At 61.4% G+C, this 57,088-nt stretch carries 52 protein-coding genes (1 of these 52 cut by a window edge); 22 read left to right on the forward strand and 30 right to left on the reverse strand.

What is annotated here, in order from left to right; genetic code table 11:
* The first annotated feature begins 277 nt into the window (after positions 1-277).
* The 7 genes from HX817_RS17690 (at position 278) to HX817_RS17720 (ending at position 6,353) form a co-directional block, all read left to right on the forward strand.
* Positions 278-859, forward strand: a complete 582-nt coding sequence (locus HX817_RS17690) for an alpha/beta hydrolase (protein ID WP_003211820.1) — start codon at positions 278-280, stop codon at positions 857-859.
* Positions 860-907: 48 nt separating this feature from the next.
* Entirely contained in the window at positions 908-1,828 is a 921-nt protein-coding gene (locus tag HX817_RS17695; RefSeq protein ID WP_177040723.1) for a sigma 54-interacting transcriptional regulator, read from the forward strand.
* 232 nt (positions 1,829-2,060) lie between these two features.
* Positions 2,061-2,843 carry a MetQ/NlpA family ABC transporter substrate-binding protein gene (locus HX817_RS17700; protein ID WP_063033612.1) on the forward strand — a complete coding sequence of 261 codons (783 nt, stop codon included), beginning with the start codon at positions 2,061-2,063 and terminating at the stop codon, positions 2,841-2,843.
* 559 nt (positions 2,844-3,402) lie between these two features.
* Entirely contained in the window at positions 3,403-4,068 is a 666-nt protein-coding gene (locus HX817_RS17705; protein WP_003211825.1) for an amino acid ABC transporter permease, read from the forward strand.
* Positions 4,049-4,708, forward strand: a complete 660-nt coding sequence (locus tag HX817_RS17710; RefSeq protein ID WP_008435829.1) for an amino acid ABC transporter permease — start codon at positions 4,049-4,051, stop codon at positions 4,706-4,708. Before HX817_RS17705 ends, HX817_RS17710 begins: the two co-directional genes overlap by 20 nt.
* Positions 4,705-5,481 carry an amino acid ABC transporter ATP-binding protein gene (locus HX817_RS17715; RefSeq protein ID WP_003211829.1) on the forward strand — a complete coding sequence of 259 codons (777 nt, stop codon included), beginning with the start codon at positions 4,705-4,707 and terminating at the stop codon, positions 5,479-5,481. Before HX817_RS17710 ends, HX817_RS17715 begins: the two co-directional genes overlap by 4 nt.
* Positions 5,478-6,353: a transporter substrate-binding domain-containing protein gene (locus HX817_RS17720; RefSeq protein WP_008435828.1), complete on the forward strand. Its 876-nt coding sequence runs from the start codon at positions 5,478-5,480 to the stop codon at positions 6,351-6,353. The genes HX817_RS17715 and HX817_RS17720 overlap by 4 nt, the downstream gene beginning before the upstream one ends.
* 134 nt (positions 6,354-6,487) lie before the next feature.
* Here HX817_RS17720 and HX817_RS17725 read toward each other — a convergent pair whose 3' ends face one another.
* Positions 6,488-7,648: an AAA family ATPase gene (locus HX817_RS17725; RefSeq protein ID WP_177040725.1), complete on the reverse strand. Its 1,161-nt coding sequence runs from the start codon at positions 7,646-7,648 to the stop codon at positions 6,488-6,490.
* 122 nt (positions 7,649-7,770) lie between these two features.
* Here HX817_RS17725 and HX817_RS17730 point away from each other — a divergent pair, with 122 nt between their 5' ends.
* The 4 genes from HX817_RS17730 (at position 7,771) to HX817_RS17745 (ending at position 15,295) form a co-directional block, all read left to right on the forward strand.
* Positions 7,771-8,874, forward strand: a complete 1,104-nt coding sequence (locus HX817_RS17730; RefSeq protein ID WP_177040727.1) for an efflux RND transporter periplasmic adaptor subunit — start codon at positions 7,771-7,773, stop codon at positions 8,872-8,874.
* On the forward strand, positions 8,871-9,941 hold the full coding sequence (locus tag HX817_RS17735; RefSeq protein ID WP_177040729.1) for an efflux RND transporter periplasmic adaptor subunit: 1,071 nt from the start codon (positions 8,871-8,873) through the stop codon (positions 9,939-9,941). Before HX817_RS17730 ends, HX817_RS17735 begins: the two co-directional genes overlap by 4 nt.
* Positions 9,938-12,991, forward strand: coding sequence for an efflux RND transporter permease subunit (locus tag HX817_RS17740; RefSeq protein ID WP_087692737.1), 3,054 nt, complete (start codon positions 9,938-9,940; stop codon positions 12,989-12,991). The genes HX817_RS17735 and HX817_RS17740 overlap by 4 nt, the downstream gene beginning before the upstream one ends.
* Before the next feature lie 120 nt (positions 12,992-13,111).
* Positions 13,112-15,295, forward strand: coding sequence for a glycoside hydrolase (locus tag HX817_RS17745; protein ID WP_177040731.1), 2,184 nt, complete (start codon positions 13,112-13,114; stop codon positions 15,293-15,295).
* Positions 15,296-15,389: 94 nt separating this feature from the next.
* Here the strand turns inward: HX817_RS17745 and HX817_RS17750 are convergent, their stop codons facing one another.
* From HX817_RS17750 to HX817_RS17805, 12 genes are all read right to left on the reverse strand, one after another.
* Positions 15,390-16,016, reverse strand: a complete 627-nt coding sequence (locus HX817_RS17750; RefSeq protein WP_177021017.1) for a bifunctional 2-polyprenyl-6-hydroxyphenol methylase/3-demethylubiquinol 3-O-methyltransferase UbiG — start codon at positions 16,014-16,016, stop codon at positions 15,390-15,392.
* A gap of 39 nt (positions 16,017-16,055) precedes the next feature.
* On the reverse strand, positions 16,056-16,700 hold the full coding sequence (locus tag HX817_RS17755; protein ID WP_003211840.1) for a methionine ABC transporter permease: 645 nt from the start codon (positions 16,698-16,700) through the stop codon (positions 16,056-16,058).
* Positions 16,690-17,808 carry a methionine ABC transporter ATP-binding protein gene (locus HX817_RS17760; protein WP_102367883.1) on the reverse strand — a complete coding sequence of 373 codons (1,119 nt, stop codon included), beginning with the start codon at positions 17,806-17,808 and terminating at the stop codon, positions 16,690-16,692. Before HX817_RS17760 ends, HX817_RS17755 begins: the two co-directional genes overlap by 11 nt.
* Positions 17,805-18,620 (reverse strand): MetQ/NlpA family ABC transporter substrate-binding protein, encoded by an 816-nt coding sequence (locus HX817_RS17765; RefSeq protein WP_003211844.1) that lies wholly within the window; start codon positions 18,618-18,620, stop codon positions 17,805-17,807. Before HX817_RS17765 ends, HX817_RS17760 begins: the two co-directional genes overlap by 4 nt.
* Positions 18,621-18,763: 143 nt before the next feature.
* On the reverse strand, positions 18,764-20,116 hold the full coding sequence (locus HX817_RS17770; RefSeq protein ID WP_003211846.1) for an LLM class flavin-dependent oxidoreductase: 1,353 nt from the start codon (positions 20,114-20,116) through the stop codon (positions 18,764-18,766).
* Positions 20,116-21,309, reverse strand: a complete 1,194-nt coding sequence (locus HX817_RS17775) for an SfnB family sulfur acquisition oxidoreductase (RefSeq protein WP_008435819.1) — start codon at positions 21,307-21,309, stop codon at positions 20,116-20,118. The genes HX817_RS17770 and HX817_RS17775 overlap by 1 nt, the downstream gene beginning before the upstream one ends.
* Before the next feature lie 23 nt (positions 21,310-21,332).
* A complete protein-coding gene (locus HX817_RS17780) occupies positions 21,333-22,574 on the reverse strand; it encodes an SfnB family sulfur acquisition oxidoreductase (protein ID WP_008435817.1) in 1,242 nt (413 codons plus the stop codon).
* 184 nt (positions 22,575-22,758) lie between these two features.
* Positions 22,759-23,544, reverse strand: coding sequence for a hypothetical protein (locus HX817_RS17785; protein ID WP_177040733.1), 786 nt, complete (start codon positions 23,542-23,544; stop codon positions 22,759-22,761).
* Positions 23,545-23,881: 337 nt separating this feature from the next.
* Positions 23,882-24,628 carry an L-cystine ABC transporter ATP-binding protein TcyN gene (gene tcyN / locus HX817_RS17790; protein WP_177040735.1) on the reverse strand — a complete coding sequence of 249 codons (747 nt, stop codon included), beginning with the start codon at positions 24,626-24,628 and terminating at the stop codon, positions 23,882-23,884.
* Positions 24,629-24,631: 3 nt separating this feature from the next.
* Positions 24,632-25,297 carry a cystine ABC transporter permease gene (gene tcyL, locus HX817_RS17795; RefSeq protein WP_003211857.1) on the reverse strand — a complete coding sequence of 222 codons (666 nt, stop codon included), beginning with the start codon at positions 25,295-25,297 and terminating at the stop codon, positions 24,632-24,634.
* Positions 25,297-26,091, reverse strand: coding sequence for a cystine ABC transporter substrate-binding protein (gene tcyJ, locus HX817_RS17800; RefSeq protein ID WP_003211859.1), 795 nt, complete (start codon positions 26,089-26,091; stop codon positions 25,297-25,299). Before tcyJ ends, tcyL begins: the two co-directional genes overlap by 1 nt.
* A 231-nt stretch (positions 26,092-26,322) precedes the next feature.
* Entirely contained in the window at positions 26,323-27,315 is a 993-nt protein-coding gene (locus HX817_RS17805; RefSeq protein ID WP_003211860.1) for a D-cysteine desulfhydrase, read from the reverse strand.
* Positions 27,316-27,481: 166 nt separating this feature from the next.
* Here HX817_RS17805 and epsC point away from each other — a divergent pair, with 166 nt between their 5' ends.
* Positions 27,482-28,408 (forward strand): serine O-acetyltransferase EpsC, encoded by a 927-nt coding sequence (gene epsC, locus HX817_RS17810; protein ID WP_003211862.1) that lies wholly within the window; start codon positions 27,482-27,484, stop codon positions 28,406-28,408.
* Between the two features lie 449 nt (positions 28,409-28,857).
* Positions 28,858-30,819 (forward strand): choline transporter BetT, encoded by a 1,962-nt coding sequence (gene betT / locus HX817_RS17815; RefSeq protein ID WP_003211865.1) that lies wholly within the window; start codon positions 28,858-28,860, stop codon positions 30,817-30,819.
* Positions 30,820-30,822: 3 nt separating this feature from the next.
* Here betT and HX817_RS17820 read toward each other — a convergent pair whose 3' ends face one another.
* Together HX817_RS17820 and HX817_RS17825 are read right to left on the reverse strand one after the other, a co-directional pair.
* The gene (locus HX817_RS17820) at positions 30,823-31,071 is read right to left on the reverse strand and encodes a hypothetical protein (protein ID WP_003211868.1); all 249 of its coding nucleotides are present in this window, start codon (positions 31,069-31,071) and stop codon (positions 30,823-30,825) included.
* A gap of 177 nt (positions 31,072-31,248) precedes the next feature.
* Positions 31,249-31,980 carry an SDR family oxidoreductase gene (locus HX817_RS17825; RefSeq protein ID WP_008435807.1) on the reverse strand — a complete coding sequence of 244 codons (732 nt, stop codon included), beginning with the start codon at positions 31,978-31,980 and terminating at the stop codon, positions 31,249-31,251.
* Between the two features lie 119 nt (positions 31,981-32,099).
* Between HX817_RS17825 and HX817_RS17830 the strand changes: the two genes are divergently transcribed.
* From HX817_RS17830 to mgrA, 3 genes are all read left to right on the forward strand, one after another.
* On the forward strand, positions 32,100-32,990 hold the full coding sequence (locus tag HX817_RS17830; RefSeq protein WP_177040738.1) for a LysR family transcriptional regulator: 891 nt from the start codon (positions 32,100-32,102) through the stop codon (positions 32,988-32,990).
* A 161-nt stretch (positions 32,991-33,151) separates the two neighbouring features.
* Entirely contained in the window at positions 33,152-34,480 is a 1,329-nt protein-coding gene (locus tag HX817_RS17835) for an OprD family outer membrane porin (RefSeq protein ID WP_080673292.1), read from the forward strand.
* Positions 34,481-34,589: 109 nt separating this feature from the next.
* Positions 34,590-35,627 (forward strand): L-glyceraldehyde 3-phosphate reductase, encoded by a 1,038-nt coding sequence (gene mgrA / locus HX817_RS17840; protein WP_003211877.1) that lies wholly within the window; start codon positions 34,590-34,592, stop codon positions 35,625-35,627.
* Positions 35,628-35,774: 147 nt separating this feature from the next.
* Here mgrA and tauD read toward each other — a convergent pair whose 3' ends face one another.
* The 7 genes from tauD to HX817_RS17875 all read right to left on the reverse strand — a co-directional run bounded on the left by tauD (position 35,775) and on the right by HX817_RS17875 (position 43,993).
* Positions 35,775-36,611 carry a taurine dioxygenase gene (tauD, locus tag HX817_RS17845; protein ID WP_003213162.1) on the reverse strand — a complete coding sequence of 279 codons (837 nt, stop codon included), beginning with the start codon at positions 36,609-36,611 and terminating at the stop codon, positions 35,775-35,777.
* 21 nt (positions 36,612-36,632) lie between these two features.
* On the reverse strand, positions 36,633-37,469 hold the full coding sequence (tauC, locus tag HX817_RS17850) for a taurine ABC transporter permease TauC (protein ID WP_134325545.1): 837 nt from the start codon (positions 37,467-37,469) through the stop codon (positions 36,633-36,635).
* Complete coding sequence (gene tauB, locus HX817_RS17855; protein ID WP_023659332.1) at positions 37,466-38,245, reverse strand: taurine ABC transporter ATP-binding subunit; 780 nt, start codon at positions 38,243-38,245, stop codon at positions 37,466-37,468. The genes tauC and tauB overlap by 4 nt, the downstream gene beginning before the upstream one ends.
* A gap of 18 nt (positions 38,246-38,263) precedes the next feature.
* A complete protein-coding gene (tauA, locus tag HX817_RS17860; protein WP_003213167.1) occupies positions 38,264-39,241 on the reverse strand; it encodes a taurine ABC transporter substrate-binding protein in 978 nt (325 codons plus the stop codon).
* Between the two features lie 246 nt (positions 39,242-39,487).
* Positions 39,488-41,071 (reverse strand): glutamate--cysteine ligase, encoded by a 1,584-nt coding sequence (gene gshA, locus HX817_RS17865; RefSeq protein WP_008435798.1) that lies wholly within the window; start codon positions 41,069-41,071, stop codon positions 39,488-39,490.
* A gap of 214 nt (positions 41,072-41,285) precedes the next feature.
* Complete coding sequence (locus tag HX817_RS17870) at positions 41,286-41,669, reverse strand: PaaI family thioesterase (RefSeq protein ID WP_003213170.1); 384 nt, start codon at positions 41,667-41,669, stop codon at positions 41,286-41,288.
* Positions 41,669-43,993 carry a Tex family protein gene (locus tag HX817_RS17875; RefSeq protein ID WP_177040740.1) on the reverse strand — a complete coding sequence of 775 codons (2,325 nt, stop codon included), beginning with the start codon at positions 43,991-43,993 and terminating at the stop codon, positions 41,669-41,671. Before HX817_RS17875 ends, HX817_RS17870 begins: the two co-directional genes overlap by 1 nt.
* Before the next feature lie 357 nt (positions 43,994-44,350).
* Between HX817_RS17875 and ompR the strand changes: the two genes are divergently transcribed.
* Together ompR and HX817_RS17885 are read left to right on the forward strand one after the other, a co-directional pair.
* A complete protein-coding gene (ompR, locus tag HX817_RS17880; protein ID WP_003213175.1) occupies positions 44,351-45,091 on the forward strand; it encodes a two-component system response regulator OmpR in 741 nt (246 codons plus the stop codon).
* 116 nt (positions 45,092-45,207) lie between these two features.
* The gene (locus HX817_RS17885; protein WP_003213176.1) at positions 45,208-46,521 is read left to right on the forward strand and encodes an ATP-binding protein; all 1,314 of its coding nucleotides are present in this window, start codon (positions 45,208-45,210) and stop codon (positions 46,519-46,521) included.
* 124 nt (positions 46,522-46,645) lie between these two features.
* On the opposite strand, the gene rimK is transcribed toward HX817_RS17885, so the two are convergent.
* From rimK to HX817_RS17900, 3 genes are read right to left on the reverse strand one after another with little or no spacing between them, the layout of a single operon-like run.
* Complete coding sequence (gene rimK / locus HX817_RS17890; protein ID WP_003213178.1) at positions 46,646-47,551, reverse strand: 30S ribosomal protein S6--L-glutamate ligase; 906 nt, start codon at positions 47,549-47,551, stop codon at positions 46,646-46,648.
* Complete coding sequence (locus tag HX817_RS17895) at positions 47,548-48,012, reverse strand: ATP-dependent zinc protease (protein WP_177040797.1); 465 nt, start codon at positions 48,010-48,012, stop codon at positions 47,548-47,550. The genes rimK and HX817_RS17895 overlap by 4 nt, the downstream gene beginning before the upstream one ends.
* A gap of 34 nt (positions 48,013-48,046) precedes the next feature.
* On the reverse strand, positions 48,047-48,826 hold the full coding sequence (locus tag HX817_RS17900; protein WP_134325546.1) for an EAL domain-containing protein: 780 nt from the start codon (positions 48,824-48,826) through the stop codon (positions 48,047-48,049).
* 116 nt (positions 48,827-48,942) lie between these two features.
* Between HX817_RS17900 and HX817_RS17905 the strand changes: the two genes are divergently transcribed.
* Positions 48,943-49,350, forward strand: coding sequence for an RNA-binding S4 domain-containing protein (locus HX817_RS17905; protein WP_003213184.1), 408 nt, complete (start codon positions 48,943-48,945; stop codon positions 49,348-49,350).
* 42 nt (positions 49,351-49,392) lie between these two features.
* Here the strand turns inward: HX817_RS17905 and HX817_RS17910 are convergent, their stop codons facing one another.
* Entirely contained in the window at positions 49,393-50,193 is an 801-nt protein-coding gene (locus HX817_RS17910) for a phosphatase PAP2 family protein (protein WP_134325547.1), read from the reverse strand.
* Positions 50,194-50,318: 125 nt separating this feature from the next.
* Between HX817_RS17910 and hslO the strand changes: the two genes are divergently transcribed.
* Positions 50,319-51,221: an Hsp33 family molecular chaperone HslO gene (gene hslO / locus HX817_RS17915; protein WP_177040742.1), complete on the forward strand. Its 903-nt coding sequence runs from the start codon at positions 50,319-50,321 to the stop codon at positions 51,219-51,221.
* Between the two features lie 179 nt (positions 51,222-51,400).
* Positions 51,401-52,942: a phosphoenolpyruvate carboxykinase gene (locus HX817_RS17920; protein WP_003213191.1), complete on the forward strand. Its 1,542-nt coding sequence runs from the start codon at positions 51,401-51,403 to the stop codon at positions 52,940-52,942.
* A 57-nt stretch (positions 52,943-52,999) separates the two neighbouring features.
* Here HX817_RS17920 and HX817_RS17925 read toward each other — a convergent pair whose 3' ends face one another.
* The 4 genes from HX817_RS17925 to HX817_RS17940 form a co-directional block, all read right to left on the reverse strand.
* Positions 53,000-53,851: a DMT family transporter gene (locus HX817_RS17925; protein ID WP_087692724.1), complete on the reverse strand. Its 852-nt coding sequence runs from the start codon at positions 53,849-53,851 to the stop codon at positions 53,000-53,002.
* 114 nt (positions 53,852-53,965) lie between these two features.
* A complete protein-coding gene (locus HX817_RS17930) occupies positions 53,966-54,343 on the reverse strand; it encodes a DUF1493 family protein (protein ID WP_177040744.1) in 378 nt (125 codons plus the stop codon).
* A gap of 309 nt (positions 54,344-54,652) precedes the next feature.
* Complete coding sequence (locus HX817_RS17935; protein WP_003213199.1) at positions 54,653-55,246, reverse strand: putative adenosine monophosphate-protein transferase Fic; 594 nt, start codon at positions 55,244-55,246, stop codon at positions 54,653-54,655.
* Complete coding sequence (locus tag HX817_RS17940; RefSeq protein ID WP_003213201.1) at positions 55,246-55,416, reverse strand: YhfG family protein; 171 nt, start codon at positions 55,414-55,416, stop codon at positions 55,246-55,248. Before HX817_RS17940 ends, HX817_RS17935 begins: the two co-directional genes overlap by 1 nt.
* A gap of 209 nt (positions 55,417-55,625) precedes the next feature.
* Between HX817_RS17940 and HX817_RS17945 the strand changes: the two genes are divergently transcribed.
* Positions 55,626-57,088, forward strand: partial view of an ATP-dependent DNA helicase RecQ gene (locus tag HX817_RS17945; RefSeq protein WP_177040746.1) — the 5' portion only. It continues 475 nt past the right edge of the window; the window shows 1,463 of its 1,938 coding nt (coding positions 1-1,463); it begins with the start codon at positions 55,626-55,628; the stop codon falls past the right edge of the window.

Genomic DNA, 57,088 nt, shown 5'->3' on the forward strand with positions numbered 1-57,088 from the left:
TTGAAGAGCAAAATCAAAAGCTGAAGCGGGCACGGTTCAAATGTGGGAGCTGGCTTGCCTGCGATGGCATCACCTCGGTGTGTCTGATGTACCGAGTTGTCTGCATCGCAGGCAAGCCAGCTCCCACAGAAAAGCAGCTCTGCTTTCGCTCTGGTTTTTGATTTGGCTTTTAACACTCGATTTTTGGTTATTAATAAATAGCTTCTTATTCCTTAACGAATATATACCCCGTGCCTATACTGACCCACAACGTTAAACGCTGCAGGAGGGCACACCCATGCACAGCGAGTCGATTCGTTATCTGATCGTGCCGGGCTGGCAAGGATCGCCAGAAGATCATTGGCAAAGTCATTGGCAGAACAGCCTGCCCAACAGCGCGCGCGTGGAGCAGGCCGACTGGCTCACCCCACGCCGCGAAGACTGGGTGGCCGCCCTGGCCGAAGCCATCGCCGCCGACAGCACCCCGGTGATTCTGATCGCCCACAGCCTGGGCTGCATCACCGTCGCCCATTGGGCGGCCACCGCACCGGTGCAATTCCTGCGTCAGGTACGCGGCGCCCTGCTGGTGGCCCCGGCCGATGTCGAACGCCCTGCCTGCGCACCCGCCCTGCGTAACTTTGCGCCAATCCCCAGCCACCTGTTGCCCTTCCCAAGCCAGGTCGTCAGCTCCGACAACGACAGCGCCGTCAGCGCCACCCGCGCCCTGGAACTGGCACGTAACTGGGGCGCCGAAGCGGGAATTCTCGCGGGCGCCGGGCACATCAACGTGAAGTCCGGCCATCAACGCTGGGAACAGGGTTTCGCCTACCTCTATCGCCTGCAAAATCGCCTGGAACATCACTCCCGGCGCCGTGCATAAAATTTTTTAAACGCCCCTTCCCCTTCGTGGATGGGGCGGGAGCCTGCCATGAGCCTGCATGAAACCTTCGGTCAGCCCCTGCTGACCTTCCCCGACGCCGAAAAAAGCCCCCTGAGCATTCGTGCCAAGGCGCTGGTGTTTGTCGACCCGCGTTCGCGGCAACTGCGTGAAGACCTCGAAAACCTCGCCCCCCGTGCCTTGCCCGTGTTGATCCGCGGCGAAACCGGCAGCGGCAAGGAGTTGCTCGCCCGGCATATCCACCGTGGCAGCGACCGCACCGGCCTGTTTGTCTCGGTGAATTGCGGCGCCATCAGCCCGACATACGCCGACGCCGAACTGTTCGGCTACGCCGCAGGCAGCCACAGCGGCGCAGCCAGCAGCCGCGCCGGCTGGTTTGGCTCGGCCAACGGCGGCACGTTGTACCTGGATGAAATCGGCGACTTGCCGCTGCCAATCCAGGTCAAGCTGCTGGCGGCGCTGGAAAACCACGAAGTCACTCGCGTCGGCGCCCATCAGCCAAGCCCGGTGGATGTGCGGCTGGTGGCGGCCACCAGCATCGACCTCGCCCAGGCCGTGGCGGCCGGCAAGTTTCATGAGCGCCTGTTCCATTACCTCAGCGAAGGCCAACTGGAGCTGCCCGCACTGCGCGAGCGGGTGGGCGACATCCTGTCACTGGCCGAATATTTCCTCGGCATCTACAGCCAGCGCCTCGACCTGCCGGTGCCGCTGATCAGCGACGAAGCCCAGCGCGTGCTGGAGCATCACAGCTGGCCGGGCAACACCCGGGAGTTGGAGAACGTGATTCACTTTGCCTTGCTGGTCAGCAGTGGCGACGAGATTTTGCCTGAGCATTTGAACCTGCCCGTGGCGGGTTCGCCTGTGGAGCAGGTGCGGCGAATTCTTGGCCACGCCAGCGCCGCCGAGGTTGAAGCCCTGAAAAGCTATCTGAAAGAACACGTTGTTTTGTAGGAGCCCGGCTTGCCGGCGATGGCGTCCTCAGGAGCATCGCAAGGCTCAAGACCACCATCGCCGGCAAGACGGGCTCCTGCATGAACAAAATGGAATATCAAAGTGAATAAAAAGTATTGTTCTGGAATAAAAAACCTCGGTATTGTCCGCTCCACGCCGCGATAGCACTTCGCTGGCATCCACTAAAAAAGCGGCCGTCCCAGACGACCCGGATTTTCGATAAGGACACTGCATGAAAAAGGTTCTGTTGTTTACCGCACTGGCGGCTGCCCTGACTGCAAGCTTCGCCCAGGCCAACGAGAAACTGGTGGTAGCCGCTACCCCGATCCCGCACGCCGAGATCCTTGAGCTGGTCAAGCCGACCCTGGCCAAAGAAGGCGTGGACCTGGAAATCAAAGTCTTCACCGACTACGTACAACCGAACGTACAGGTGGCCGAGAAGCGTCTGGACGCCAACTACTTCCAGACCCTGCCGTACCTGGAAAACTTCAACAAGGGTAAAGGCACCAACCTGGTCACCGTGGTCGGTGTGCACGTTGAACCCTTCGGCGGCTACTCGAAAAAAATCAAAAACATCTCTGAGCTCAAAGATGGCGCCACCGTGGCCATCCCGAACGAAGGCAGCAACTCCGGCCGTGCCCTGCTGCTGCTGCAAAAGGCTGGCGTGATCACTCTGAAAGACCCGACCAACGCCCTGGCCACGCCGAAAGACATCGCCAGCAACCCGAAAAACCTGAAATTCAAAGAGCTGGAATCGGCGCTGCTGCCACGCGTCCTGGACCAGGTTGACCTGGACCTGATCAACACCAACTACGCCCTGGAAGCCGGCCTGAACCCGGCCAAGGACGCGTTGATCATCGAAGACGCCAAGTCGCCGTACGTGAACTTCCTGGTTGCCCGCCCGGACAACAAGGACAGCGACGCGATCCAGAAGCTGGCCAAAGCCCTGACCAGCCCTGAAGTGAAAGCTTTCATCGAGAAGAAATACAACGGCGCGGTCGTGCCGGCGTTCTGATCGAACCCAAAAACCTCCTTCAAGGTTTAAACGCCGACGGCTTCTACAGCGTCGGCGTTTTTTATGGCTGGAACACAATCGAAATGTGGGAGCGGGCTTGCTCGCGAATGCGGTGGGTCAGCCAACACATCTGCTGACTGATACACCGCATTCGCGAGCAAGCCCGCTCCCACATTTGGGACTGTGTCAGCTCAGATATTTCGACTGTTAATGGCCCTGCGTAGCGCCACCAGCCACTTTACCAGTTCCTGCGGATCAATCGGTTTTGCCTCGTTCATCGCTCACTCCCTCGCTGTTGGTTGGCCGTCAGTCTGGCCACGCGCTGCCTATCCCTGAAGTGCAGCTCCGATAAAAAGACCCTTCCTACTTCCCCGGGAACAGTAGCTGTCATCCATCTGCACCGCGAATCCGCAGGTTATCTATTTGGGTGATATCAATATGCTATTTCGGTATTTAAATTTTGCTTTTTATACCTTTAAAGTCGGCGCTACCCGGCGTTACCCACGCTGGACCGGACCGCACCAACGCCGCTTTACCCCTGCGGCGTCAGGGATTTCAGATGACCTTCGATTACGCATTTATCCTCAGCACGCTGCCGGCGTTTCTCAAGGCCGTGGGCGTTACCCTGCAAGTCGGCCTGATCGCCATTGGCACCTCCATGCTGGTGGCCTTGATCAACGCCGCGCTGCTGGTGTTTCGCACGCCGTACGTGTGGCGCCTGGTGGCGCTGTACGTGGAGTTGGCGCGCAACACACCGCTGCTGATCCAACTGTTTTTCGTCTATTTCGCGTTGCCGGCCCTGGGGCTGAATATCTCCGGGTTCTGGGCGGCAATCATCACCATGACCTTTCTCGGCGGCGCCTACCTCACGGAAGTGTTGCGCGCCGGTGTCGAGGCGGTGCCACTGGCACAGATCGAATCGGGCAAGTCCATCGGGCTGTCCCACTGGCAACTGCTGCGCCATGTGATCCTGCCCCAGGCCGGGATCCTCAGCCTGCCGGCGCTGTTTGCGAACTTTATTTTCCTGCTCAAGGAAACCACGATCGTGTCGGCGGTGGCGGTGCCGGAGATTCTCTACACCACCAAAAGCTATATCGCCCTCTACTACAAAACCTACGAAATGCTCGCGGTGCTCACGTTGATCTGCGTGCTGTTATTCCTGCCGCTGTCGCTGCTGCTCAGCCGCCTTGAAAGGAGGCTCCAGCATGGCCAGTTCGGGTCTTGAATTACTCTGGGTGTCCTTGCCGCAACTGGGCAAGGGCGCGGCGCAAACCCTGTCGATCTCGTTCTTGAGCATCGCCTTCAGCACCGTCGGCGGCGTGGTGTATGGCGTACTGCGCACGTTGAATTCGAAAGCGATCAACCTGGTGCTGCGGATTTACCTGGAGCTGTTCCGTGCCATTCCGGTGTTGGTGTGGTTGTACTTGCTGTTCTTCGGCCTGCCGATTTTCTTTGGCCTGAGCATTCCGAGCTTCTGGTGCGCCGTGCTGGTGTTGTCGCTGTGGGGTGCCAGTGAAGTCGGCGAAGTGGTGCGCGGTGCGTTGCATTCGTTGCCCCGTGGCCAGCGTGAAGCCGGCCTGTCGATTGGCCTGTCGGACCCGCAACTGTACGGCTACGTGCTGTTGCCCCAGGCCCTGAAACGCATGACCCCGCCGACCATCAATGTCTACACCCGCATTATCAAGACCAGCTCCCTGGCGGTGCTGATCGGTGTGGTGGACGTGATCAAGGTCGGCCAGCAAATCATCGAGCGCACCTACGAGTCGGTGTTGATCTACGGCGCGCTGTTCCTGTTTTTCTTCTTTATCTGCTACCCGTTGTCGGCCGCCTCCAAGGTGCTGGAACGGCGCTGGGCCCAAGCATGAGCGCATTGATCGAGTTCCAGGGTTTCAACAAGTTTTTCGGCGACCAGCAGGTGCTCGACGGCATCGACCTGAGTGTGCAAAGCGGCGAAGTGGTGGTGATCCTCGGCCCCAGCGGTTGCGGCAAAAGCACCTTGCTGCGGTGCCTCAATGGCCTGGAAGTGGCCCACAGCGGTAGCCTGCGTTTTGCCGGCAAGGAGCTGCTGGACAAGGCCACCGACTGGCGCCAGGTGCGCCAGGACGTGGGCATGGTGTTCCAGAGTTATCACCTGTTCCCGCACATGAGCGTGCTCGACAACCTCCTGCTCGGCCCGCTGAAAGTGCAAAAACGCGAACCCCGCGAAGCCCGGGCCCAGGCTGAAAAACTGCTGGAACGGGTGGGCCTCTCGGACAAGCGTGACGCCTACCCGCGCCAGCTCTCGGGCGGCCAGCAGCAACGCATCGCCATCGTCCGCTCGTTGTGCATGAACCCGCAGGTCATGCTGTTTGACGAAGTCACCGCCGCCCTCGACCCGGAGATGGTCAAGGAAGTACTGGAAGTGATCCAGGGCCTGGCCCGGGACGGCATGACGCTGCTGATCGTCACCCATGAAATGGCCTTCGCCCGCGCCGTCGCCGACCGCGTGGTGTTCATGGAGGCCGGCCGCATCCTCGAACAAAACACCCCCGAGGCATTCTTTACGAACCCGCAAACCGCACGCGCGCAGCAGTTCCTGGAGAAGTTCTCCTTCGTTTCAACACTGCCCAAAAGAACCAAGGAACTGGAGCTGTCATGAAAACTGCCAAGTTGTTATTCCCCCTGTTCGGCCTCGCTTTGCTGGCCGGCTGCAATAAGTCCGAAGAGCCCGCCAAGACGGCTGCCGCTGCCACCCCGGCACCCGCTGCAGTGAGCTACATCGACAAGATCAAGGCGCGGGACAAGCTGATCGTCGGCGTATTCACCGACAAGCCGCCGTTTGGTTTCGTGGATGAGTCCGGCCGCTATGTCGGCTTCGATACCGACATCGGCCGCCGTTTCGCCAAGGACCTGCTGGGGGACGAGAACAAGGTTGAATTCGTCGCCGTAGAGCCGGCGAGCCGCATTCCGTTCCTGCAAAGCGACAAGGTCGACCTGATCCTCGCCAACATGACGGTGACGCCGGAGCGCAAGGAAGCGGTGGACTTCACCAACCCGAACCTGAAAGTCGCGGTGCAGGCCCTGGTGCCGCAGGACAGCTCGGTGAAGAGCCTGGACGACCTGGCGACCCGCACCACCATCGTCACCACCGGCACTACCGCGGATATCTGGCTGACCAAGAACCACCCGGACTGGAAACTGCTGAAGTTCGAGAAAAACTCCGAGTCGCTGCAAGCGTTGTCGGCGGGCCGTGGTGATGCCTATGCCCAGGACAACCTGGTGTTGTTCAGCTGGGCCAAGCAGAACCCGGGCTATCGCGTGCTGGAGCAGAAACTGGGGGATGAAGCGCCGATTGCGCCGGCGGTGAAGAAGGGCAACATCGAATTGCGGGATTGGGTGAATGCCGAGCTGGCGAAGTTGGGCGAAGAGAAGTATTTGCTCAAGCTGTATGACCAGTATGTTCGCAAGGAACTGAGCGATGACACCAAGCCTGAGAGTGTGATTGTTGAAGGCGGGAAGTGGCAGGGTTGATCAGCTAGCTGTTGGGTGACTGATCTACCGTCTTCGCGAGCAAGCCCGCTCCCACATTCGACCGAGTTCCACCTTTGGAATGCGGACAAATGTGGGAGCGGGCTTGCTCGCGAAGAGGCCCTCACAGGCACCGCCTAACTGGGCCAATGCCACGCCGGCTCATCCAGCACCCGCTGCCCCACCACCTGCGTCTGCCCCATCACCTTCTCCAGCACGATCGAATTACACCCTTCATCCTGCTGCAACGCCGCAATCAAGCGGCTGGCATGGGACACCACCCACACCTGACACTGCTGCGACACCTGGATGATCAGGCGCGCCAACGCCGGCAAAAGGTCCGGGTGCAAGCTGGTTTCCGGTTCGTTCAATACCATCATCGTCGGTGGCCTCGGCGTCAGCAGCGCCGCCACCAGCAGCAAGTAGCGCAAGGTCCCGTCCGACAGCTCCGCCGCCGATAACGGCCGCAGCAACCCTTCCTGATAAAACTCGATGGCAAAACGTCCGCCCTGCAACGGCTCGATATTCAACCGTGCGCCCGGAAACGCATCGCTGATCGCCCGCTGCAACGCCTCGGGGTCGCCGATCTCGCGGATGGTCTGCAACGCCGCCGCCAAGTCCCGCCCATCGTGATGCAGCACCGGCGTACGCGTGCCCAGTTGCGGCTGGCGCACCGGGGCGTCGACGTCGCTGCGAAAATGATCATAAAAGCGCCAGCCGCGAATGCTTTCGCGCAGCAGCAATACCTCCGGCGAACCCCGCAGGCTGCCGACCTGATCGAACAGGCTGTGGTAGTTCGGCGTGTGCTGGGCCAGTACATCCCAGGCGCGGCCATCGCGGGCACGTACCATCGGGCCGGAGCGCTGCACCAGCAGGCTCGCCGGGCGAAATACATGCCCGGCCCAGATGCATTCTTTCTTGATCTCCGGGTCCAGGGAAAAATAGGACAAGGTTTTCTCGGGCAACCCCAGGGAAATCGCATAGCTGAAATCCTCTGCGGCAAACCCCAAGCGCAAGCGCTTGGCGCCCTGGCGCACGATGGGCTCCACTGCCATTTCACCACTGAGCATGCGCCGGCTGATGCTTTCCGGCCCGGCCCAGAAGGTTGAATCCAGCCCACCCTCGCGGGCCAGTGCGTTGATCACGCCGCCCTGGGCCGTCTCCGCCAGCAGCCGCAGGGCGCGGTACAGGTTGGACTTGCCGCTGCCATTGGGGCCGGTAATCAGGTTCAACCGATCCAGCGGCACCACCAATTTGTTGATCGAGCGGTAATTGGCCACCGCGAGGGTCTTGAGCATGAGAAAAATTATCGGTTTGGGAACCCCTGGAGTATGGGATTCTCCATGCAGATAAGGAACCCTGTTCTAAGCTCACAGTCGCATAGACACTGGCACGTCGGCATCACGCAAAAGGAGCCTGCATGGGCGGTCACAAACTCACATTTATCCTCGGCCTTGGCCTGCTGGCGCTGCTGAGCGGTTGCGGCCAGGAAAAAGCCGAACCCAAGGAACATTCCCGGGTGTTTGTGCAGACGGTGAAGTCCACCGACTTTGCCGCTGCCGTGACCTTGACCGGCGATATCCAGGCCCGGGTGCAGACCGATCTGTCGTTCCGCGTCGGCGGCAAGATCATCCAGCGCATGGTGGATGTCGGCGACCGCGTCAGCGCCAAGCAGGTGCTGGCCAAGCTCGATCCGAAAGATTTGCAGACCAATGTCGACTCCGCCCAGGCCCAGGTGGTCGCCGAGCAGGCGCGGGTCAAACAGACCGCCGCCGCGTTTGTGCGCCAGGAAAAACTCTTGCCCAAGGGCTACACCAGCCGCAGCGAATACGACTCTGCCCAGGCCGCGTTGCGCAGCAGCCAGAGCGCGCTGACCGCCGCCCAGGCGCAGTTGGCCAATGCCCGCGAGCAGTTGGGCTACACCTCGCTGGTCGCCGACGCGCCGGGCATCATCACCGCCCGCCAGGCCGAGGTGGGCCAGGTGGTGCAGGCCACCGTGCCGATTTTCAGCCTGGCCCGGGATGGCGAGCGCGACGCGGTGTTCAACGTCTATGAATCGCTGCTGGTGGAGCCGCCGCCGGACAAACCGATTACCGTCAGCCTGCTGGAAAACCCGCAGATCACCGCCGTGGGCAAGGTGCGCGAAGTCACCCCGGCCGTTGCCGCCAATACCGGCACGGTGCAAGTCAAAATCGCCCTCGACGCGCTGCCCAAGGGCATGCAACTGGGCTCGGTGGTCAGCGCCACCGCCAACGGGCCGGCCAAGGCCAGCATCGAATTGCCGTGGGCTGCCTTGACCAAAGACATCAGTGCGCCGGCTGTCTGGCTGGTGGACGACGACGGCAAGGCGCAACTGCACAAGGTCACGGTCGCGCGTTATCTCACCGGCAAGGTGATCATCAGCGACGGCCTCAAGGGTGGCGAAAAAGTCGTGGTGGCCGGCGGGCAATTGCTGCACCCCGGCATGATCGTGGAAGTCGCCCAGCCGCCGGATCAGGCCCAGGCCCAGGGAGTGCAGCCATGAAGCAGTTGACGTGTGTGCTCGCCGCCAGCTTGCTGTTGATGGCATGTTCCAAGGAAGAACCGGCGCCGGATCCGGTGCGCCCGGTGCTGTCGATTGAAGTGAAAGCCGAGGACCAGGAAAACCTCGGCCGCTTCGCCGGCACGATCCAGGCCCGCTACGAAAGCAATCTCGGTTTCCGTGTGCCAGGCCGTATCGCCCGGCGCGCGGTCGACGTGGGCGCTGAAGTGCAGCAGGGCGCGTTGTTGGCCGTGCTCGACCCCACCGATCAACAGAACCAGTTGCGCGCCGCCCAAGGCGACCTGGCCCGGGTCCAGGCACAGTGGATCAACGCCCAGGCCAATGCCCGCCGCCAGCAGGAATTGTTCAACCGTGGCGTCGGCGCCCAGGCCCAACTGGACATCGCCCAGACCGACTTGAAAACCACCCAGGCTTCCCTGGATCAGGCCAGGGCCTCGGTCAACCAGGCCAAGGACCAGCTCAACTACGCCGAACTGCGCACCGACCATGCAGGCATCGTCACCGCCTGGAATGCCGAGGCCGGCCAGGTGGTCAGCGCCGGGCAGCAAGTGGTGACCCTGGCACGACCGGACATCAAGGAAGCCGTCATCGACTTGCCCGCCGGCCTCGCCGAGCGCCTGCCGCCGGATGTGGTGTTCCTGGTCGCCGGGCAAATGGACCCGAACATCAGCACGACTGCCACCGTGCGCGAGATCGAACCCCAGGCCCAAAGCGCCACCCGCACCCGTCGCGCCCGCCTGACCCTGGCGGAAACACCGCCCGCGTTCCGCCTTGGCACCGCCATCAGCGTGACCCTGAGTTCAGCCATCGCGCCGCGTATCGAATTGCCCCTCAGCGCCTTGCAGGAAGCCGACGGCAAGACCCGCATCTGGGTCATCGACACCCAAAGCCAGACCGTACAGCCCCGTGACGTCAGCATCGTCAGCCGTGACGCCGACAGCGCCTTGCTCAACGCCGGCGTCAAACCCGGCGAGCGGGTGGTGAGTGCCGGCGTGAACAGCCTGAAGCCCGGGCAAAAAGTCAAAATCGACGAGGACAGCCCGCGATGAAAGGGAGCTTCAACTTATCCGACTGGGCCCTCAAGCATCAGTCCTTCGTCTGGTACCTGATGTTCGTCGCGCTGCTGATGGGCGTGTTCTCGTACATGAACCTCGGTCGCGAGGAAGACCCGTCGTTCACCATCAAGACCATGGTGATCCAGACCCGCTGGCCGGGTGCGACCCAGGAAGAGACCCTGAAGCAGGTCACCGACCGCATCGAGAAAAAACTCGAAGAGCTGGACTCCCTCGACTACGTGAAGAGCTACACCCGGCCCGGCGAGTCCACGGTGTTCGTGTTCCTGCGGGACACCACCAGCGCCAAGGACATCCCGCAGATCTGGTACCAGGTCCGCAAGAAGATCGACGATATTCGCGGCAGCTTCCCCCAAGGCTTGCAGGGGCCGGCGTTCAACGACGAGTTCGGGGATGTGTTCGGCTCGGTGTACGCGTTTACCGCCGACGGCCTGTCGATGCGCCAGCTGCGCGATTACGTGGAGCAAGTGCGCGCCGAAATTCGTTCGGTACCGGGGCTGGGCAAGGTCGAGATGATCGGCCAGCAGGACGAAGTGATTTACCTGAATTTCTCCACTCGCAAACTCGCAGCGCTGGGGATCGATCAGCGCCAGGTGGTGCAGAGCCTGCAATCGCAGAACGCCGTGACCCCGGCTGGGGTGATCGAGGCCGGGCCGGAGCGGATTTCGGTGCGCACCTCCGGGCAGTTCGCCTCGGAGAAGGACCTGGCCAACGTCAACCTGCGGCTCAATGACCGTTTCTATCGGCTGGCCGACGTGGCGGAAATCACCCGTGGCTATGTCGACCCGTCGACGCCGATGTTCCGCTTCAACGGCAAGCCCGCCATCGGCTTGGCCATCGCCATGCAGAAGGGCGGCAACATCCAGGATTTCGGCAAGGCCCTGCACAAACGCATGGACGATCTGACCGCCGACCTGCCAGTGGGTGTGGGCGTGCACAAGGTTTCCGACCAGGCCGAAGTGGTGGAGGAGGCCGTTGGCGGCTTTACCAGCGCGTTGTTCGAGGCGGTGATCATCGTGCTGGTGGTGAGCTTTATCAGCCTTGGCGTGCGTGCCGGGTTGGTGGTGGCGTGCTCGATCCCGCTGGTGCTGGCGCTGGTGTTCGTGTTCATGGAATACAGCGGCATCACCATGCAGCGGGTGTCGCTGGGCGCGTTGATCATCGCCCTCGGCCTGTTGGTGGACGACGCGATGATCACCGTGGAGATGATGATCACGCGCCTGGAAAAAGGCGAGACCAAGGAGCAGGCGGCGACGTTCGCCTACACCTCCACCGCGTTCCCGATGTTGACCGGCACGCTGGTGACCGTCGCCGGGTTTGTGCCGATTGGCCTCAACGCCAGTTCGGCGGGGGAGTACACCTTCACGCTGTTCGCGGTGATTGCCGTGGCAATGCTGGTGTCGTGGGTGGTCGCGGTATTGTTCGCGCCGGTGCTGGGCGTGCACATCCTCAGCAGCAAGGTAAAACCCCACAATGCCGAGCCCGGCCGTGTGGGCCGGGCGTTCAATGGCGGCATGCTCTGGGCCATGCGTAACCGCTGGTGGGCCATTGGCATTACCGTGCTGCTGTTTGTAGCGTCGGTGTTTTCCATGCAGTTTGTGCAGAACCAGTTTTTCCCGTCCTCGGACCGTCCGGAAATTCTCGTCGACCTAAACCTGCCGCAAAACGCCTCGATCAACGAGACCCGCAAGGCCGTCGACCGTCTTGAGGCGATCATCAAGGACGACCCGGACATCGCCCGCTGGAGCACCTATATCGGCCAGGGCGCGATCCGTTTCTACCTGCCGCTGGACCAGCAACTGGAGAACCCGTACTACGCGCAACTGGTGATCGTCAGCAAGGGCCTGGAAGAGCGCGGCGCCTTGATTGCGCGCCTGCAAAAACGCCTGCGGGAAGATTTTGTCGGCGTGGGCAGCTTCGTGCAGCCACTGGAAATGGGCCCGCCGGTGGGGCGTCCGATCCAGTACCGGGTGTCTGGCAAGGACATCGACCAGGTGCGCAAACACGCGATCGAGCTGGCGACCATGCTCGATAAAAACACCCACATGGGCGAAATCATCTACGACTGGAACGAGCCGGGCAAAGTCCTGCGGGTGGACATCGCCCAGGACAAGGCGCGGCAACTGGGGCTGTCGTCGGAAGACGTGGCGCAGTTGATGAACAGCGTGGTCAGCGGTGCGTCGGTGACCCAGGTGCATGACGATATCTACCTGATCAACGTGGTCGGCCGCGCCGAAGATGCCGAACGCGGTACGCCGGAAACCTTGCAGAACCTGCAGATCGTCACGCCCAACGGCACCTCGATTCCGCTGCTGGCGTTCGCCACCGTGCGTTATGAGCTGGAACAGCCGTTGGTATGGCGTCGCGACCGCAAGCCGACCATCACCATCAAGGCGGCGGTGCGCGACGACATGCAGCCGACCGACCTGGTGAAACAGCTCAAGCCGGACATCGACAAGTTCAGTGCTGGGTTGCCGGTGGGCTACAAGGTCGCCACCGGCGGCACCGTGGAAGAAAGCGGCAAGGCCCAGGGCCCGATTGCCAAGGTAGTGCCGTTGATGCTGTTCCTGATGGCGACCTTCCTGATGATCCAGCTGCACAGCGTGCAGAAGATGTTCCTGGTGGCCAGCGTGGCGCCGCTGGGGCTGATTGGCGTGGTGTTGGCGCTGATTCCCACGGGCACGCCCATGGGCTTTGTGGCGATTCTCGGGATCCTTGCGCTGATCGGCATCATCATCCGTAACTCGGTGATCCTGGTGACGCAGATCGACGCCTACGAGCGCGACGGCTACACGCCGTGGGACGCGGTGGTGGAAGCTACCGAACACCGGCGCCGGCCGATCCTGCTGACCGCAGCAGCGGCCAGCCTGGGCATGATCCCTATCGCCCGTGAAGTGTTCTGGGGCCCGATGGCCTACGCGATGATCGGCGGGATCATCATCGCCACCTTGCTCACGCTGCTGTTCCTGCCGGCGCTGTACGTGGCCTGGTACAAGATTCGCGAGCCGAAGAAAGAACAAGCCTGACGGCCACAGCGGTGACATTCCTACACGGACGTGGGAATGTTCCCTGAAACATTTTTTTGCCCTTCGCACCCGATCAATTGTTTTACCCTCCGGGCCTGATCCTTTGCCAAGGCCTGCCCCATGCGTTGTTTCCTGCTGGTTTGTAGCTTGTTACTGTCGCCCGTGGCCCTTGCCGGCACGGTGCTGGAGAACGCCCTGTGGCGGGTTGAGATCGACCCGGCGACCCTTGCGATCCACGTTTTCCCCAGCGACAAGACCGCCGTGCAGGCTTCAAGCGGAGGCCCTGCGCACAGGGTCAACCAGCTCTCCCAAAGCACCCGTCAGGCCAGTTGGCAATGGGACGATGGCGCCTATCGCCTGAGCGCCACCCTCGAGCAACGGGATCTTGCCCTGACGATTACCGCCCGTGATGCCGGTGAGTTGGCGATCCTGCGCCAACCCGCCAGCGCCATGGGCAAGGGCCTGATCTGGCCCCTGGCCGAAGGGCATTACGTGCCGGCGGGCAATGGTGTGTGGCAGGACTTCCTGCTGGAGCAGGGCGACGTCAACACCACCCAGGACCTCAGCTTGCCGCTGTGGGGCGTGGATCACGGCGCGTTTACCCTCAACTGGCTGATGACCAATCCTTACAACAACCGTCTGCACTGGCAGGCCGACGGCAAAGGACTGGCGTTGTCCGCCTTCCATGAATTCACCACGCTGGACCCCGCGGCACCGATGACCGTTCTGTTGCACCTGGGCGAAAGCGACCCGCTGGCCGGCGCCAAGCGTTATCACCAGTGGCTGGTGGAGCAGGGGCTGTTTGAACCGTTGGCGGACAAGTTGCGGCAAACCCCGGAAGCGGAAAAGCTGCTGGGCGCCAGCCATATCTACCTGTGGGGCAATGATCTGCTGGCTCCGGGGGATGTGCGCGACTGGCCGCAACTGCTCAAGCTGCTACGCAGCGGTAAAGGCTTGGCGGCTGAATTGAATGGCTTGCTGGACAAAGAGGCTGCGCAGGTTCGGCAGGTCAAGCAACCGTATGAGCAGGCTGTCCTGCTGCGCGGCCTGAACGCGGCGATCAACACAAAGGCCCGGCAAAGCTGGCAGCCCTCCACCGAGCCGAATATGACCCAACTCGCTGATGGGTATGGTGCGCTGCGTCGCGAGTTGGCCGTGGCTTTTGCGGGTGCCTTGAGCGCCACGCCTGAGACTTGGGGCAACACCTTGTCCGTCACCAACGCGCTGAAAGGCGCCGGTCTCAAGCGCTTGCTGGTGACCCAGGGCGAAGGCTGGGAAGGCGGGCTCTGGCATCCTGAGGCGGTGAAGACCGGGGTCGACGCCGGTTACCTGATGGCGCCCTACGACTCTTATGAAACGGCACTGTCTGCCACTGAAAATCCCGACTGGACCACCGCGCACCTGGGCAGCAAGGCCTATGGCGAGTGCGCGATCGTGTTGAAGGGCGGCCAGCTCAAGACAGGCTTCCAGAAGTCCGGCCACTACACCGACCCGCGCTGCGTGCGGCCGTTGCTGGAGGCGCGGATCAAGGCGGTGCAGGCCAAGTCCGGGTTCAACGCCTGGTTCCTCGACGCCTATGCCACCAGCATGTTGTTCGACAGCTATCGCACGGGTGCGAGCATGACCCAGGCACAAAATGCCGAAGGCAATATCGATGCGGCCCGCTGGATCAATACGGCGCTGAAGTTGCCGGCAGGTTCCGAGGACGGCAACGCGATCACCGCCCGAGGCATCCTGTTTGCCCACGGCATGCAAACGCCGGTGCTGGGCTGGGGTGATCGTGAGATGACCAAGGACAGGCAGTCGCCGTATTACGTCGGGGCTTGGTTCCCGCCGGAACAGCCGGCGGTGTTCTTCAAGTCGGTGCCGTTGAAAGAGCCGTTTCGCACGGTCTACTTTGACCCGACGATGCGCCTGCCGCTGTATCAGGCGGTGTTCCATGGCTCGGTGATCACCACCCACCATTGGCTGTTCGACAGCCTGAAACTGAGCAACGTGCGGGCCGAAAGCGAGCTGACGCAACTGCTCTACAACGTGCCGCCGCTGTATCACCTGAGTGCGGCGACAGTGAAGCAGCGCTTGCCGGTGATTCAGCGCCAGGACGCGTTCTTCCGGCCGCTGCATGAGCGGTTGGCGACTCAGGCCATGACCGATTTTCGCTGGCTGACGGAAGATAAACAGGTGCAGCAGACCACGTTTGCCGATGGGACGCGGTTGGTGGCGAATTTTGCTGAGGGGCGTATTACGGCTTTTGTACCTGGCGCCCAGGCTGTGGTGTATCAGGTGGATGAGTGGCGGCTGTGAGTCCTTCGCGAGCAAGCCCGCTCCCACAGGGGAATGCATTCCAAAATGTGGGAGCGGGCTTGCTCGCGAAGGCGTAAGCCCAAACAACAAAGACCTACAGCTTGCGCCACACACTCGCCAGCCACGGCTGTTGTTCCCGAGGCAATCCCGCTGGCCGGTAGTAATGCTCCAGCTCCACAAACCCCGCAGCCGTCAGCAATTCCTGCCAGGCCTGCAAGTCGTGATACGAGCCATACCGCGGCCCATTCCAGCCCTCCTGATTTTCACCCCGAGGGTTTGAGCTGAACAACACTCCACCGACCTTCAACGCCCCATGCAACTGCCCAAGAATGCGCGGCAGCTCCTGCTTGGGAATATGAAACAGCACCGCATTGGCGAAGATCCCGTCGAAACGTCCGGCCGGCAAATCCAGCTTCAGGAAGTCCTGTTGCAGCACTTCACAGCCGCTGTCTTCCCGGGCCATCTGTGCAAAGCGCTCCGAACCATCGAGCCCCACCGCGATGTGGCCCATGCGGGTAAACGTCTGCAAATCCCGCCCCGGCCCGCAGCCGAAGTCCAGCACGGTAAACGGTGCGTCGCCCTGGATATGCCGCAGCAACGCATCAATGTTCTGGCTCACATCGTGATCGCGGGTGCCTTCACGAAAATCCTCGGCCACTTTGTTGTAGTGGCCAAGGGTGGTGGAGGTGATCTGGTCGAGGTCGTCGGGGGCAAGTTTCATGGCAGGTTATACCGGGCGCTGAGATGGCCCGACTATACCTCACCTCTTGTTCAGAACCCTGGCCAACCGATCGCCGCCCAACTGAATCACGGCTACCAGGATCACCAGCAGCACAATCACGGTGAGCATGATCTGCGTGTCAAAACGCTGATAGCCATAGCGATAGGCAATATCCCCCAGCCCACCGGCGCCAATTGCCCCGGCCATGGCCGAGGAGTTGATCATCGTCACCAGGGTAATCGTGAACCCGCCGACAATCCCCGGCAGCGCCTCCGGCAGCAGCACATGCCAGACGATATGCCAGCGCCGGCAACCCATGGCCTGCGCCGCCTCGATCAAGCCGTGGTCGACTTCGCGCAAGCTGACTTCGGCGATTCGCGCAAAGAACGGCGTGGCCGCGATGGTCAACGGCACCACCGCCGCCCACACGCCATAGGTGGTGCCGACGATCAACCGGGTGAACGGAATCAGCGCCACCATCAAAATCAAAAACGGGATCGAGCGGAACAGGTTAACGAACGCCCCCAGCACCCGATTCAAGGCAGGCGCCTGATAGATGCCGCCCTTGTCGCTGGTCACCAGAAACACCGCCAGCGGAATCCCCACCAGCAATGCAATCAACGACGACACTCCGACCATCAACAGTGTGTCGATGGCGCCCTGCAATAAACGATCAAACCACATAGCCCAGCACCTCCACCTGTTGTGCCCAGCGCCCGGCGCGGCTGCGCAGTTCTTCGGCGGTCAGGGACGAGCCGCTCACCGCCAGCAGCAATTGCCCCAAGGCGTGGCCCTGGATGCGTTCCACACCGCCTTGCAGCAAGCGCACGCGCCCGCCGAGGGCGCTGAACAACGCAGCAAGATCGGGTTCGTCTTCGGCACTGCCAGTCAGTTGCAAGCGCAGCACCACGGCGGCGTCCTTTGAGGTCGGATTGGCCTGCAGGCGGCTTTGCAACTCTTCAGGCAGGCCATGTTGCAGCGGCGCCAGCAGGGTTTTACTGACCTCATGCTGCGGGTTGCCGAACACTTCCCACACCGGACCTTGCTCGACCACATGGCCGTGTTCCAGCACCACCACGCGGTCGCAGATTTCGCGAATTACGGCCATTTCGTGGGTGATCAGCACGATGGTCAGGCCCAGGCGTTTGTTGATCTCCCGCAGCAGGCCGAGGATGGATTGCGTGGTCTCAGGGTCGAGCGCCGAAGTGGCTTCGTCGCACAACAGAATCTGTGGGTCATGCACCAGTGAGCGGGCGATGCCCACCCGCTGTTTCTGCCCGCCGGACAGCTGGGCCGGGTAAGCCTGGTGCTTATCCTGCAAACCGACCAATTCCAGCAGTTCACGCACCTTCTTCTCGCGCTGCTCCTTGGGCACGCCTGCGACTTTCAACGGCAGTTCGACGTTCTGCCACACGGTCTTGGCCGACATCAGGTTGAAGTGCTGGAAGATCATGCCGATGCGTCGGCGCAGGGCGACCAGGCGGTCTTCGTCGAAGTCGCCGATGTCCACCTGGTCAATCAATACCCGGCCGCTGCTCGGTTGTTCCAGGCGGTTGATGGTGCGGATCAGCGACGACTTGCCGGCGCCGCTGCGGCCGATGATGCCGAAGACTTCGCCGCGCTGGATCGCCAGGTCGATGCCTTGCAGGGCGGGCACGGATTGGCCGTCATAGGTCTTGCCCAGGTTGATAAAGCGCACGTGCGCGCGATTCAGGTCCGGGTGCAGTTCTGTCTGCTCGGCGTCCCTGGGCGGCAGGCCCAGGTCGCGCAGTTGAGAGTGGGCGGCGGTCATTTTTTATCTTCCCAGCCCACTTGGTAGAGCTTGCCAAGGGATTTATCCAACGCGGCGCGCACCACCGGCGAGTGCTGGTAGATGTCGACGAACTTGATCACCCGCGGGTCGGTTTTGCTCTTGGGCTGGACCACGAACTGGATCACGTATTCCGGGTGGTCGAGGCCGTCGAACAGCAGCGCTGACTCGGCATCGAAGGTCTTGGACAGGCGGATATACGCCGGGTAGCCCTGCACCAGGTCGGCGTCGTCATAAGCGCGCACCAGTTGCACGGCTTCGACTTGCAGGATCTTGATCTTCTTCGGGTTGGTGACGATGTCTTCTTCAGTGGCCTTGTAGCCTACGCCCGGCTTGAGCGTGATCAAGCCGGCCTTGGCCAGCAGTTGCAGGCCGCGACCACTGTTGATCGGGTCGTTGGCAATCGCCACGCTGGCGCCCTGGGGCAGGTCGTTGATGCTTTTGTACTTCTTCGAATACAGCCCGACGTTATTGATGATGCCCGGCGCGTACGGCACCAGGTCAAAGCCTGCAGCAGCCTTGGCGTTTTCCAAAAACGGGATGTGCTGGAAGTAGTTCACGTCGATATCGCCGGCTGCCAGGCTGACGTTGGGTGCGATCCAGTCGGTGAATTCCACCAGTTCGACTTTCAAACCCTGTTTGCCGGCCTCTTCGACGGCGGCCTCCAGTGGAATGGCGAAGGCGGCGGTGGTGCCGACTTTCAACGGTGCGTCAGCGGCGAATACCGCCGAGCTGAACAATCCGAGGGCGAGCGCCAGTGCTTTGACTGGGTGGCTGAGCAATGTTTTTTTCATAGTGGATTTCCAGTCATAAGGTGTGAGTGCAAACAACTCGGTCAACTGTGGGAGCGGGCTTGCTCGCGAAAGCGGTGTGTCAGTGAATGCATCCGGCGACTGATACAGCGCTTTCGCGAGCAAGCCCGCTCCCACATTTTGGTTCAGTGGCGGTAGGTGGAGCCGGTGTGTTGTTCAGGTAAGTGCGCCGAGTGGTGGAAGACTTTCTCCCGCAACGTCCCGGTCTCATACGCGGTCTTGTACGAGCCCCGGCGCTGCAGCTCCGGCACCACCAGTTCGATGAAGTCGACGTAGCTTTCCGGGGTGACGATGCGCGTCAGGTTGAAGCCATCCAGGCCGGTTTCGCTGATCCATGATTCAAGTTCATCCGCCACCTGTGCCGGCGAACCCACCAGGGTGATGTAGCGCCCGCCCAGGGCGTGCTGCTCAAGCAACTTGCGCCGGGTCCAGTCATTGTTCTGCAGGTTCTTGGTCGCGGACTGGATGGCGTTGCTCTTCACGTACTGGATCGGTTCGTCGATTTCGTACTGTGAAAAATCAATCGCCGTGGATGCCGAGAAATGCGCCACGCCGGCTTCCGCACTGGCGTAGCTCAGGTACTCGGCGTGCTTGGCCCACGCAGCTTCTTCGGTGGCGCCGACAATCACGTTCAGGCCCATGAACACCTTGATATCGTCCGGGTTGCGCCCGGCTTCCACGGCGCTGGCGCGCACCTTGTCCACCTGGATCTTGGTCGAGGCCTTGTTCTGCCCGCTGATGAACACGCACTCGGCGTGGCGCCCGGCAAACAGCAGCCCACGGTCGGAGCTGCCCGCCTGGAACAGCACCGGCGTGCGTTGCGGCGACGGCTCGCACAGGTGATAACCCTCCACCTGATAGAACTCGCCCTTGTGCTCGACCTTGTGCACCTTCTCCGGCTGGGCATACACCCGCGCCTGCGGATCGTTGATCACCGCGTCGTTTTCCCAGCTGCCTTCCCAGAGTTTGTAGAGCACCTCCAGGTATTCGTCGGCCTGGTCGTAGCGCCGGTCGTGCTCGACCTGCTCGGTCAGGCCCATGGCCTTGGCGGCGCTGTCGAGGTAGCCGGTGACGATGTTCCAGCCCACCCGGCCACGGCTCAGGTGGTCGAGGGTCGACATGCGCCGGGCGAACAGATACGGCGGTTCGTAGGTGAGGTTGGCGGTCAGGCCGAAGCCAAGGTTTTTGGTCACCGCCGCCATGGCCGAGACCAGCAGCAACGGGTCGTTGACCGGCAGCTGGATCGCCTCCTTGAGCGGCACGTCCACCGAGTTCTGGTAGACGTCATACACGCCGACGATGTCGGCGATGAACAGCCCGTCGAACAGTCCGCGTTCCAGCAACTGCGCCAGTTCGGTCCAGTACTCGATGGTTTTGTACTGGGTCGAGTTGTCCCGTGGATGGGTCCACAGGCCGTGGTTGATGTGCCCGATGCAGTTCATGTTGAAGGCATTGAGCAGGATCTTTTTCTTCGCCATCAGATAGTCCCCCGCAGTGGCGGGTTTTCATCGTTGAGGTAGTAATTGCCCACAGCAAAGTACTTCCAGCGCACCGGATCGTGCAGGGTGTGTACCCGGGCGTTGCGCCAGTGGCGGTCCAGGCCGTGTTCGGCGAGGGTCGCCTGGCTTCCGGCAAGTTCGAACAGGGTGCTGCCGGCCGCCAGGGAAATCTCGGTGCTGAGGGCGCGCACTTCGGCGACCGCGATGGATGCGGCCGCGACGGTGTCGGCATTGCTGTCGGCCTGGGCGCGGTCGAGGAATTCGCCTGAGCGTTCCAGCAGGGCTTCGGTGGCGTGCAGGCGGATGCTCAAGTGGCCGAAGCTTTTCAGGGTCAGCGGATCTTCGGTGGCCTTGTCGCTGGTGGCATCGATCCACGGCCGGGTCTTGGTGCGCACGAAGTGCAGCGCATCCTCATAGGCAGCGCGGGCGATACCGGTGTCGATGGCGGCGTGAAGGATCTGCGCCAGCGGGCCGACAGTGGTCGGGCGTTCGAAGGCACTCTGGAACGGGATCACGTCCTGGGCCGCGACCCACACGTTATCGAACACCACCGAACCGCTGCCGGTGGTGCGCTGGCCGAAGCCGCTCCAGTCGTCGATCACGCTCAGGCCCTCGCTGTCACGGGTGACAAAGGCCAGTTGCTGCACACCGTTTTCGTCCACCACGGACGTGGGAATACGTTGGGCGTAGATCGCGCCGGTCGAGTAGAACTTGCGGCCGGTGATACGGAAACCGTCACCGTCGCGGGTGATCTTGGTGATGCGGTCGTGGGCGGTCTTGGTGCCCAGTTCTGCCAGGGCATTGCCGAAGCGCTGGCCGGCGAGCACTTCGGCGTACAGGCGTTTTTGCTGCGCCGGGCTGCCGTTCACCCGCAGCACTTCGAGGGCATAAAAATGGTTTTGCGGGATCTGCCCCAGGGACGCATCCGCCTGGGCAATCAGTGCCGTGACCTTGGCCAGGGTGACGTTGGAAACGCCGGCACCACCGAACTCCTTGGGTACGCTGATGCCCCACAGGCCGGAGCGGGAAAACACGTCCAACTCAGGCAAGGGCAGGCGGCGTTCACGGTCACGCAAGGCGCTGTCGCGGCGGAAGTCTTCGGCCAGGTCGCTGGCGACAATGAGGGCTTGTTCATCGCTGGTAATAACCGCGACGTGATGAGAAAGGGTCATAGGTTTCTCCAGAGGTCTGGTCGTTAAATCCAGGAATGCCGGGCAGGCAAAGTGCCGTTCAGGTGATAGGCGCCCACCGCGTGGTACTTCCAGCGCACAGGGTCGTGCAGGGTGTGCACCCGGGCGTTGCGCCAGTGGCGGTCGAGGTTGAATTCGGCGAGGGTCGCGCGGCTGCCGGCCAGCTCGAACAGCTTTTCGCTGGCGAGCAGGGAAATCTCGGTGGTCAGCACCTTGGCTTCGGCTACGGCAATCGAGGCGCGTGCGGCGGACTGCGCGGTGATCGGCGCGGCGCTGACTTGGTCCAGTACCTGGCCGGCCTTGCGCAGCAGGGCTTCAGCGGCGTGCAGTTCGATCTTCAGCTTGCCGATATCGGCGATCACATACAGGTCATCGCTGGCCCGTTCGACCTTGGCGTCGATCCATGGCCGCGAGCGTTCGCGTACAAAGCTGATGGTGTCGTCGATCGCGCCACGGGCGATGCCGGCGTCGATGGCCGCCTGGATCAATTGCGAGACTGCGCCCTGGATGCCCGGTGTTTCGCCGAGTCGCCAGGTTTCCACCACCAGTTCGGCGTCCACCGCCACTTGATCCAGCAGCACTGTGCCGCTGGCGGTGGTGCGTTGGCCAAAGCCGGACCAGTCATCGACGATGCGCAGGCCTTCGGTGCCACGGCGCACGAACGCCATGACGACTTTGCCGTCATCGTTCAAGGCCTTGACCGCCACCCAATGGGCGAACAGCGCGCCAGTGGAGTAGAACTTCTGGCCACTGACGACGTAGCCGTCACCTTCGGCGGTGATGCGTGACTTGAGGTCCAGGGTGTTTTTGGTACCGCGTTCCGGGCCGCCGTTGCCGATGCGCCAGCCGTCCAGCACGCTCTGAAACAGCTGCTTTTTCTGGCGCTCGCTGGCCGCACCTTGCAGCACGTGCAGGATGCCGAAATGGTTCTGCGGGATTTGCCCCAGCGCCGGGTCGGCCGCGCTGATGATCGCGAACACCTCGGCCAGGGTCACGAAGGACACCTGCGGGCCGCCGTACTCACGGGGAATGGAAATACTGCCCAGGCCGCTGCGGGTGAAGTGTTCGATTTCAGCCCAGGGCAGTTTGCGTTGCTGATCGCGCCTGGCCGCTTGCAGGCGCGCGGCCTGTGCCAGCTCGTGGGCGGCGCTCAGGGCCTCGGCGTCGTTGCGCAGCACTTTGGCGGGCAACAACAGCGGGGCAACGTCCAGATCACTCTGGGGGGGTGTTTGTGCCAAGTTAGACATCAGCGCCGCTCCTTGGCTGCACGCAATGCCCTGGCGTTACGCACCGGGGTAATTTTGACCATACCTACCTCACATCCGTTGAAAAGATAAAAAAATCAGGAATGTCCGGTGGTCCGGTGCATATACCCTAAGCGTGTTAAATTTTTTAATAAACTAACTTTTAGGAATATGCATAGAAGGTCTGTCACCCCGGTTCACAGGGCGAGCCGGGGCGATGGGGTTGGTAGGCCAGCGGGGCCCTGGCGGGGCTGGTCGGGGCCTGGGGAGCGAGCGCGGCGATGCGCAGGATGCGGGCTGGCGCCCAGCTTGAATTGTTGCCGACCCGGTCGAGAATGCAGTAGGTCACTTCGAGGCGATGGTCGTCCCCAGCCTCGACAATGATGGCCGACGGCACCCACACCTGCACCGCCTTGCCCACATCGCCAGCCTGGATGCTCGGCAGGTCCAGGCGCACGTCACCCCAGCGCAGGGTGATCTCGTCATCGGTCGCCATGTTCAGGTACGGCTCGATGGTCAGGGGCACGCCACGGCGGATCTGGCTGCTGTTGACGCCATGGCGACGGATGGTCTCGGGCAGGCTGACGGCGGCCAGGTTCTGGTTTTCATCAAGGCTCAGTGCCGAGGGCATGCCGCCGGGGTAGTCGGTCTTGACCTGCACCCGGGTGATGGCCGAGCGCGCCGGGCCGTGGCCGACCTGCATGACCCGGTAATGAATCCGTGCCGGGCCATTTTGCACAAAGCTCTCCGGCACTCGCAGGCTGGTGGGCATGCCGATCTTGCCGGCGGTGATGCGCCGGGAGGCGGCAAAGCAGTTGTTCCAGAACAACTCGATCAGGTCGCCCTCGTCCATGCCGCAGTAAGGCGCGATATCGACCTGCAGGTTTGTCGCAGCGAGGGCATTGATGCCTTCTCGATGGGCCTGGGGCAAGGTCGGGGCAGTGAGCAGCGCCTGGGTGGAAATACGCTTCATAAATAATCTCCTTGGTGCAGCCAGCAGCAATCGTTCCGGACATCAGGCGCGGGCAGGCGACGTAGTCCGAAAGAAACGATTTAATAAAAAACCAGAATGGATCCAATCCTCTGGACGTTAGATAAGAGGCTTGGTTAGTTGGCGTCAAGAGGCTGGGCGGGGCAAACAGGGGGTTATGGAATATTCAGAAGGGTCTTACTGGGAGGGCGCTGCAAGTGCGTGCTTCAGGGGGACTTTTACCCAATGAATAAAGGGTGTTTCCCCAAAAACACTAAAGAGGCGAGTTGCCTTTCGGCAACTCTATAAAGCGAAGCTTCTTACAATGAATCGGCGCAAGTTAGTTGTTGATGAACTTTCTGAGAAACTGCCGGGTACGTTCTTCTTTCGGGTTGGCAAACAGCGCCTTGGCTTCGCCTTGTTCAACAATGACGCCCTTGTCGAAGAAGATCACCCGGTTGGCCACATCCCGCGCGAAACTCATTTCGTGGGTCACGATGACCATGGTGCGGTTTTCTTCCGCGAGGCTGCGAATGGTCGCCAGCACTTCGCCTACCAGCTCCGGGTCCAGGGCCGAAGTCGGCTCATCGAACAGGATCACCTCCGGCTCCATCGCCAGGGCCCGGGCAATGGCCACCCGTTGCTGCTGCCCACCGGAGAGGCGGCGTGGGTAGGCGTCTTCCTTGCCTGCCAGGCCAACCCTGGCCAATAGCTTGCGGCCCAGGGCATCTGCGGCGGCCCGGGGCATCTTCTTGACCACGATCGGGCCTTCGATGACGTTCTCCAGGGCCGTGCGGTGCGGGAACAGGTTGAAGTTCTGGAACACAAAACCCACGTGCTGGCGCAGGCGCCGCACCAGGCTTTGCTGTTGGTTGAGCGGGCGGCTGCTGTCGATCTCGATGTCACCGACCTTGATTCGGCCACTGGTGGGTTCTTCGAGGAAATTCAGGCAGCGCAGCAAGGTGGTCTTGCCGGAACCGCTGGGGCCGATGATGGCGACGACTTCGCCTTCCTTGACCTCAAGGTCGATCCCGTTAAGCACCACCTGACCCTTGAATTGTTTGGTCAGTTTTTCAACCACGATCATGCTTCAAGACTCCAGGTCATGCCGGTTGACTCGTGCTTCCAGGCGGTTTTGCACGTGCGCCAGGACGCTGGCAAGAATCCAGTAGATCAAGGCGGCGGACAGATACATGGTGAAAATTTCGAAGGTACGGGCCGAGACCAATTGCGCCTGGCGGAACAGCTCCGGCACCTGGATGGTGGCGGCCAGGGCAGTGTCCTTGACCAGGGAAATAAAGCTGTTGCCCAGCGGCGGCAAGGCCGTGCGCATGGCCTGCGGCAGGATGGCCCGGCGCAGGGTCTGCGCACGGGTCATGCCGATACTGGCCGCAGCTTCCCACTGGCCGCGCTCGATGGAACCGATGGCGGCACGCAGGATTTCACAGGCGTAAGCAGCCATGTTCAGCGAGAAGCCGATCATGGCCGCCGGGATCGGATCCAGCTCGATGCCCACTTGCGGCAAGCCGTAGTAGATCAGGAACAGCTGTACCAGCAAGGGCGTGCCGCGAAAGAACGACACGTAGACGCGGGCGGTCCAGCTCAACAACTTGAAGCGCGACAGGCGCATCAAGGCCAGGCCGAAGCCCAGCAGCAAGCCGAAAAACATCCCGCCGAGGCTAAGGATGACCGTGAAGTACGCGCCCTTGAGCAGAAAGGGCGCGGAGTCCAGCGCGAGTTGGAAACCTGCTTCCATTATTGAGTAACGTCAGCGTTGAAGTACTTCTCGGACAGCTTCTTCAAGGTACCGTCGGCGCGCAGTTCGTCCAGAGCCTTGTTCACCGCGGCCAGCAGTTCAGGCTCGCCTTTGCGCAGGGCAATACCGGCTTCCTGACGGGAGAACGCAGCACCTGCAGCGGCGGTGTCCTTGGCTTTCTTGGCGTATTCCAGCGCGGCGAGGCGGTCGATCAGGATGGCGTCGACACGGCCGATGCGCAGGTCCTGGAACTTGGTTGGGTCATCGTTGTAGGTTTTGACGATGGCTTTCGGTTGGTTTTCCTTGAGCCATTGTTCGTAGTTGGTGCCCAGGCCCACACCGATTTTCTTGCCGGCCAGGTCGTCGGCGGTCTTGATGGTGTCGACGTTCTTCGCCAGGGTCAGCGCCTGGATCCCGGAGACGGTGTAAGGCTTGGAGAAGTCATACTTTTCCTTGCGCGCATCGGAGATGGTCACCTGGTTGACGACCGCGTCCAGGCGCTTGGATTCCAGGGCGGCGAGGATGCCATCCCACGGCGTGGCTTGCAGCTTGACCTTGACGCCCAGCTTCTTGGCCAGCGCTTCGGACAACTCGACCTCGAAACCGCTGAGCTTGCCGCTTTCGTCGACGAAGCTGAACGGCGGGTAGGTGCCTTCCAGGCCAATCTTGATTTCGCCGGCTTTCTTGATGTTGTCCAACTGCTCGCCGGCAACTGCCTGACCGAGCCACCCGGCGCCAAGCGCCAGCCCCAATGTGCCAACCAGTAACGTGCGACGGAATACGGAAATAGTCATGAAGAGCCCCTGTGTTTTTTATGTTGAGCGATGCAGGTGACGCGGTAGTCGTATCCTGCCTTAAAAGCGCCGTGTGTGGGAGCCGGGCTTGCCCGCGATTGCATCAACTCGGTGTTTTGGATCTGCCCAGTCATGCGTATCGCCATCAAGCTCGCCTACGGCGCGACTATAAAGCCGGTTTTTAAGACTTTAAAATAATATAAAATCAGATTGATATTTCTTTATGGAATATCAAAAGCTCGAATCATAAGCAAACAACGCCGGTGCGCCACCCGTGTGCAGGAAGATGATCGGCCCCTCTTCAAAGCGCTGGCGTCCAATGCCATCCAGCAACCCGGCCATGGCCTTGCCCGTGTAGACCGGGTCCAGCAGCAGGCCTTCCTGGCTGGCTACCAGCTTGATCGCCGCCAGCGTGCCGGCACTCGGCTCGCCATAACGGGGGGCGAAGTACTCGTCCCACAGGATCACCTTGAACGCGTCCGGCAGCGGCACGCCGAGCAATTCGGCCGTACGTTCGGCCAGGCCCTGCACCTTGGGGCGCTGGGCTTCGTCGGTACGGGACACCGTGATGCCAATCACTTGCAGGTCCGGCAGCACTTCGGCCAGGGCCAGGGCCAGGCCGCTGTGGGTGCCGGCGCTGCCGGAGGCCAGGACCACGGTGGAGAACGGGATGCCGCTGTCTTCAATCTGCCCGGCCAGCTCCAGCCCGGCGCGCACGTAACCCAGTGCGCCGAGGGCATTCGAGCCGCCGATGGGCACCAGGTACGGCTTCTTGCCGTTGCTGCGCAGGCGGTCGGCGAGGGCGTTGAGCTGGTCGTCGACGTTGTCCAGGTTCTCCACCAACTCGACCTTGGCGTCGAACAGCTCCAGCAACAGGCGGTTGCCGTTGGCCAGGTAGTTGGGGTCTTCGGTGCCCGTCGGGTTTTCCAGCAGGGCAACGCAGCCCAGGCCCAGCTTGGCGGCCAGCGCAGCGGTCTGGCGTACATGGTTGGACTGGATCGCGCCGGCGGTCACCAGGGTGTCGGCACCCTGGGCCAGCGCATCGGCGGCGAGGTATTCGAGTTTGCGCAGCTTGTTGCCGCCCATCGCCAGCGGTGTGGTGTCGTCGCGTTTGACGTAGACGTCACGCCCCAGCCAGGCCGACAGCCGCTCGAGTTTTTCCAGGGCGGTGGCGCCGCCCAGCAGTTCCAGACGGTTAAAGCGGTCGAGCTGTTGTTTGATCATGGCTACGCACGGGTGGTCAGAGATGCTGGGACTATAGGCAGGCACTTTTGCGTCGGCAACCGCCAATCGCTTATGTCGACGGGTTATTAGCATTGCACTATTGGTTCTTAAGGACGCTCAGGTTCCTTGCCGTAAAGTGATGGGCATTTCGTCAGGAGTGAAGACCGTGAGTGAGCGTTCCAGTCATTGGCAATTACAGACCATCGTCAGCCAGCTGCGCAGCGCCCGGGACCAGTGGCGCACCCGCAACGGCCGGGTCAGCGGCGAGCAGGGCGGGCGCGAGCTGCCTTCACGGGAAGCCGTGGCGCAGATTCTCGAGGCGTTGTGTGGTGCTCTGTTCCCCATGCGTCTGGGGCCGGTGGACCTGCGTGAAGAAAGTGAAGACTTCTACGTCGGCCACACCCTGGATGTGGCGCTGAATGCATTGCTCGCCCAGGCGCGCCTGGAGCTGCGGTATGCCGCGCGGCAAGGTGGCCAGGATGACAGTGAAGTCGACGCCCATGCCATCCACCTGATCCAGGATTTCGCCCTGGCGTTGCCAGGCTTGCGCAGCCTGTTGGACACCGACGTGCTCGCCGCCTACCACGGCGACCCGGCGGCGCGCAGCGTGGACGAAGTGCTGTTGTGCTACCCGGGGATTTTGGCGGTGATTCACCATCGCCTGGCGCACCACTTGTATCGGGCAGGCTTGCCGTTGCTGGCGCGCATCAGCGCGGAAATCGCGCATTCGGCGACCGGGATTGATATTCACCCGGGCGCGCAGATCGGCCCGAGCTTCTTTATCGACCACGGGACGGGTGTGGTGATTGGCGAGACGGCGATCATCGGCGAGCGGGTACGGATCTACCAGGCCGTGACATTGGGCGCCAAGCGTTTCCCGGCGGATGAGGATGGGCAATTGCAGAAAGGCCATCCGCGGCATCCGATTGTCGAGGATGATGTGGTGATCTACGCCGGGGCGACGATCCTGGGGCGGATTACGATCGGCAAGGGCTCGACCATTGGCGGCAATGTGTGGCTGACGCGCAGTGTGCCGGCGGGGGCGAACCTGACCCAGGCGAATCTGCAGCATGATGATGGGACGCAGAAATAGAGCAGCGCCCTCTCTAACGATCACACAGATCCAATGTGGGAGCGGGCTTGCTCGCGAATGCGGTGTATCAGTCGCCAGAAGTGTTGGCTGACACGCCGCATTCGCGAGCAAGCCCGCTCCCACATTTTGTCTGCATTCCAAATTTGAGCCGCACTACCCAAATTCGAGCCGTATTTCACTCAGCAATCGCTGAACGTTTCGTCATCCCCATACGTCATACCTTTCCTTGAGCTAGTGTAGGAAACACCTACCACTCAGCCCTGCGATTAGTCCTCAAACCCCTATCCATGTTTAACTTGACTGTTCGTTCAAGTTAAATCGGTGGTTCGCTGCCCGCTCACAACAGGAGGCTTACCTTTGCTGAGTCCGTTTTTTACAGCCACATCCCATACCCTTGAGGTGCGCCCTACATGAGTGCATCGTCCACACCTTCCAGCGGTCTGGTCCGCATGAACCCGCCGGTGTTTTACTTCGCCGCGAGCTTCATCCTGCTGTTCGGCCTGACCGTCATCGCGATTCCCGAACAAGCCGGCGCCTGGCTGCTGGCCGCACAAAACTGGGCGGCCAACACGGTCGGCTGGTACTACATGCTGGCGATGACCCTGTATCTGGTCTTCGTGGTGGTCACCGCGTTATCGGGCTACGGCAAGATCAAACTCGGTGCCGACCACGACGAGCCCGAATTCAGTTACCTGTCCTGGGCCGGCATGCTGTTCGCCGCCGGGATCAGCATCACGCTGTTTTTCTTCTGCGTGTCCGAACCCCTGACTCACCTGGTGCAACCGCCCCAGGGCGAGGCCCTGAACGGTGACGCGGCGCGCCAGGCCATGCAGATCCTGTTTCTGCACTGGGGCCTGCATGGCTGGGGCGTGTTCGCCTTCGTCGGCATGGCCCTGGCGTACTTCGCCTACCGGCATAACCTGCCGCTGGCGTTGCGCTCGGCGCTGTACCCGCTGATCGGCAAGCGCATCAACGGCCCCATCGGTTATGCGGTGGACGGCTTCGGCATCATCGCCACGGTGTTCGGCCTCGGCGCCGACATGGGCTTTGGCGTGTTGCACCTCAACTCCGGGCTCGATTACCTGTTCGGCGTGGCCCACACCCAGTGGATCCAGGTCGGCCTCATCACCTTGATGATGGGCGCGGCGATCCTGGTGGCGGTCTCCGGTGTCGATAAAGGCGTGCGGGTGATGTCCGACATCAACATGCTGCTGGCCTGCGCGCTGCTGCTGTTCGTGTTGTTCGCCGGCCCTACCCAGCACTTGCTCAACACCCTGATCCAGAACATCGGCGACTACCTCGGCGCCTTGCCGACCAAGAGTTTCGACCTCTACGCCTACGACAAACCGAGCGACTGGCTGGGCGGCTGGACCGTGTTTTATTGGGCCTGGTGGATCGCATGGTCGCCGTTCGTAGGCCTGTTTATCGCGCGCATTTCCCGCGGTCGTACCATCCGTGAATTCGTGTTCGGCGTGCTGTTGATCCCGCTGGGCTTCACCCTGGCGTGGATGTCGATCTTCGGCAACAGCGCCATCGACCAGGTGCTCAACCACGGCCTTACGGCGCTGGGACAGTCGGCCATTGATGACCCGTCGATGAGCCTCTACCTGCTGCTGGAAACCTACCCGTGGAGCAAGACGGTGATCGCGGTCACGGTGTTTATCAGCTTCGTGTTCTTCGTCACCTCGGCTGACTCCGGCACGGTGGTGCTCTCGACCTTGTCGGCCAAAGGCGGCAACGCCGATGAAGACGGGCCGAAGTGGCTGCGGGTGTTCTGGGGCGCGATGACCGCGTTGGTGACCAGCGCGCTGTTGTTTGCCGGTAGCATCGACTCGCTCAAGTCGGCCGTGGTGCTGACCTCGCTACCGTTCTCGATGATTTTGCTGCTGATGATGTGGGGGCTGCACAAGGCGTTCTACCTCGAATCCCAGAAGCAGATTGCGCAGATGCATTCCCTCGCACCCGTGTCGGGCTCACGCAAAGGCACGGGCGGTTGGCGCCAGCGTTTGAGCCAGGCGGTGCATTTCCCGTCACGGGATGAGGTGTACCGTTTCCTCGAGACCACGGTGCGTCCGGCCATCGAAGAAGTGACGGCGGTGTTTGTCGAAAAAGGCCTCAACGTCGTCACCCAGCCTGACCCGGCCAACGACAGCGTCAGCCTGGAAATCGGCCACGGCGAACAGCATCCGTTCGTGTACCAAGTGCAGATGCGCGGCTATTTCACCCCGTCATTCGCACGGGGCGGCATGGGTTCCAAGCAGCTCAACAACCGCCGCTACTACCGGGCGGAAGTGCACTTGAGCGAGGGCAGTCAGGACTACGACCTGGTGGGCTACACCAAGGAGCAGATCATCAACGACATCCTCGACCAGTACGAACGGCACATGCAGTTCCTGCACCTGGTTCGTTAAGGCTCAGGCCCTGATAAACAGGGCCAGTGCCACCAACGGCGCACCGAATACCCCGCTGCCGATCACCAGCTCCGAGACCAGGGGCTGGCCGGCAGTGACCACACCTACCGCGCCGTTCACCACCGACACCACCAGCCAGATCCCGACAAAGCTGTAGGCCAGAATGTGCCGGCTGACGCCCAGCTTTTGGCCGATGAACAGCATCAGCGCGAGGAGGATCAGGCCGGCGGTGATGACGAGGGCGGTGTGCATATCTTAAGTCTCCTGATACCCGCTGATTTTCCATGAACACCAAACCTGTGGCGAGGGAGCTTGCTCCCGCTGGGCTGCGCAGCGGCCCCAAAAAAGATGGGAGCGCTGCGCACTCCAGCGGGAGCAAGCTCCCTCGCCACAATATTAGTGCGTCGTAGAGTGAGTGCTGCGTGGCCTTCAGACCAAACCACCATTGGCCCGCAGGATTTGCCCGTTCACCCAACCACCGGCCGGGCTCACCAGGAACGCCACCACGCGGGCGATATCTTCCGGTTGGCCCAGGCGTTCCAGCGGTGCCATCTTGGCCAGGCCCTGGATCTGCTCTTCGCTTTTGCCATGCAGGAACAGTTCGGTCGCCACCGGCCCCGGGGCAACGGCGTTGACGGTGATGCGCCGGCCGCGCATTTCCTTGGCGAACACCTGGGTCAGGGATTCCACCGCCGCCTTGCTGGCGATGTACACCGCATAACCGGGGAAGTTGAGGCCGACGGTGCTGCTGGAGAAATTGACGATGCGCCCGCCGTCGTTCAGGCGGGTGGCGGCTTCACGCAGGGCGTTGAAGGTGCCGCGGGTATGGATGTCGAAGTTCTGGTTGTAGAGCTCATCGCTGTGTTGGGCCAGCGGCAGCACCTTGAGAATCCCGGCGTTGTTGATCAGCACATCAACCTTGCCCAGTTGGGCTTCGGTCTCGTCGAACAGGCGTTTGACGTCGGCGGCGCTGGCCACGTCGCCCTGGATCGCTATCGCTTGGTGGCCGGCCTGGCGCAACTCCACTACCAGCCTTGACGCTTCGGTGGCGCTGTTGGCGTAGTTGATGGCGACGGCATAACCGTCGGCAGCCAGTTGTCTGGCAACCACGGCGCCGATGCCGCGTGAGGCGCCGGTAACGATAGCAACTTGGGTAGTCATGATCGGGTTTCCTTGGGGGAGTGGTTGGGTGTGGAAGCAGATTCACATGTTTACCCAGGCCGATAAATGCGCCAGAGTTGCCTTGACTGTTCAAGAATCGCCAACAATGGAGACGCGCCGTGGACCAGGTCAAAGCGATGAAAGTGTTCGTGAGGATTTACGAACGCAGCAGCTTCACGCTGGCGGCCGATGACCTGAACCTGCCGCGCGCCACCCTGACCCACACCCTCAACCAGTTCGAAGCCTGGCTGGGCACGCGCCTGCTGGAACGCAGCACCCGCCGCGTCCGCCCCACGCTGGATGGCGAGGCCTATTACCTGCGCTGTGTGCAACTGCTGGCGGAGCTGGAAGAGGCGGAACTGGCCTTCCGTTCGGTGGCCCCCAAGGGCCGCCTGCGGGTGGATTTGCACGGCACCCTGGCCAAGTACTTCGTGATCCCGGCGCTGCCGCAATTCATGGCGCGCTACCCGGAAATCGAGCTGTCCATCAGCGAGGCGGACCGCTTCGTCGACCTGATCGCCGAAGGCGTGGATTGTGTGCTGCGGGCGGGCACCCTGGGGGATTCGGCGTTGATCGGTCGCCGGGTTGCGACGCTGCGCCAGGTGACCTGCGCGAGCCCGGCCTACCTGCGCAAATACGGCGAGCCGAAGCATCTCGCCGACCTGGGCGAGCACCGTGCGGTGAACTATGTTTCACGCACCACCGCGAAGCTGTTCCCCTTCGAATTCATGGTCGACGGCCAGGTGCAGGAAGTGACGATCGAGGGGGCGCTGTCGGTGTTCGGCGCAGAGATTTATGCCGCCAGCGCAGTCGCCGGACTGGGCATTATCCAGTGCCCGCACTACCGCATCGCCGAGCTGATTGACCAGGGCGTGATGCAGGAAATCCTCATTGATACACCACCGCCGCCCATGCCGGTTTCGGTGCTCTACCCGCAAAACCGACACATGTCGCCGAGGGTGCGAGTGTTCGTCGATTGGCTCGCCGAAATCTTCGCCACTGCCCGCTAACCCGCGTCTTTACTGGGTTTCTTAAATTTAATTTCATCCGGGTAAAGGGTGTTTTGACTCCGAACTGTCACATGGCCATCGCCTAATTGTGTGAAGCGTTTGACGCTTTCATTTCAGAACAGTGACGGAGACCGGTACCAATGAAGACGTTATTAAGCCCCATGGTGGGTGCCGCCATGGCGAGCTTTATGCTGTCCGCCCACGCCGATTTTATCGATGACAGCCACGCCGACGTGACCCTGCTCAACCGCTACCTCAACCAGCAGGGGCGGGATGTGGTGAACAGCAATAACAAGGCCCACAGCATCCGCGATTGGGGCCAGGGTTTTGAGTTCAACTTCAAGTCCGGCTACACCGATGGGCCGGTGGGCTTTGGCCTGGACCTGCAGGCGTTCTACGGTTTGAAACTGGACTCCGGCGGCGACCTCAATGACAAGGATCACCAGGGCCGCTACCCCGGCAGCATGTTCCCGCTGGATAACGGCAAGTCGGCCGACCAGTTCGGCGTGCTCAGCCCGACCTTCAAGATGCGCTTCGCCCAGGATGAATTGCGCGTCGGTACGCTGTACGGCAACAACCCGGTGCTGGCCAACACCGACGGCCGCCTGTACCAGCAGACCAACACCGGCGTGCAGTTGGTTTCCAAGGACTTGACCGACTTCACCTTTACCGCCGGTGACATCCTCAAGACCAAGATCCGCAACGAAACCGGCGACCAGGGCATGATCACCGCCGGCGGCACCAAAGAGAGCGATCGCTTCCTCTACGGCGGTGCGGACTACAAAGGTTTGCCGGACACCACCGTCAGCCTGTGGTACTCCAACCTTGAGGATTACTACCAGCAGTTCTTCCTCGGTGCCAAGCGCCATGACGCCTTGCCTGTCGGCGCGATCGACACCGACGTGCGCCTGTACCGCAGCCTGGGTGTGGGTGAAAACGCCGCGGGCGACAAAGACTATTCCGCTGCGGGTCTCTACGGCGATGGCACCTCCAAGGGCCGCATCAACCAGTCCACCGTCAGCCTGTTGGAAAGCTACAGCCTGGACGGCCATACCGTCGGCCTGGGCATCCAGAAAAACAGCGGCGACAGCGACTTCCCGTACCTGGATTCCGGCCTGAACAGCGGTGCCAGCAACCAGGGCCCGGGCTCGGGCGCCGACACCCCGGCACTCACCAACATGCAACTGAACAAATTCCAGCATGCCGGCGAGCGCACCTGGCTGGCGCAGTACAAATATGACTTCGGCAAACTCGGCCTTAACGGCCTGACCTTCGCCACGTCCTACGCACACGGTGATGACATCCGCACCACCCAAGGCACTACCAGTGAATGGGAACGTAACGTCACCGTGGCTTACCAGGTGCCCACCGGCACCCTCAAAGGCCTCGGCGTAACCTGGCGAAATGCCCACGCCAGCCCGGATATCACCGGTGCCACGGTGCAAGATGAAAACCGCTTCTATGTAAGCTACGTCGTTCCACTCTGGTAGGACTTTGCTGTAAAAGGGATAGGCAGACTTAAGCGATTCAGCTGCTTAAAAGGCCCGGGAATATGCTTATTCCCGGGCCTTATTTGCCCCAAGTCCAAGAGAGGATTCGATGACTTACATTGCTGCCGAAAACCGCTATGAATCTATTCCTTACCGCCGCGTAGGTCGCAGCGGACTGGTGCTGCCGGCACTGTCCCTGGGGCTGTGGCACAACTTTGGCGACAGCACCCCGATCGATACCCAGCGCGCCTTGCTGCGCACCGCGTTCGACCTGGGTATCAACCACTTCGACCTGGCCAACAACTACGGCCCTCCATACGGCAGCGCCGAGATCAACTTCGGTCGTTTGCTGCGGGAAGACTTCAAGCATTACCGCGATGAACTGATCATCTCCAGCAAGGCGGGCTGGGACATGTGGCCGGGCCCTTATGGCCAGGGCGGCGGTTCGCGCAAGTACGTGCTGGCGAGCCTCGACCAGAGCCTGCAACGCCTGGGCGTCGATTACGTGGACATCTTCTATTCCCACCGTTTTGATGCCGACACCCCGCTGGAAGAAACCGCCAGCGCACTGGCCACCGCCGTGCAACAGGGCAAGGCGTTGTACATCGGGATCTCGTCCTACTCCGGCGTGAAAACCCGGGAAATTGCGGCGCTGCTCCAGGAGTGGAAAGTCCCGCTGCTGATCCACCAGCCGGCCTACAACCTGCTCAACCGCTGGGTGGAAAAAGACCTGCTGGACGTCACCGAAGAACTCGGTGCCGGGGTGATCGCGTTCACGCCATTGGCCCAGGGCCTGCTGACCGACAAATACCTCAACGGCGTACCGGCGGATGCGCGGGTCAATCGTCCGGGGGGTGGTTCGTTGCAGGCCAAGCACTTGTCCGAGGCCAACATCGCCCACGCCCGCGCGCTGAATGAAATTGCCAAGCGCCGTGGCCAGAGCCTGGCGCAGATGGCGTTGGCGTGGACGTTGCGTGATCCACGGGTCACCAGCGCCCTGATCGGTGCGAGCCGGCCGGAGCAGATCATTGAAAACGTCGGTGCGTTGCAGAACCTGAGCTTCAGCGCGCAGGAGTTGGCGGAGATTGATCGGTTTGCCCAGGAAGGCGGGATTAACTTGTGGGAGAAGCCGTCTACGGCTGAATAAGCGGTAGAGCCCGATTCCTGCATCAACCTCTACCCAATGTGGGAGCGGGCTTGCTCGCGAAAGCGGAGTGTCAGTCACTGGATGTGTCGACTGATTCACCGCTTTCGCGAGCAAGCCCGCTCCCACATTTGATTTGTGGTGTGCCTGCTAGAACGGCACATCTCCAAGAATCGTCGCCCGATGCATCACCCGCCGCTGCGGCCGGTAATCATCCACCGCGTAATGCTGGGTCACGCGGTTATCCCAGAACGCCACGTCATTTTCCTGCCAACGCCAGCGAATGGTGAATTCCGGCCGTGTTGCATGGGCAAACAGCAGCTTCAACACCACGTCGCTTTCCGCCGGCTCCAGTTCGTTGATCTTGCTGGTGAACCCCTCGCTGACGAACAGCGACTTACGCCCGCTCACCGGGTGGGTACGAATCACCGGATGAGACAGCGGCGGGTTCTTGCGCCGGGCTTCTTCCCAGCGCGCCAAATCTTCCGGCGTGTTGCCGTAACGCTCCAGCGGGAAGGAGCGGGTGAAGTCATGGGTTGCCGTCAAACCGTCCAACAGCTTCTTGAACGGCTCGGACAACGCCTCATACGCGGCAATCCCGCTGGCCCACAACGTATCGCCACCAAACTCCGGCAGCAGCTTGGCGCTCAGTACCGCACCGAGGGCCGGGGTCGGCAGGAAGGTCACGTCGGTGTGCCAGATGGCGTTGTCGCGCACGTCGGTCACGGCGGTGTCGAGGATCAGCACTTCTGGCTGCTCCGGCACGTTGGGGTAGATCGGGTGAATGTGCAGGTCGCCGAAATTCGCCGCGAACCGCGCCTGTTGCTGCGGGTTGATTGGCTGGTTACGGAAGAACAGCACCGAATGCTTGAGCAGCGCCTGTTCGATGGCGTCGCGGTCTTCAATGTTCAACGGTTGGGTGATGTCGACGCCACTGATCTGGGCGCCAAGGGCGGTGCTGAGAGGTGTTACGGTCAGGCTGCTCATGGGATTCTCGTCGAAAATTTTTCAGTGTGCCTGGCCATGCCACGGCACCAGTTTGCGCTGCAGGGCACGCAAGCCCATTTCCATGGCGAAGGCGATCAGCGCGATCACCAGAATCCCCAGCACCACCACGTCGGTGACCAGGAATTGCGCGGCGGACTGCACCATGAAGCCCAGGCCGCTGGTGGCCGCGATCAATTCTGCGGCTACCAGGGTCGACCAACCCACGCCCAGGCCAATTCGCACGCCGGTGAGGATGTCGGGCAGGGCGCTCGGCAGGATCACATGGCGAATCAGTTGTGCCCGGGTAGCGCCCAACGACTGCGCAGCGCGCAGTTTGGCCGGGTCGACGGTACGTACGCCGGTGGCGGTCGCGATGGCAATCGGCGCGAAAATCGCCAGGTAGATCAGCAGTACTTTGGACAGCTCGCCGATGCCGCACCAGATCACGATCAGCGGCAGGTAGGCCAGTGGTGGAATCGGCCGGTAGAACTCGATCAGCGGGTCGAGAATGCCCCGGGCGATGCGGTTGGAACCGATGGCAATCCCCACCGGCACGGCGGTCAGCACGGCAAAGCCGAGGCCCAGGCCGATGCGCTTGAGGCTCGCGCCCAGATGCTGCCACAGGGTGGAGTCCATGTAGCCGGTGGTCGCCAGCAGCCAGCCTTTTTGCAGCACGGCCGAAGGCGGTGGCAGGAACAGCGGCTCGATCAGCCCGCTGGCGGTCACGGCCCACCAGATGGCAACCAGGGTCACCAGGGTCAGCACGCTGATCCAGCGGGTGCTCAGGCTGCGGCGCACGGGCACGACGGGTTTGCTCACCGGCTTGGCGGCCGTGGCCGGTAATTCGTAACTGCTCATGCGGACACCTGCCTTTGCGAGAACACCTTGCCCAGCACGTGTTCGCGGGTTTCGATAAAGCGCGGGTCGGACTTGATCGCGCGTGCCGACTCACCGGCGGCGTAGCGCTGGCCGAAGTCCAGGCTCAGGCGCTCGACGATCTGGCCGGGGTTGGGCGCCAGCAGAATCAAATCCGTGGCGAGGAACACCGCTTCTTCGATGTCGTGGGTAATCAGGAATACCGGTTTGGCCGTGCGCCGCCAGACTTGCAGCAACAGCTCCTGCATCTGTTCGCGGGTGAAGGCATCAAGGGCGCCGAAGGGTTCGTCCATCAGCAGTACGCGGGGGTCGGCAGCCAATGCACGGGCCAGGCCGACACGTTGCTTCTGGCCACCGGAGAGTTGCCAGATACGACGGCTGTCGAAACCGGCGAGGTCCACCAGGGCGAGCATTTCCCGGGCGCGGATTTCCCGCTGGTCCTTGGGCACGCCTGCCAACTCCAGGCCGAAGCCGACGTTGGCCAGCACGTCCTGCCAGGGCAGCAGGGCGTCGTCCTGGAACACCACGCCGCGTTCGGCGCTCGGTCCTTTTACCGGCACACCGTCAAGGGTGATGCGCCCGGCGCTGGGTTCGACAAAGCCGGCAATCAGGTTCAACAGCGAAGTCTTGCCACTGCCGGAAGGGCCGAGGGCCACCAGCAATTGCTGGGGCCCAAGGCTCAGGGAAATATCTGCCAGTACTGGCTCCGGGCTGCCTGGGTACTGTGCGCTGATGCGCTCCAGTTGTAGCAAGGCCATCGCGGTTAACTCCTGGTATCAGTTAGTGATGAACTTCGGGCTGACGTACGGGGCGTAGTCCGGCAGTACGGCGTCGACCTTGCCTTGTTCCTTGAGGAACGCGGCGGTATCGGTGACAGCCTTGGTGGTCGGTGCGCCGAGCAGGGTGACCTGGTCAGCCGCCAGCGGGTAGACGTTGCCTTGCAGCAGCAGCGGAATGTCGCTGGCCTTGGCCCCGGAGAGCTTCACCAGTTTGTCGACGTTGCCTTTGTCAGCCAGCCAGGCTTGTGGGTCTTTGCGGTAAGCGGCGTAGGCATCCAGGGTGACCTTGGCAAAAGCCGTGACGATTTCCGGGTGCTTCTCGGCGAAATCCTTGCGCACGATCCAGGCATCGAAGGTCGGCGCGCCGAACTTGGCCAGTTCGCCGGAGGTGATCAGCACCTTGCCGTTTTCCTTGGCTACGCCAAGCGCTGGGTCCCACACGTAGGTGGCGTCGATATCACCACGTTTCCAGGCGGCGATGATGGCCGGCGGGGCGAGGTTGAGGATGGTCACTTTGGACGGGTCGATGTTCCAGTGCTTCAACGCGGCCAGCAGGCTGTAGTGGCCGGTGGAAACGAATGGCACGGCGACTTTCTTGCCGATCAGGTCCTGCGGGCTGTTGATCCCGGAACCGTTGCGGGCCACCAGGGCCTCGGCCCCGCCGATCTGGGTGGCGATCAGGAAGGTTTCCACCGGAACCTTGCGGGTCACGGCAGCGGTCAGCGGGCTGGAACCGAGGTAGCCGATCTGCACGTCACCGGAAGCGATGGCGGCGATGATGTCGGCACCGTTGTCGAATTTGCGCCAGTCGATCTTGGCGTTGGTGGCTTTTTCGTACGCGCCGTCGGCCTGGGCGACTTTCGCCGGGTCAACGGTGGTCTGGTAAGCGATGGTCACATCGGCGGCCTGGGCAAACAGGCTGGCACCGGCCAGGGACAACGCCGCCAAGAGGCGAAGGGGGAAGTGCAGTTTCAAGGGGGAAGTCCTCATCAGGCGGCCGGAGGTCGGCGTGTGAGAAGACTAAATGATCTAAGAATCCGAAAATAAATAACATTTTCGAATTAGCTTATGAGGAGAAACTCGCGCGCCAGGCTAGAAGGCGCATAGGCCAAATGTGGGAGCGGGCTTGCTCGCGAAAGCGGTGAATCAGTCACCGAATACATCGACTGATACAACGCTTTCGCGAGCAAGCCCGCTCCCACAGGGGTCTGTGTCAGGCTTTTAGTTGCTGATAGCGAGGATGCTCGCCTGGTACGACCCGACAAACACGTCAAAATCACCCACTTCGTTCTGCTCAAGCTCCGCCTGCTGCGCCAGCGAACTGCGCGCCAGCTCCTCAAAACGTGCCTGTTCCTCTGCCTTCAACGGCTCGCTGCGGAAGTACTCCGCATGCACCTGGCTCTGATGCAGCGAGAACTGCGCAAAGCTCTCTTTACGCTCGCTCATCGCCGCCAGCACCTGGGCCGACGGGGTCAGGGACGAATCCTTGACCTTCGCCAGCTGCGCGTCCAGCGCCTGGCTGTGTTCATTGATGCCCTGGCTCTGGTCCAGCATCGCCGCCAGCGGAGCAATCTGCTCCAGCAGCTCTGCCGCCCATTCCTTCATGTCCACCGATTCGCCACGGCGCTGCAATTGCAGGCCCGGACGGCGGCCTTCCTTGACCACGCTGAGGAAGTTGGAGGTGGCGTTGCCGCACTCATTGTCGGCGAACAGCGGGCTGTCATTCAGCGCGCAATACAGCAGGAACGCATCGAGGAAGCGCGACTCTTGCAAGTCGATGCCCATCGGCAGGAACGGGTTGATGTCCAGGCAGCGCACTTCAATGTACTGGATGCCACGGGCCATCAGCGCCTGGATCGGCCGTTCGCCGGTGTAGGTCACGCGCTTGGGCCGGATGTTGGAGTAGTACTCGTTTTCGATCTGCAGGATGTTGGTGTTGAGCTGAACCCACTCACCGTCCTTATGGGTACCGACTTCGACGTACGGTGCGTAGGGCGTTGCCACAGCTTCGCGCAGGCTGTCGGTGTAGCTCGCCAGGTCGTTGTAGCACGGCGTCAGGCCGGCCTGGGCGTTGCTCTGGTAACCCAGGTCGCTCATGCGCAGGCTGGTGGCGTACGGCAGGTACAGGGTGTCGGCGTCCAGCACTTCGAGCTGGTGCGAACGACCGCGCAGGAAACCCGCGTCCAGGGCCGGCGAGGCGCCGAACAGGTACATCAGCAGCCAGCTGTAGCGGCGGAAGTTGCGGATCAGCGCGATATAGGCCGTGGACTGGTAATCCCGGTCGGTGCCCACAAAGCCTTCGGCTTCCTTGAGCAACGGCCAGAGGTCTTCCGGCAGGGAAAAGTTGTAGTGGATCCCGGCGATGCACTGCATGGTCTTGCCGTACCGCAGGGCCAGGCCCTTGCGATACACGTACTTGAGCTGTCCGATGTTGGAGGTGCCGTAGTAGGCAATCGGAATATCTTCCTCGGCCGGCAACGGGCACGGCATCGATGGACTCCACAGGTACTCGCTGCCGAGCTTGCTGTAGGCAAAACGGTGGATCTTGTCGAGGCTGCTCAGGGTATCGGCCGGGTTGGGCAACGCCGGCGTGATGAATTCAAGCAGCGACTCGGAATAGTCGGTGGTGATCTGTTCGTGGGTCAGTGCAGCGCCCAGGGCCTCGGGATGCGGCGTTTGTGCCAGTCGGCCTTCACCGGTGACGCGCAGGCATTCGCGCTCGATGCCGTGCAGGCATTGCTCGAGCAAAGAGAGGTGTTCGTGCTTGCCGAGCAGGGCCAGGCGGCGGTTGAGAAGTTCGCTCAAGTTGGATTCCTTCACGCGTCAGTCGCCCCAATATGGGGGTGGTCAGGACGGTCTACAAGGGTGAAGTGGAAACTGGCGTTATCGCCTGGTTTTTGAGCCGGATTGACCCACTCTGAAAGAGCCGCCCTCGTCCCTGAATCTGGCCATCGCGCACGAGGAAAAGTTCGGCGCAACTTTCGAAGCGCCGAAATTAACTCAAATCGATGACAGGGAGCTATAGGACAGCGAAGGTGCCTTGTGCTTTTGCGACCAGTTTTTCGTCCTGGTACACGTCCGCCTCGACCACCAGCGTGCGCCGACCCGGGTGAATCACCCGGGCGGTGCACAGCACATCGCCGTCGGAAACGGCGCGGATGTAGTTGATCTTGCATTCGATGGTCGCGCTCTGCTGGTCGAAACCATGGGAGCTGGAACACGCCAGCCCCATGGCAATGTCCACCAGGCTGAAGATCGCCCCGCCATGGAGCTTGCCAGCGCGGTTGCGCAACTGCGGTTCCAGGGTCAAGGCCACCTCGGCAACACCGGTTTCCAGGCGCTGCAGGCGGCAGCCAATGAGTTCGCTGAAAGCGCTGTGGGTCAAGCCGGCTGGCAGTTCCATTAACGTTTCTTCAGTTGTTTGGCGTTGGCGAACAGCGAAGCCATGGCGTTGTTGGCCGGGGCTGGCGCAGCGGTTTCCTTGCGGGGGGCGGCGCCTTGGGACTGGCGTGGCGCCGAGCCCGGGCGTGCGCCGCGGGCACCGTCGATTTTCTCGCCCGGGGTGTCGCTCATGCGCATCGACAGGCCGACGCGTTTGCGCGGGATGTCGACTTCCATGACCTTGACCTTGACCACATCACCGGCTTTCACCGCTTCACGCGGGTCCTTGATGAACTTCTCCGAAAGCGCAGAGATGTGCACCAAACCGTCCTGATGCACGCCGATATCCACAAACGCGCCGAAGTTGGTCACGTTGGTCACCACGCCTTCGAGGATCATCCCCAGTTGCAGGTCCTTGAGGTCTTCGACGCCTTCCTGGAATTCGGCGGTCTTGAACTCGGGACGCGGGTCGCGGCCAGGTTTTTCCAGCTCTTGCAGGATGTCGGTGATGGTCGGCACGCCGAAGGTTTCGTCGGTGTACTTCTTCGGGTCCAGGCGCTTGAGGAACGCGGCGTCGCCGATCAGCGAGCGGATGTCGCGGTCGGTTTCAGCGGCGATGCGTTGTACCAGCGGGTAGGCTTCCGGGTGGACAGCCGAGGAATCCAGCGGGTTGTCACCGTTCATGACGCGCAGGAAGCCGGCGGCTTGCTCGAAGGTTTTTTCGCCAAGGCGTGCGACTTTTTTCAGCGCTGCACGGGTCTTGAACGCACCGTTTTCGTCGCGGTGGGTCACGATGTTCTGCGCCAGGGTGGCGTTGAGGCCGGAGATCCGGGCCAACAGCGCTACCGAGGCGGTGTTCACGTCCACGCCGACCTTGTTCACGCAGTCTTCCACTACCGCATCCAGGCCGCGTGCCAGTTTCAGCTGCGACACGTCGTGCTGGTACTGGCCGACGCCGATGGATTTCGGGTCGATCTTCACCAGCTCGGCCAGTGGGTCCTGCAGGCGGCGAGCGATGGACACTGCGCCACGGATCGACACGTCGAGGTCCGGGAATTCCTTGGAAGCCAGTTCAGACGCGGAGTACACCGAAGCGCCGGCCTCGGAGACCATCACCTTGGTCATCTGCATGCCTGGGTATTTTTTGATCAGCTCGGCGGCCAGCTTGTCGGTTTCACGGCTGGCGGTGCCGTTGCCGATGGCGATCAGGTCCACCGAGTGCTTGGCGCACAGGGCGGCCAGGATGGCGATGGTCTGGTCCCACTTGTTGTGCGGCACGTGGGGGTAAACCGTGGCGTGATCCAGCAGCTTGCCGGTGGCGTCGACCACGGCAACCTTGCAGCCGGTGCGCAGGCCCGGGTCGAGGCCCAGGGTCGCGCGTGGGCCGGCGGGTGCGGCCAGCAGCAGGTCGTGCAGGTTGTGGGCGAATACGCTGATGGCTTCGGTTTCGGCGCCGTCGCGCAACTCGCCCAGCAGGTCGGTTTCCAGGTGGGTGTAGAGCTTGACCTTCCAGGTCCAGCGCACGACTTCACTGAGCCACTTGTCCGCAGGACGATTCTGATTCTGGATGCCGAACTGTTGACCGATCATGCCTTCGCACGGGTGCATGGTGCCTGGCAGCTCGTCGCCGACTTTCAGCGCGGAGCTCAGGATGCCTTCGTTGCGGCCGCGGAAAATCGCCAGTGCACGGTGGGACGGCATGCTTTTCAGCGGCTCGTCGTGTTCGAAGTAATCGCGGAACTTGGCGCCTTCCTCCTCCTTGCCGGCGATTACGCGGGCACTGAGGGTGGCTTCCTGCTTCAGGTAGTTGCGCAGTTTTTCCAGCAGGTTGGCGTCTTCGGCGAAGCGCTCCATGAGGATGTACTTGGCACCTTCGAGGGCGGCCTTGACGTCGGCCACGCCTTTTTCGGCATCGACAAAGCGTGCAGCTTCGGTTTCCGGGGCCAGGGACGGGTCATTGAACAGACCGTCGGCCAGCTCGCCGAGGCCGGCTTCCAGGGCGATCTGGCCCTTGGTGCGGCGCTTCTGCTTGTACGGGAGGTACAAGTCTTCGAGGCGGGTCTTGGTGTCGGCGAGCTTGATGTCGCGTTCCAGCTGCGGGGTCAGCTTGCCTTGCTCTTCAATGCTGGCGAGGATGCTGATACGCCGTTCGTCGAGTTCTCGCAGGTAGCGCAGGCGCTCTTCCAGATGCCGCAACTGGATATCATCGAGGCTGCCGGTGACTTCTTTACGGTAACGGGCGATGAAGGGCACTGTGGAGCCTTCATCCAGTAGAGCGACGGCCGCTTCGACCTGTTGTGGGCGTACGCCGAGTTCCTCGGCGATGCGGCTGTTGATGCTGTCCATAAAACCACCTGAAATTCTGAAAGCAGGCTCGCAGGCCCGGAAAACAAGGCTCGCGAGGCTGGTTGAGCGGCCCGTCTGGCGCCGCTGCCTGGGTCAAGAGGCAGCCTATTGACCCTCGAAATCGAAAAAATCACTACAAGCGGGTGAAAAAAATCCCCTGGCAGTAAACGGTAACGAACTGACGTTGCCCTGCACAAAGGCGCCGCATTATAACCAGCGTTCTGCCCTTGGGGGGATTGCCGCCAAGGTTGTAGGGCGCGGGTTCGCTGGCGGTAGAGGAAAAATCTGCTAACAATGCACACGGTGCGTATAACGGCAGCTACGCCATAATGCGCGCCGAGATAAGAGGAGCATCTAATGAGCAGCACTGCACAAACTGCTGAAGGCGAAAAAATTCTCATCGTTGATGACGATCCGGGGCTGAGCAGCCTGCTGGAGCGTTTCTTCAACTCCAAGGGCTACCGTGCCCGCGCGGTGCCAAACACCGAACAGATGGACCGCCTGTTGGGACGTGAAGTCTTCAACCTGGTGGTGCTGGACCTGATGCTGCCCGGCGAAGACGGCCTGACCGCCTGCAAACGCCTGCGCGGCGCCAACAATCAGATCCCGATTATCATGCTGACCGCCAAGGGCGATGAGCTGAGCCGCATCAAGGGCCTGGAACTGGGCGCCGACGATTACCTGGCCAAGCCGTTCAACCCGGACGAGCTGATGGCACGGGTCAAGGCCGTACTGCGTCGCCAGGCCGCCCCGGTACCGGGCGCTCCAGGCAGCGAAGACGAAAGCGTGACCTTCGGCGACTACGAGTTGTCGCTGGCCACCCGTGAGCTCAAGCGTGGCGATGAAGTGCACATGCTGACCACCGGCGAATTCGCCGTGCTCAAGGCACTGGTGATGAACGCTCGCCAGCCGCTGACCCGCGACAAGCTGATGAACCTGGCCCGTGGCCGTGAGTGGGACGCCCTCGAGCGCTCCATCGACGTACAGATCTCCCGTCTGCGCCGGATGATCGAGCCCGATCCATCCAAGCCGCGTTATATCCAGACGGTGTGGGGTGTGGGTTACGTGTTTGTGCCGGATGGCACTGCAACCAAGTGACCGATGATTTGCAGAGGCGGGCGTGCCGGTGATGACTCGATAAGAGTCAGCCGGTTGCCCGGCGTTTGCAATTCTGCGAGCTTGGCTCGCTCCTGCAAGGTGTCCAGCTGTCTTTTATGAAAACCCCGTTGTGGTTCCCGCAGAGTTTCTTCTCACGCACCCTTTGGCTGGTGCTCATCGTCGTACTGTTTTCCAAGGCCCTGACACTGGTTTATCTGTTGATGAACGAAGACGTGCTGGTGGACCGGCAGTACAGCCACGGTGTCGCGCTGACCTTGCGCGCCTACTGGGCCGCAGACCCCGAGAACCGCGAGAAGATCGCCAAGGCCGCTACCCTGGTCCGGGTCGCGGGCGCGGGCGTGCCCGAGGGCGAGCAACATTGGCCCTACAGCGAAATCTACCAGCGCCAGATGCAGGCCGAACTGGGTGAAGACACCGAGGTGCGGCTGCGCATGCATGTGTCGCCGGCGCTGTGGGTGCGAGCGCCGAGCCTGGGGGAGGACTGGCTGAAAGTGCCGCTGTATCCGCATCCGTTGCGGGGGCAGAAGATCTGGAACGTGCTGGGCTGGTTCCTGGCGATTGGCTTGCTTTCCACCGCGTCTGCCTGGATTTTCGTGCGCCAGCTCAACCAGCCGCTCAAGCGCCTGGTGTTTGCCGCACGCCAGCTGGGCCAGGGCCGCAGTGTGCGCCTGCCCATCAGCGATACGCCGAGTGAAATGACCGAGGTGTACAGCGCGTTCAACCAGATGGCCGAGGATGTCGAACAGGCGGGGCGCGAGCGCGAGCTGATGCTGGCGGGGGTGTCCCATGACCTGCGCACGCCGCTGACGCGTCTGCGGCTTTCCCTGGAACTGATGGGTAACCACACCGACCTTACCGACGACATGGTTCGAGACATCGAGGACATGGACGCGATTCTCGACCAGTTCCTGGCGTTTATCCGCGATGGCCGGGACGAGGTGGTGGAAGAGGTCGACCTGACGGACCTGGTTCGCGAGGTGGTTGCTCCTTACAACCAGAATGGCGAGCAGGTGCGCATGCGCCTGGAGCCGATCCAGCCGTTCGCGTTGCGTCGGGTTTCGATGAAGCGCCTGCTGAATAACCTGATTGGTAACGCGCTGCATCACGCCGGTTCCGATGTGGAAGTAGCAGCCTACGTTTCCGGGGATACCAGTGCGCCTTACGTGGTGCTGAGTGTCATGGACCGTGGGGCCGGTATCGATCCGGCGGAACTGGAAGGTATCTTCAACCCGTTCACCCGCGGCGACCGTGCCCGGGGTGGCAAAGGCACGGGCCTGGGGCTGGCGATTGTGCGGCGGATTGCTTCAATGCATGGCGGCAATGTCGAATTGCGCAACCGGCCGGATGGCGGCCTGGAAGCGCGAGTGCGCTTGCCGTTGGGGCTGATGTTGCCCAGGGACGCGGTCTAAATGTGGGAGCGGGCTTGCTCGCGAAGGCGGTGGGTCAGTCCATAGAAATGTCGACTGATCCACCGCCTTCGCGAGCAAGCCCGCTCCCACACTGGTTTTGCGGTGCTTTACAGGTTGGGTGTCCTCAACCTTTGCCTTTGGTCCTGGTCATATTCGGCCCACCACTCTTCTCCAGATGCTGAATGATGATCCCCGCCACATCCTTGCCGGTGGTGGTCTCAATTCCTTCCAGGCCCGGTGACGAGTTCACCTCCATCACCAGCGGCCCGTGGTTGGAGCGCAATATATCCACACCCGCCACGCTCAACCCCATGACCTTGGCTGCCCGCAGTGCGGTCATGCGTTCTTCCGGGGTGATCTTGATCAGGCTGGCACTGCCGCCACGGTGCAGGTTGGACCGAAACTCACCCGGCTTGGCCTGGCGCTTCATCGCGGCAATCACCTTGTCGCCCACCACGAAGCAGCGGATATCCGCACCGCCGGCTTCCTTGATGTACTCCTGCACCATGATGTTCTGCTTGAGGCCCATGAACGCCTCGATCACCGACTCGGCCGCAGTCGCGGTTTCACACAGCACCACGCCGATGCCCTGGGTGCCTTCCAGCACCTTGATCACCAGCGGCGCGCCGTTGACCATCTCGATCAGGTCGGGAATGTCATCCGGGGAGTGCGCAAAGCCGGTGACCGGCAAGCCAATGCCACGGCGCGATAGCAACTGCAGCGAGCGCAGCTTGTCCCGCGAACGGGCGATAGCCACCGATTCATTGAGGGGAGACACCCCCATCATTTCAAACTGGCGCAGTACCGCGCAGCCATAGAACGTCACGGAAGCACCGATACGCGGGATCACCGCATCGAAGCCTTCCAGCGGTTTGCCCCGGTAGTGGATCTGCGGCTTATGACTGGCAATGTTCATATAGGCGCGCAACGTATCGATCACCACCATCTCATGGCCACGTTCGGTGCCGGCCTCGACCAGGCGACGGGTGGAATACAGACGCGGGTTACGCGACAGCACAGCGATCTTCATGCAGCACCTGTGGCAGAGGTAATAGAGACCGGGAACACCGGCTTGTCTTGAACGTATTTGACGCCGGGACTGACCACCAGTTGGCCGTCAATCAGGGCCTTGGAGCCCAGCAACAGGCGGTAACGCATGGCCTTGCGGCAGGCGAGGGTGAATTCCACCCGCCATACCCGATCGCCCAGGGCCAGGGTGGTGCTGATCACATACCGCACCTGGGCCTGGCCGTTGGAGCTTTTAATGGTTTTCATCGCCACCAGCGGTGCTTCGCAGCGCCGGTGACGCAGTTGCACCACGCTGCCCAGGTGCGCGGTGAAGCGCACCCACTTTGCACCGTCGCGCTCAAATGGCTCGATCTCGGTGGCATGCAGGCTTGAGGTACTGGCGCCGGTGTCGATCTTGGCGCGCAGGCCTGCCACTCCCAAGTCGGGAAGTGCCACCCACTCACGCAGACCCACAACGGTCAAATGGTCAAATGTCTTCAATATGAATAACCGGCAATTAATTCGCCCAGGCGGCGGGTGATACCTCGGCCAGGGCTTTGAATGCAGGCTTGGCGAACCAGTAGCCCTGCATCAGAAATATTCCACAGTCGGCGAGAAAGTCCCGCTCGCCGGCACTTTCGATGCCCTCGGCGATGACAGTAACGCCCAACTGCTCACAGATTGTGACAATCCCCCGGACGATCACCTGACGGACACGATCACGGTCGACATCGCGGATCAGCGCCATGTCGAGTTTGATCAGGTCAGGTTGGAAATCGGCCAGCAGATTCAGCCCCGAATAGCCCGCCCCGAAATCGTCGATGGCGGTCTTGAAGCCGAATTCGCGGTATTCACGCAGAATATTCGTCAAATGGCGATAGTTATCTACATGCTCGCTTTCCAGGGTCTCGAAAATCAGCCGATCCAACGGAAAATTATGCGCGCGGGCCGCCTCCAGGGTGCTGCGGATGCACAGTTCTGGTCGATAGACCGCATTGGGCATGAAGTTGATTGAAAGGTGCGTCTGCATGTTGAGTGTCGAAGCGGTGGCGATCGCGCGGGTGCGGCATTGCTGGTCGAAACGGTAGCGATTGCTGTCGTTGACCTGATCCAGCACCGACATCGCGCCCTCACCATTCACGCCGCGCACCAAGGCTTCATGGGCAAAGATCGACTGGTTACGCAGGTCCACGATAGGCTGATACGCAAAGGCGAACTCAAAGCCCAGCGGCTCACTTTGCTGGCAGCCCGCACAGGCTTGTTTGGGCGAGGTCAGTGAAATGGGAAAGTCGGTCACACGTTAACCTCGCGAAAACAGGATGCTACCTGGCGTATCTTAGGTGAGCTCAAGGGTTTATGCGTTGAAGGGTTTCAACGGTAAAGTTGCGACATTTTTCAGAGCGAGGAATTCAAGTGGCTCAGAAGCAGGAAGAGGAAGAAAAAGTCCGTTTGGACAAGTGGTTGTGGGCGGCGCGTTTCTTCAAGACCCGTGCCTTGGCCAAGGCGGCAATCGAGAGTGGCAAGGTGCATTGGCGCGGCGAGCGTTGCAAGCCCGGCAAGGAGCCACGCATCGGCGATGAGTTTCAGATCCGTGCCGGGTTTGATGAACGAACCGTCGTGGTCCAGGCGCTTTCAATTGTGCGAAGGGGCGCTCCCGAGGCGCAGGCGTTGTATACCGAGACAGAAGCCAGCATCGCCAAGCGCGAAAACGCGGCGGCCATGCGCAAGGCCGGCTCCCTGGGCATGACCACCGACGGCAAGCCAAGCAAGAAACAGCGGCGCGACCTGTTCAAGTTTCGCGGCAGTGGCAATGATGATTAATCGGCAGACCGCAGGAGCCAGGTCAGCTCCTGCTATTTCAACTCAAACGCTGCGAATCACGCTCAAGCGATTAACCAGCGGTACTCGCCGAAACAACTCAAACACCGGGCCCGTCACTCGCACCAGCCCCCGCGAAACCTTCGCTGCAAAGGGCGTGTAGTAACCCCAGCCCAACGCCAACAGCGCCAGCAACACCCCACCGATATAATCGTCCTGCCCCCAATGCGCACCGGCTACCAGCCGCGGCATCATGAACAGCAGCGCCAAGCCCCAGATCACCAGCACCTGCCCGATCCGCTTGGCAAACACGGTCATGAACATCCCCCAGATCAGCAATACCGATGCATGATCCCCCGGGAAGCTCTGGCTGGAGCGGTCCTTCAACTCCCATGTCTTCTCCAGGCCCGGGAAATAGTCGCTCATCTGAATCGCGCCGCTGATCACCATCGACGGGCTATGGTGTTGCCAGCCCATCTGCGCTGCCAGCTTGGAAAACAGCATGCGGATAAACAGCAACAGCAGCAGAATGCCCAGGAAGCCGAAAAACGCCTGGCGCACTTCAATCGCCTTGAACACCCAGTCGCCACGGATCAACAGCGTCAGCAGAATCACCCCGACCACCGCGTCAAACGGCCGCAAACTGGCCACCGCCCACACATGCAGCCACGCGGAGCTGCTTGCCAGCGGGTCATTGAGCAGATGAAACAGCCACTCGTCGAAAACCGTGCAGAGCGCCTGGCCCGCCGGCCAGAGCCAAAAACACAGCAGCCCCACAGCGAGTAAATTACACAGGGCCAATCGACCGAGGTCCCACCTGGCTTGGAACAAACCCGGATTGTTCATAAACTGTTTCCTCTTAGCTTTAAAGCGCTTCGTTTTCCCGCAGAAGGCCGCACCAAAACGGTGCTAAAGCGTGTAATTCTATAAACCTTGTCATCTTTTTGTCATCAATTCAGATACCCAGACCTATGACTGATCTACCGGATACCGACTTCACCCAACGCTTCATCTTCGACGACAGCGACGCCCGCGGCGAACTGGTCGCCCTGGAGCGCAGCTATGCCGAAGTCCTCGCCAAGCACCCCTATCCGGAGCCGGTCGCGCAATTGCTCGGCGAACTGATGGCGGCTGCCTCGCTGCTGGTGGGCACCCTGAAGTTCGATGGCTTGCTGATCCTGCAGGCCCGCTCCGAAGGCCCGATCCCGCTGCTGATGATCGAATGCTCCAGCGAGCGCGAAATCCGTGGGCTGGCCCGCTACGACGCCGACCGCATCGCCGTCGATGCAACCCTGGCTGACCTGATGCCTGACGGCGTGCTGGCCCTGACCGTCGACCCGACGGTAGGCCAGCGTTACCAGGGCATCGTCGACCTCGACGGCGAAACCCTGTCCGACTGCTTCACCAATTATTTCGTGATGTCCCAGCAAGTGGGCACCCGCTTCTGGCTCAACGCCGACGGCAAGCGCGCCCGTGGCCTGCTGCTGCAACAACTGCCGGCCGACCGCATCAAGGACGAAGAAGACCGCGCCGACAGCTGGGCCCACATCACCGCCCTGGCCGGCACCCTGAAAGCCGAAGAGTTGCTGGGCCTGGATAACGAAACCATCCTGCACCGCCTCTACCACGAAGAGGCCGTGCGCCTGTTCGACGTGCAGTCCCTGCGCTTCCACTGCAGCTGCTCCCGCGAGCGCTCGGCCACTGCCCTGGTCAGCCTGGGCCTGGAAGATGCGCAGGACCTGGTGGTGGAGCACGGTGGCAACATCGAGATCGACTGCCAGTTCTGCAACCAGCGCTACCTGTTCGACGCTGCCGATATTGCTCAATTATTCGCCGGCGCGGGCGTAGACACCCCTTCAGGCACCCGCCACTAAAACGTTTAAGCACAGGTAAATCACCTGACAAACGCCGGATTTCCGCCGTTCTGACCGGAGGGCCCTACTCTTTTTGGGCTTTTCTGGCATAATCCGGCCCACTTTTTTCGCGGTAGTAGTGCGCAACTTTCTACTACAAAACGTTTGGAGCACTCGGCCACTGGCCGACGGGGAACCTCATGACGCAAGCCAATAACGCCGTATACACCGATCTGAGTGTTGACGATCTGGTCAAAGAAGCCCTGCAGCGCGGTGAAGGCGTGCTTGCCGATACCGGTGCGCTGGTCGTAGAAACCGGTCACCGTACCGGCCGTTCGCCAGTCGACCGCTTCATCGTTGAAGAGCCTTCCACCCAGGCTGCCATTGCCTGGGGCCCGATCAACCGCAAGTTCCCGGCCGACAAGTTCGATGCCCTGTGGGCTCGCGTCGAGGCATTCAACAACGCGCAAGAGCATTTCGTTTCCCACGTTCACGTAGGGGCTGCAGAAGACCACTACCTGGCCGTGAAAATGACCACCCAGACTGCCTGGCAGAACCTGTTCGGTCGTTGCCTGTTCATCAACCCGGCCCAGTACAACCCGGCCGGTCGTGAAGAGTGGCAAGTGCTCAACGTGGCCAACTTCGAATGCGTGCCAGAGCGTGACGGCACCAACTCCGACGGTTGCGTGATCCTCAACTTCGCCCAGAAAAAAGTCCTGATCGCCGGCATGCGTTACGCCGGTGAGATGAAAAAAGCCATGTTCTCGGTGCAGAACTTCCTGCTGCCGGCCTCCGACGTGCTGCCGATGCACTGCGCCGCCAACATCGGCGAAGCCGGCGACGTGACCCTGTTCTTCGGTCTGTCGGGCACCGGTAAAACCACCCTGTCCGCCGACGAAAGCCGCTACCTGATCGGCGACGACGAACACGGCTGGGGCGAAGGTGTGGTGTTCAACATCGAAGGCGGTTGCTATGCCAAGTGCATCGACCTGTCCGAGAAGAACGAGCCGGTGATCTGGAAAGCCATCAAGCACGGCACCGTGCTCGAAAACGTGGTGATCGACGATGCCAAGCACGCCGACTACACCAACGTCAGCCTGACCCAGAACAGCCGCGCCGCCTACCCGCTGGAGCACGTGGCCAAGCGTTCCGAGAAAAACCTCGGTGGCGAGCCAAACGCTGTGATCTTCCTGACCTGCGACCTGACCGGCGTACTGCCGCCCGTGTCGATCCTCAGCGAAGAACAAGCGGCGTACCACTTCCTGTCCGGCTACACCGCTCTGGTGGGCTCGACCGAAATGGGTTCGGGCGGCGGCATCAAGTCGACCTTCTCCACCTGCTTCGGCGCGCCATTCTTCCCACGCCCGGCTGGTGAATACGCAGAACTGCTGATCAAGCGCGTGCGCGGCTTCGGCTCCAAGGTCTACCTGGTCAACACCGGCTGGACCGGCGGCGGCTACGGCGTTGGCAAGCGCTTCAACATCCCGACCACCCGTGGCGTGATTGCAGCGATCCAGAGCGGTGCGTTGATTGGTGCCGAGACCGAGCACCTGGACACCATCAACCTGGACGTGCCATTGGCTGTACCGGGCGTCGAGACTGGCCTGTTGAACCCACGTAACACTTGGGCTGACAAGGCTGCCTACGATGAAGCGGCGAAAGCGCTGGCGGGTCTGTTCATCGAGAACTTCAAGAAGTTTGAAGTGAGCGATGCGATCAAGGCTGCGGGTCCGAAGTTGTAAGATTCGGCCGTTGTGAAAAAGCCGCCCCTAGTGGGCGGCTTTTTTGTGGGCGAAGGATCAGTCGACGAGGTGCAGAACCACGGCTCCCACTAACACCAGCACCACACCGGTCACTTGCACCGCTGACAGCCGCTCCTTGAAAAACACAAACCCCAGAATCGCGGCGATCCCACCGGACAGGGTGCTGATCACCGTCACCACGGAAACCGACCCCGCCATTGCGCCCCACGAGAACGCCGAGAACCCACCTAGGTTCATCAGGCTCGCGCTGGTCAGCGTTGCGCAGTTTTTCAGCGGTGGGATTTTCAGGCCGTCTTTGATCTTAAGCACCATCAACACCAGGACGCACAGGCCAACCAAATACCCAAGCCAAAGCATCGTGACCGGGCCAAGCGTCGGCAGGGTGTAGCGGCCCTGCACCCAAAAGCTTGTGCCGTAGAGCAACGCTGCGAGCATCGCGTAGGCGATTGAGCGGCTGGAACTGTTGTGAGGGACGCCATTGTCCTTGTGAATGCTGGACAGGATCACGCCAATTACGCAGAGAGCGATGCAGCCGAGTTGGATCAGGCTGATGTGTTCGCCGCTGGCCCATGACAGCAAAGTAGTCACGACACCGTAGGACGTCACCAGCGGCGCGACAATCGCCGCTTTGCCCAGCGAGAAGGCCTTGGACAGCGCAAGGGCGCCGGAGACGGTCAGCAGGGCTGCTGCGGCTCCCAGGAGCCACACACTCAAAGGCGCCGCGAGGGATTTGACGAGGAAGGCCGGGAATATGACCAGCAGAAGGGTCATGATCAGGAAGCCCAGCGCCTGGCCGAAGTACACCGCGCGTTTGACGCCGACAGCTCGGGCGTTGAGGCCCACGAGGAAGTCCGTGCCGCCCCAGAGCAGGGCGGCCAGCAGGCCCATTAGTACGTCCATGTAAGGTCCTTGTTATTTTTTGAAGGCTGCGGTGTATTGGCTTATAGGTGTGCTGACTGTCCGGGCCTCATCGCGGGCAAGCCCGGCTCCCACAGTTGATCTTCAGCGTGTTTGGGGTTTGTGTTCGCTCAGGTTTTCCAGGGTTTGCGTGTCCCAGCGTTGGGCCTTGATAGCCAGGTAAAGCATGCCGATGGTCAGCGGGATTTTGTCGCCGCGGCCTTTGGCTCTGTGCTTCAGGAAGACATCGAAGACGGGAGGTTGGAAATAACGATAAGCGTCGTAGTCGTTCAAGTCGACAGCGAAGCCTTGCTCCAGAGCTTCCATCAATTGATTGGCTTCGGCGCCGTCGCAACCCAGGTCCAGGTTGATGGCCGTTTCAAGGCGCAGCGTCTTATGTTCAGGCAGGCCAATTTCTTCATGCAGCAGTTGCAGGAGCTGCTGCATCGCGATGTCTTCGGGGAAGTTGGGGGCCAGGTTCATGGTGGTTACGCGAGAGTGGGTGGAGGCGACCGACTTTATCGATGGCACCGCGATCCTTCAAACGAAACTGGTCAAATGTGGGAGCCGGGCTTGCCCGCGATGGCGGTGTTTCAGTGGTAAAGGTGTTGTCTGACACTCCGCTATCGCAGGCAAGCCAGCTCCCACATTTGATCGTTCCCACGCTCCGCGTGGGAATGCATCCCGTGACGCTCCGCGTCACCAGTGTTCATGGCTTGGGTCGTGCGCGGATGACGGGACGCGGAGCGTCCCTGGCGGCATTCCCACGCGGAGCGTAGGGAACGATCGGGGCTAGCGCGGGGTGCTGATACACCGCTCGAAAATCGCCTCCAACCCCCGATAATCACACGCCACCGCATCAATGTTCGCCGGTATCCACGCTGCGTTCTTCACCAGCCACCAGTTCACTGAAAACCCGGCATTCACGATGATCTGCTCGAACAGAATCCGCTGCGCCCGGCCATTCCCTTCGCGAAACGGGTGGATCACGTTGAGGTCGCCATAGGCCTCGGCAATTTGCGTCACCAACTCTGCCTGGGTAACCCCGACAAACCAGTTCGCCTGCGCCATGTGCTGGATGATCTTGCTCGCCTCAGGCGGGATACGCTCCGGTGTGCAGAACAGCGTGTCGCCTTTCTGGATGTTGACAGTACGCAGTTCCCCGGCCCATTCGTAAATGTCTGCGAACAGGGTGCGGTGGATGTGTTGCAGGCGTTCCAGGTCGTAGGGCGGGGGATACAGCGGAAGGCTGCCGACAGCGATTTCAGACAGTTCCCGCTCGGCCTGGTGCAGGCGTTCTTCGTCGAACAAATCGAGGCGGTTACGCAGGACGCTGCTACCGGGGTAGCAGTACGGGTCCTGGCCCACGCCATATTTGTCGAGCATCAGCGTGGGGTGTTGCGGTACTTGGCGAGGACGGCTTCGCGGGTCGGCAGGGGTTTGTCGACGTCGGCGGGCTGGGTGTCGAACCCTTCCAGGCGCAGGCTGGCGAGGTAGTTGGAACGACGGATCTTGTCGTAGTGATCCTGCTTTTGCTCAAACGTCAGTTCGGCCATGACAGCGTCCTCTCGGTGCGAAGGTTGATTGTAGCGCAATGAGTTTCGAGATGCGTCCCGCGTAAGGTTGGAACGATTCTTACGGGTGCCTACTCCACTTCCCAGGCTGTGTATCATCCAGACTCTTTTTTCCTTGCGACCTTTCTCGATTCGCTGAATCCGCTGGTCTATGTTTTGGGCTCGTTCAGCGGTCAATGGAGTGACAGCTTATGCACAACACCCTCCAACAGGTCTTTGGTTATCCACAGTTTCGTTTGGGCCAGGAGGCGGTGGTCAGTGCCGTGCTGGCCGGCCGTTCGGCGGCGGCGATTTTTCCCACCGGTTCCGGCAAGTCCCTGTGTTATCAACTTTCCGCCGTGTTGCTGCCGCACCTGACGCTGGTGGTGTCGCCGTTGCTGGCGCTGATGCAGGACCAGTTGGGTTTCCTGCAGCGCCACGGTATCTCGGCGGGCAGCATCGACTCGGCCCAGAGCCGCGATGATGCCAATGACGTCATGGCCCGGGCGCGTTCGGGCGAGCTGAAGATCCTGATGGTTTCCGTGGAGCGCTTGAAGAACGAGCGCTTTCGCAACTTCCTGCAAAGCGTGCCGATCTCGCTGCTGGTGGTGGATGAGGCTCACTGCATTTCCGAATGGGGCCATAACTTTCGCCCGGACTACCTGAAGCTGCCGGATTACCAGCGCCAGTTCCGCATCCCCCAGGCGCTGCTGCTGACCGCCACGGCGACGCCCAAGGTGATCGCCGACATGCAGGCCAAGTTCGCCATTGCACCTGACGATGTGATCACCACCGGCTTCTACCGCTCCAACCTCAACCTGCTGGTTGAGCCCGTCAGTGGCCAGGACAAGCGACGACGCCTGGTGACGTGGATGCAGGAGCGAGCCAATCAGCCAAGCATCGTCTACGTCACGCTGCAAAAAACCGCTGAGCAGATTGCCGAGCATTTGAATCGCAATGGAATCCAGGCCGAGGCTTATCACGCGGGCCTGGCTCACGATAAGCGGGAAGCCATTCAGAAGCGATTCATGGGCGGGCAGTCCAACTGCATCGTCGCCACCATTGCCTTCGGCATGGGCATCGACAAAAGCGATATCCGCAACGTGGTGCACTTCGACCTGCCCAAATCCATCGAGAACTACAGCCAGGAAATCGGCCGTGCCGGGCGTGACGGGCAGCCGTCTGAGTGTCTGGTTCTGGCCAACCGCGACAGCCTGAATATCCTGGAAAACTTTGTGTACGGCGATACGCCGGAACAGGAAGGTATTCGCCGAGTCCTGGAGGAAATACAGGCGGTCCGTGCCGATGGACAGTGGGAGTTTATGCTCCGGTCACTGTCGGACCACAGCAACATCCGTGAACTACCGCTGAAGACCTTGCTCGTGCAGCTTGAACTCAAGGGTGTGATTGCGCCGCGCTACGCGTTTTATGCCGAATACCGCTTCAAGTATTTGATTGAACCAGAGGCATTGCTGGCGCGTTTTACCGGCGAGCGGCAGCAGTTTGTCGCAGCGATTATCCAGGTCTGCAAACGGGCGAAAACCTGGGCGACGGTGGACTTCGACGCGCTGTATCAACAGCACCAGGCCGAGCGCAGCCGGGTGGTGAAGGCCCTGGATTACTTTCAGGAACAAGGCCTGATCGAGATGGAAAGCCGGCAGATGACCGAGGTTTA

The sequence above is a fragment of the Pseudomonas sp. C6002 genome (genome assembly GCF_013385805.1).
Lineage (GTDB): Bacteria > Pseudomonadota > Gammaproteobacteria > Pseudomonadales > Pseudomonadaceae > Aquipseudomonas.

What these genes read in the sequence shown, in the direction of transcription:
- HX817_RS17690 (WP_003211820.1), top strand. Translation starts at nt 278, where the DNA reads ATGCACAGCGAGTCGATTCGTTATCTGATCGTGCCGGGCTGGCAAGGA.
- HX817_RS17695 (WP_177040723.1), top strand. Translation starts at nt 908, where the DNA reads ATGAGCCTGCATGAAACCTTCGGTCAGCCCCTGCTGACCTTCCCCGAC.
- HX817_RS17700 (WP_063033612.1), top strand. Translation starts at nt 2,061, where the DNA reads ATGAAAAAGGTTCTGTTGTTTACCGCACTGGCGGCTGCCCTGACTGCA.
- HX817_RS17705 (WP_003211825.1), top strand. Translation starts at nt 3,403, where the DNA reads ATGACCTTCGATTACGCATTTATCCTCAGCACGCTGCCGGCGTTTCTC.
- HX817_RS17710 (WP_008435829.1), top strand. Translation starts at nt 4,049, where the DNA reads ATGGCCAGTTCGGGTCTTGAATTACTCTGGGTGTCCTTGCCGCAACTG.
- HX817_RS17715 (WP_003211829.1), top strand. Translation starts at nt 4,705, where the DNA reads ATGAGCGCATTGATCGAGTTCCAGGGTTTCAACAAGTTTTTCGGCGAC.
- HX817_RS17720 (WP_008435828.1), top strand. Translation starts at nt 5,478, where the DNA reads ATGAAAACTGCCAAGTTGTTATTCCCCCTGTTCGGCCTCGCTTTGCTG.
- HX817_RS17725 (WP_177040725.1), bottom strand. Translation starts at nt 7,648, where the DNA reads ATGCTCAAGACCCTCGCGGTGGCCAATTACCGCTCGATCAACAAATTG.
- HX817_RS17730 (WP_177040727.1), top strand. Translation starts at nt 7,771, where the DNA reads ATGGGCGGTCACAAACTCACATTTATCCTCGGCCTTGGCCTGCTGGCG.
- HX817_RS17735 (WP_177040729.1), top strand. Translation starts at nt 8,871, where the DNA reads ATGAAGCAGTTGACGTGTGTGCTCGCCGCCAGCTTGCTGTTGATGGCA.
- HX817_RS17740 (WP_087692737.1), top strand. Translation starts at nt 9,938, where the DNA reads ATGAAAGGGAGCTTCAACTTATCCGACTGGGCCCTCAAGCATCAGTCC.
- HX817_RS17745 (WP_177040731.1), top strand. Translation starts at nt 13,112, where the DNA reads ATGCGTTGTTTCCTGCTGGTTTGTAGCTTGTTACTGTCGCCCGTGGCC.
- HX817_RS17750 (WP_177021017.1), bottom strand. Translation starts at nt 16,016, where the DNA reads ATGAAACTTGCCCCCGACGACCTCGACCAGATCACCTCCACCACCCTT.
- HX817_RS17755 (WP_003211840.1), bottom strand. Translation starts at nt 16,700, where the DNA reads ATGTGGTTTGATCGTTTATTGCAGGGCGCCATCGACACACTGTTGATG.
- HX817_RS17760 (WP_102367883.1), bottom strand. Translation starts at nt 17,808, where the DNA reads ATGACCGCCGCCCACTCTCAACTGCGCGACCTGGGCCTGCCGCCCAGG.
- HX817_RS17765 (WP_003211844.1), bottom strand. Translation starts at nt 18,620, where the DNA reads ATGAAAAAAACATTGCTCAGCCACCCAGTCAAAGCACTGGCGCTCGCC.
- HX817_RS17770 (WP_003211846.1), bottom strand. Translation starts at nt 20,116, where the DNA reads ATGGCGAAGAAAAAGATCCTGCTCAATGCCTTCAACATGAACTGCATC.
- HX817_RS17775 (WP_008435819.1), bottom strand. Translation starts at nt 21,309, where the DNA reads ATGACCCTTTCTCATCACGTCGCGGTTATTACCAGCGATGAACAAGCC.
- HX817_RS17780 (WP_008435817.1), bottom strand. Translation starts at nt 22,574, where the DNA reads ATGTCTAACTTGGCACAAACACCCCCCCAGAGTGATCTGGACGTTGCC.
- HX817_RS17785 (WP_177040733.1), bottom strand. Translation starts at nt 23,544, where the DNA reads ATGAAGCGTATTTCCACCCAGGCGCTGCTCACTGCCCCGACCTTGCCC.
- tcyN (WP_177040735.1), bottom strand. Translation starts at nt 24,628, where the DNA reads ATGATCGTGGTTGAAAAACTGACCAAACAATTCAAGGGTCAGGTGGTG.
- tcyL (WP_003211857.1), bottom strand. Translation starts at nt 25,297, where the DNA reads ATGGAAGCAGGTTTCCAACTCGCGCTGGACTCCGCGCCCTTTCTGCTC.
- tcyJ (WP_003211859.1), bottom strand. Translation starts at nt 26,091, where the DNA reads ATGACTATTTCCGTATTCCGTCGCACGTTACTGGTTGGCACATTGGGG.
- HX817_RS17805 (WP_003211860.1), bottom strand. Translation starts at nt 27,315, where the DNA reads ATGATCAAACAACAGCTCGACCGCTTTAACCGTCTGGAACTGCTGGGC.
- betT (WP_003211865.1), top strand. Translation starts at nt 28,858, where the DNA reads ATGAACCCGCCGGTGTTTTACTTCGCCGCGAGCTTCATCCTGCTGTTC.
- HX817_RS17820 (WP_003211868.1), bottom strand. Translation starts at nt 31,071, where the DNA reads ATGCACACCGCCCTCGTCATCACCGCCGGCCTGATCCTCCTCGCGCTG.
- HX817_RS17825 (WP_008435807.1), bottom strand. Translation starts at nt 31,980, where the DNA reads ATGACTACCCAAGTTGCTATCGTTACCGGCGCCTCACGCGGCATCGGC.
- HX817_RS17835 (WP_080673292.1), top strand. Translation starts at nt 33,152, where the DNA reads ATGGTGGGTGCCGCCATGGCGAGCTTTATGCTGTCCGCCCACGCCGAT.
- mgrA (WP_003211877.1), top strand. Translation starts at nt 34,590, where the DNA reads ATGACTTACATTGCTGCCGAAAACCGCTATGAATCTATTCCTTACCGC.
- tauD (WP_003213162.1), bottom strand. Translation starts at nt 36,611, where the DNA reads ATGAGCAGCCTGACCGTAACACCTCTCAGCACCGCCCTTGGCGCCCAG.
- tauC (WP_134325545.1), bottom strand. Translation starts at nt 37,469, where the DNA reads ATGAGCAGTTACGAATTACCGGCCACGGCCGCCAAGCCGGTGAGCAAA.
- tauB (WP_023659332.1), bottom strand. Translation starts at nt 38,245, where the DNA reads ATGGCCTTGCTACAACTGGAGCGCATCAGCGCACAGTACCCAGGCAGC.
- HX817_RS17870 (WP_003213170.1), bottom strand. Translation starts at nt 41,669, where the DNA reads ATGGAACTGCCAGCCGGCTTGACCCACAGCGCTTTCAGCGAACTCATT.
- HX817_RS17875 (WP_177040740.1), bottom strand. Translation starts at nt 43,993, where the DNA reads ATGGACAGCATCAACAGCCGCATCGCCGAGGAACTCGGCGTACGCCCA.
- ompR (WP_003213175.1), top strand. Translation starts at nt 44,351, where the DNA reads ATGAGCAGCACTGCACAAACTGCTGAAGGCGAAAAAATTCTCATCGTT.
- HX817_RS17885 (WP_003213176.1), top strand. Translation starts at nt 45,208, where the DNA reads ATGAAAACCCCGTTGTGGTTCCCGCAGAGTTTCTTCTCACGCACCCTT.
- rimK (WP_003213178.1), bottom strand. Translation starts at nt 47,551, where the DNA reads ATGAAGATCGCTGTGCTGTCGCGTAACCCGCGTCTGTATTCCACCCGT.
- HX817_RS17910 (WP_134325547.1), bottom strand. Translation starts at nt 50,193, where the DNA reads ATGAACAATCCGGGTTTGTTCCAAGCCAGGTGGGACCTCGGTCGATTG.
- hslO (WP_177040742.1), top strand. Translation starts at nt 50,319, where the DNA reads ATGACTGATCTACCGGATACCGACTTCACCCAACGCTTCATCTTCGAC.
- HX817_RS17920 (WP_003213191.1), top strand. Translation starts at nt 51,401, where the DNA reads ATGACGCAAGCCAATAACGCCGTATACACCGATCTGAGTGTTGACGAT.
- HX817_RS17925 (WP_087692724.1), bottom strand. Translation starts at nt 53,851, where the DNA reads ATGGGCCTGCTGGCCGCCCTGCTCTGGGGCGGCACGGACTTCCTCGTG.
- HX817_RS17930 (WP_177040744.1), bottom strand. Translation starts at nt 54,343, where the DNA reads ATGAACCTGGCCCCCAACTTCCCCGAAGACATCGCGATGCAGCAGCTC.
- HX817_RS17935 (WP_003213199.1), bottom strand. Translation starts at nt 55,246, where the DNA reads ATGCTCGACAAATATGGCGTGGGCCAGGACCCGTACTGCTACCCCGGT.
- HX817_RS17940 (WP_003213201.1), bottom strand. Translation starts at nt 55,416, where the DNA reads ATGGCCGAACTGACGTTTGAGCAAAAGCAGGATCACTACGACAAGATC.